Raw genomic sequence first — 56706 nt, 5'->3', positions numbered from 1 at the left:
ATGCCGATCGCTCACCGCAGGCGTTGAGCGGCGGTCAGCGTCAGCGCGTGGCGCTGGCCCGCTGCCTGGTCTCTGAGCCTCAGGTGGTGCTGCTGGATGAGCCGCTGGCGAATCTCGACCGGCACCTGCGCGCCACCATGGAGCAGACCTTTCGCGAATTTCACCGCCGTACCGGCGCGACGTTCGTCTACGTCACTCACGACCAGGCCGAAGCGATGGCGCTGGCCAGCCACATTGCAGTGATGCACCGCGGCGAGCTGATGCAGTGGGGCACCCCACAGACGCTGTACCAGCATCCGCATAACGCCTGGGTCGCGGGCTTCATCGGTAAAGGCAGCGTGCTGTCGCTGGCGACCGGCTCGCCGGATCGTCACCTTGACGGCGGGCAGCTGCATCGCGGGCTGAGCAGCAGCGAAACGGCGCGTCAGCCGGTGCTGGTGCGCCCGGAGCATGTCGGTATTGCTGACGACGGCATTACCGCCACCGTGGAGAGCTGCATCTATCAGGGGGAGCGCTACCTGCTGGCGCTGCGCCTGGCGGACGGGCAACGCCTGACGGCGTTCCATCACCTGCCGCTGCGCGAACAGCAGACCATCGCGGTACGCCTGCATCAGGGCTGGCGACTGGAGGCGGCGTGACCACGCAGATTGAGATTATCAGCGGGCAGCAGCACAAAGCGCCCGCCGCCATTCTGGTGACCACTCCCACCCAGCGTATTTTGCTGGATGCCGGCGGTTCGCTGGAGCCGGACGCGGAGGCGTGGCCGGTTCCGGATCGTCTGGATGCGGTATTGCTCAGCCACGATCATGTCGATCATATCGCCGGGCTGGCCCATGTTCCTGCGTCAGTGCCGATCTACTGCAGCGCGGTAACGGCCCGGGCGCTGCCGCCGGGGAGGAACGTGCATCCCGTGGCGGTGCGCGGCGCCTTTTCCCTGGGCGACCTGACGGTCACCACCGGGAGCAGCGGTCACGCCTGGGGCGGTATCTGGTTTCACCTGAATGTGCCCGGAGGCGTGTTTTACAGCGGTGACATCAGCCTGGAGTCGGCGCTGTTTCATTTCGATGCCCCGCCGCCGGCCGCGCTGGCGCTGGTGGATGCCTCTTACGGCCTGTACGACACGCCGCAGCCTCAACAGCTTGATGCCCTGTGGCCGCACCTGGAGCAGCCGGTGCTCTGCCCGGTTCCCCCCTCCGGGCGGGCAATAGAGATGGCGCTGCTACTGGCGCGCCGTGGTGTGCGCAATGTGGTGATGGACGATGCCTGCCGGACCATGCTGGCGCTGATGGCCGAGCATAACGACGGCAGTCTGAACCCCGGCGTGGAGCATGAGCTGCGCCTGCTGCTGGCTGCGCTGCCACCGTTTTATACCGATGCGCCGGTCATTCTGGCCGCCGATCCGGACGGACAGCAGGGTGTGGCCGGGGAACTGCGCCGCCGCGCTGATTTCCGCCATCGCACCCTGTTTACCGGACATATGAATCATTACGCCCGCGAGCAGCACCGGATGGGCGAGGTCGATTTTTGCCGCTGGAACGTCCACCCCACCCGACGCTGTCTGCAAAGGCTGGCGGCAATGCTGGCGTGTCACCAGCTGGTGCCGCTGTTTACGCCAATTGATGACGCTGCACGCTGGCAGCATACGCTGGGCTGCGACATCGTCACCCGGCCCGGTTTCAGGATGGAAACATGACGCTACTGCCAAAACCCTTTGTTTTTGTTCGTCACGGCGAAACGCCGCTCAACCGCGATCGCCTGATTGGCGGGCGCACCGACGTGCCGCTCTCGGCGCGGGGCGAAGATCAGGCCCAACACGCGTCGGCGCTGCTGGCGCAGCGTCGCTGGAGCCTGGTTGCCGTCAGTCCGCAGCAGCGCGCGCGTCGTACCGCCGAACTGGCGTTGCCCGGCGCGGCGATGACCATTGTGCCTGACCTGCGCGAGCGCGACTGGGGCGATCTGGAGTGCCGTCCGCTCAGCGAACAAACCCCGTATGAAGTGACGCCGCCGAACGGCGAAGCCTGGCTGCCTTTCTGCACCCGCGTGACGGACGCGCTGAATGCGCTGCTGGCCGACTACGATACGCCGTTAGTGATCGCGCACTCTGGCGTGTTCCGCGTGATCCGCCTGCTGGCAACCGGCACGCCCCACGGCGAACGGGTCGGCAACGTCGCCCCGCTGTGGATCCTGCCCGGCGCCTCCCCTGACGACTGGAAAATTATTCCCCTGGAGAAGATGAATGCATTCTGAACACTGTGTGATTGTGGATATCGACGGCACGCTGGCTGAATTTGATGCTGAAGCGGTGCGCGAGTGGGTGTTAGGCCCGGAGAAGCAGTGGCAGCCGTTCTTTGAGCACATGGCGGAGGCGCAGCCCTGCGAGGCTATCAGCCGGCTCGTAGGCATTCTGAGCGCTCAGCAGCAGAAGATCGTGCTGTGCAGCGGACGCCCCGCCGCTTTTCGTCGCCATACCGAGACGTGGCTTGAGCGTCATGGCATTCCGTTCGACGCGCTCTATCTGCGCCCGGATGGGGAAGATACGCTGCCGGATGAAGTGGTGAAACAGGCGCTGCTGCGCCAGATAAAAGCGGACGGCTATACGCCGTGGCTGGTGATTGACGATCGCCAGGCGGTAGTGGATTTCTGGCGCGCGGAAGGGCTGACCTGTCTGCAGTGCGCACCGGGCGATTTTTAAGCCGCCCGGCGGCGGGAGCTTAGCCTTTCTTATTACCGTACTGCGCGAACCAGGCCAGCATACGCTGCCAGCCATCTTTCGCAGAGGCTTCGTGATAGCTCGGACGGTAATCCGCATTGAACGCATGACCGGCGTCCGGGTAGACGACAATCTCGGTTTTGTCGGCATTGGCAGCGCGAAGCGCCTGGCGCATGATTTCCACGCTCTCCAGCGGTATACCGGTATCCTGCGCGCCGTACAAACCGAGCACCGGAGCGGTGAGTTCGGTCGCAATATCCACCGGGTGGGTTGGCGAGTTCAGGGTTTTGTCTCCCACCAGCTTGCCGTACCAGGCCACCGCGGCCTTCAGCTGCGGGTTATGCGCCGCGTACAGCCAGGCGATGCGTCCGCCCCAGCAGAAACCGGTCACCATTAAACGATGGGCATCGCCGCCGTTGCGACCCGCCCAGTTAGCGACATGATCGAGATCCGCCAGCACCTGCGCGTCCGGCACCTTTGACACAAGGTTGCTCAGCAGCGCCTGAATATCGGTGTATTCACTGGCATCGCCCTGACGGAAATAGAGCTCCGGCGCCACGGCGAGATAGCCTTCCAGCGCCAGACGGCGGCAGATATCGCGGATATGCTCGTGAACGCCAAAAATTTCCTGAATAACAATCACAACCGGCAGCGGCCCGCTTACTTCTTTTGGACGCGCATGCCAGGCCGGCATGTTATCGCCCTGGGTCGGAATGGTGGTTTCGCCCGCGTGAATCGCGTTGTCGGGGGTCTGAATGGTCGTTTCCGCGACCGGTGTCACCGCACTGGCGAATCCCGGCTTATTATTGGTTGTGCTGTCAGTCGTCATGGCAGTCTCCGTACCCGTTAGTAGCGCATTCAAATAACTATAGACTGCACGTTACCAAATCACAGCGCCGGGAAAAGGGCATACGGATGAAAACGACGCGCGGCAGAGCTAAATTATGTGATTGTTATCACTAAAATATGGAAAATGAGTGCAACAACTTTCCGCCAAAGTGAATGCGGTCACGAAATTTCCGGAAGTGCTTCGGTAAAGTACCGTTTTGCTGCTTCTGACAAACCGAACTACAGAGGAGTCACTTATGTCCAGGTCTGATGTTTTTCATCTCGGTCTCACCAAAAACGATTTACAGGGCGCAACGCTGGCCATTGTGCCCGGCGACCCGGAGCGAGTGGAAAAGATCGCCGCGCTGATGGATAACCCGGTGAAACTGGCGTCGCACCGCGAGTTCACCTCCTGGCGTGCCGAACTGGATGGCAAACCGGTGATTATCTGCTCTACCGGCATCGGCGGTCCGTCTACCTCTATTGCTGTGGAAGAACTGGCGCAGCTCGGCATTCGCACTTTCCTGCGCGTGGGAACCACCGGCGCTATTCAGCCGCACATTAACGTCGGCGACGTGCTGGTGACCACCGCCTCGGTACGCCTTGACGGTGCCAGCCTGCATTTCGCGCCGATGGAATACCCGGCGGTGGCGGATTTCGCCTGTACTACCGCACTGGTTGAAGCGGCAAAAGCCGTAGGCGCGACCACGCATATCGGTGTAACGGCATCTTCCGACACCTTCTACCCGGGCCAGGAGCGCTACGACACCTTCTCCGGCCGCGTTGTCAGCCGCTATAAAGGCTCAATGGAAGAGTGGCAGTCCATGGGCGTGATGAACTACGAAATGGAATCGGCCACGCTGCTGACCATGTGTTCCAGCCAGGGCCTGCGCGCCGGGATGGTGGCAGGGGTGATCGTCAACCGCACCCAGCAAGAGATCCCGAACGCGGAAACCATGAAAAAAACCGAAAGCCACGCGGTGAAAATCGTGGTCGAGGCGGCGCGCCGCCTGCTGTAATCTCCCCTCAGGCCAGCGCCCGCTGGCCTTTATTTTGCGTAACGCCTCGCACGAAACCGCTTGTTACCCGAAAAAGACTTCCAAACTGGACATCTGTACAGCACAATTCGATTTTGCATCACGTACGCGGTTCATGCAGGAGGCGTAATGGAAATCTCACTGTTGCTGATGGTCGCCGTGGCGCTGGTTGGCGCACTAACCGGCTGGCTTGGCGCAAGTCTGCGCAATGCGCAACGTCAGGCGGCACTGCTGGCCGAGCAGCGCGATCTCTACGGTGAGCTTAGCGCCGCCCGCCAGCAACTGGCCCAGAGCGAACACTGGCGCGACGAGTGCGGCCTGCTGGATAACGAACTGCGTAGCCTGCGCGAGATCAACAGCTCACTGGAAGCCGATCTGCGCGAGGTCTCAACCCGCCTTGAAACTACCCGGATGAACGCGGACGACAAGCTGCGGCAGATGATCAACAGCGAGCAGCGCCTGAGCGAGCAGTTTGAAATCCTCGCTAACCGCATCTTTGAACAGAGCCATCGCCGGGTGGAAGAGCAGAACCGCCAGAGCCTGAACGGGCTGCTTACTCCGCTGCGCGAGCAGCTCGACGGCTTTCGTCGTCAGGTGCAGGACAGCTTCGGGCAGGAAGCGCGCGAGCGCCATACGCTGGCCCATGAAATCCGCAATCTGCAGCAGTTGAACGCCCAGATGGCACAGGAGGCGGTCAACCTGACGCGCGCGCTGAAAGGCGACAATAAAACCCAGGGCAACTGGGGCGAAGTGGTACTGGCGCGGGTGCTTGAGGCGTCCGGCCTGCGCGAAGGCCACGAGTACCAGACCCAGGTCAGCATCAATACCGAAGCGCAAAGTCGTATGCAGCCTGACGTTATAGTGCGTCTGCCGCAGAATAAAGATGTGGTGATCGACTCGAAAATGACGCTGGTGGCGTGGGAGCGTTACTTCAACGCCGAAGATGACTACACCCGCGATCTGGCGCTTACTGAACACATCGCCTCGGTGCGCAACCATATCCGCTTGCTGGGGCGCAAAGATTACCATCAGCTTCCCGGTCTGCGCTCGCTGGACTACGTGCTGATGTTTATTCCGGTCGAACCCGCTTTTCTGATGGCGATCAACCAGCAGCCGGAGCTCATCAACGAAGCCCTGAAAAATAACATCATGCTGGTCAGCCCTACCACGCTGCTGGTGGCGCTGCGCACTATCTCTAACCTCTGGCGCTACGAGCACCAGAGCCGTAACGCCCAGCAGATCGCTGACCGGGCGAGCCGCCTGTACGACAAAATGCGCCTGTTTGTGGACGACATGTCCGCCATCGGACAGAGCCTCGATAAAGCGCAGGACAATTACCGCGAAGCGATGAAAAAGCTCACCACCGGGCGTGGAAACGTGCTGGCGCAGGCCGATGCGTTTCGCGAGCTGGGGGTAGAAATCAAGCGCGAGATTAATCCGGAACTGGTGGATCAGGCGACAGCTCAGGACGTGGAGTTTCGTCTGCGCGCCGGGCGGGATGACGTATAACCCGCTAAGCTGAACAAGCACTTAGCGGCGGCATCATCGCTGTAGCATCCGGGTACAGCGGGCTGCGAAGGCGGTTGAATCATAGGGCAATTGCGCCCAATCTGTTACACTTCATGGACATTTCATTAATAAGCAGGCATCGAGATGGCTGAAAATTCTCAAGAGACGACGCACTTTGGTTTCCAGACCGTAGCAAAAACGGAAAAAGCCGAGAAAGTGGCGCAGGTTTTTCACTCCGTTGCGGCCAAATACGACGTAATGAACGACCTGATGTCGTTTGGCATCCACCGTTTGTGGAAGCGTTTCACAATTGACTGCAGCGGCGTGCGTCGCGGTCAGAAGGTGCTCGACCTGGCAGGCGGGACCGGCGATCTGACCGCAAAATTCTCCCGCCTGGTTGGCGAATCCGGCAAGGTTGTGCTGGCAGATATTAATGACTCGATGCTGAAAATGGGGCGTGAAAAGCTGCGTAATGTTGGCGTTGTCGGCAACGTTGAGTACGTGCAGGCGAACGCGGAAGCGCTGCCGTTCCCGGACAACACCTTTGACTGCATTACCATCTCTTTTGGCCTGCGTAACGTCACCGATAAAGAAAAAGCGCTGCGCTCCATGTTCCGCGTGCTGAAGCCAGGTGGTCGTCTGCTGGTACTGGAATTCTCTAAGCCGACCATTGAGCCGCTGAGCAAAGCCTATGACGCCTACTCGTTCCACGTGCTGCCGCGCGTCGGCGAGCTGGTAGCCAGCGATGCAGAAAGCTATCGCTATCTTGCCGAGTCCATCCGCATGCATCCGGACCAGGAAACCCTGAAAGCCATGATGGGCGACGCAGGCTTTGAAAACGTTAACTATTTCAATTTGACCGGCGGGATTGTCGCGCTACATCGCGGCTACAAGTTCTGACAGGAGAGGGCGGATGCCATTCACACCACTCATTACGGCAGGTATTGAAGGCGTACTGAATAACGTGCTTTACCAGCCGCGTGCGCTGAAATCACCGCGTCAGCGCCTGCAGGGGAAAGTGCTGCGGGTGGTACTGCAGGAGTTCTCTTCACCGCTGGTGATGGTTTTCAGCGAGCAGCAGGTCGACGTGCTGGCGCAGTGGGAAGGTGAGGCAGATTGCTCGGTGATCTCGCGCCTGTCGGTGTTACCGAAGTTGCGCGACAAACAGCAACTCACGGCGCTTATCCGTAGCGGTGAGCTGGAGGTGCAGGGTGATATTCAGGTAGTACAGAATTTCTCCTCGCTGCTGGATTTAGCAGAGTTCTCACCGGAAGAGCTGCTGGCACCCTATATCGGGGATATTGCCGCGCACGGCCTCGGCAAAGCGGTGGCGGGTGGCTTTAAAGCCATTACGACGCGGGCGCAGCGTAATCAACGCTATGTTGCTGAAGCGCTGACCGAAGAGTGGCGCATGGCGCCGGGTCCGCTGGAAGTGGCATGGTTTTCAGAAGAGACAGCGGCGCTCGCACGCGCCGTAGATACCCTGACGAGTCGGCTGGAAAAACTGGAGGGCAAATGACGCCAGGTGAAATTCGGCGCCTTTATTTCATCATCAAAACCTTTCTGAGTTACGGGCTTGATGAACTGATTCCTCGCATGCGTATTACGATCCCGCTTCGCCTGTGGCGTCGGACGCTATTCTGGATGCCTAACCGTCATAAAGACAAACTGCTGGGGGAGCGGCTGCGACTGGCGCTGCAGGAGCTGGGTCCGGTATGGATCAAGTTCGGCCAGATGCTCTCTACCCGCCGCGATCTTTTCCCGCCGGCCATTGCCGATCAGCTGGCTCTGCTGCAGGACCGTGTGGCACCGTTTGACGGGCGCCTGGCAAAACAGCAGATTGAAAAATCGATGGGCGACCAGCCCGTTGAAGCCTGGTTCGACAATTTCAATATCGAACCGCTGGCATCGGCGTCGATTGCGCAGGTTCACACCGCGACGCTGAAATCGAACGGTAAAGAGGTGGTGATTAAGGTCATTCGCCCGGATATTCTGCCGATTATCCGTGCCGATATGCGCCTTATCTATCGTCTTGCGCGTTGGGTTCCACGCCTGCTGCCGGATGGACGCCGCCTGCGCCCGCTGGAAGTGGTGCGCGAGTATGAAAAAACGCTGATTGATGAACTGGATCTGCTGCGTGAATCTGCCAACGCCATCCAGCTACGCCGCAATTTCGAAAACAGCCCGATGCTTTACGTGCCGGAAGTCTATTCCGACTACTGTAGCCCGACCATGATGGTGATGGAGCGCATCTACGGTATTCCGGTTAACGACGTCGCCGCGCTGGAGGCCAACGGTACTGACATGAAGCTGCTCGCTGAGCGTGGCGTGCAGGTGTTCTTTACCCAGGTATTCCGCGACAGCTTCTTCCACGGTGATATGCATCCCGGCAATATTTTCGTCAGCTACGAGCACCCGGAAAACCCGCAGTATATCGGCATCGACTGCGGCATCGTTGGCTCGCTGAACAAAGAAGACAAACGCTACCTGGCAGAGAACTTCATCGCCTTCTTCAATCGCGATTATCGTAAGGTGGCGGAGCTGCACGTGGATTCAGGCTGGGTGCCGCCGGATACTAACGTTGAAGAGTTTGAGTTCGCCATCCGTACCGTCTGCGAGCCGATCTTTGAAAAACCGCTGGCGGAGATCTCTTTCGGGCACGTACTGCTGAACCTCTTTAACACCGCGCGGCGCTTCAATATGGAAGTGCAGCCTCAGCTGGTCCTGCTGCAGAAAACACTGCTTTATATTGAAGGCGTCGGCCGCCAGCTTTATCCCCAGCTCGATCTGTGGAAAACCGCGAAGCCGTTCCTGGAAAGCTGGATTAAGGACCAGGTCGGTTTGCCGGCGCTGATCCGCTCCATTAAAGAGAAAGCGCCGTTCTGGGTCGAGCGAATGCCGGACCTGCCGGAACTTTTTTACGACAGTTTACGTCAGAACAAACAACTGCAACAAAGCGTTGATAAGATTGCCCACGAGCAACAGCGTCAGCATAAACGTCAGGGGCAGTCGCGCTATCTCTTTGGTATGGGAGCAATCCTGTTGCTGAGCGCTACGCTACTCCTGATCAACCGCCCGGACTGGGGGATGAGCCCACTCTGGTTGATGGGTGCTGGGGCCGTTATCTGGCTGGTCGGCTGGCGCCGGACAAGCTGAATTTAACATCGTCATGACTAGTCGGGTGCCGTATAATGCGCCACCTGTAATCTTTATTGCTGTCTCGGAGTGAGTATGGGTATTAGCTGGCCACAACTTTTAATCATTGCCGTTATCGTCATTCTGCTCTTCGGTACCAAAAGGCTGAGTTCGCTCGGTTCTGACCTGGGCGCGACTATCAAAGGCTTTAAGAAAGCCATCAAAGATGATGACGCAGATAAAACTGACAAGTCTGCGACAGACGCCGATTTCACTGCGAAATCCATCGAAGACAAGCCTGAGAGCGTCAATAAAGACGACGTAAAACGTACCGACAAAGAGCAGGTGTAAGTCGTGTTTGATATTGGTTTTGGCGAACTGCTGCTGGTCTTTGTCATCGGCCTCATCGTTCTTGGTCCCCAACGCTTACCGGTAGCAGTGAAAACCGTTGCCGGCTGGGTGCGCGCCCTGCGCTCGCTGGCGACCACCGTGCAGAATGAACTGAGCCAGGAGCTGAAACTGCAGGAGTTTCAGGAGAGCCTGAAAAAGGTAGAAAAAGCGAGCATGGACAGCCTGACGCCAGAACTGAAAGCGTCGATGGACGAACTTCGCGAAGCCGCCGACTCCATGAAACGCTCATACAGCGCCAACGATCCGGAGAAGGCGAGCGACGAAGCGCACACCATTCACAATCCGGTGGTTAAAGGCAATGAAGCTGAGCACGAAGGCGTTACGCCGGGTACTGCCGACCGCGTTGCGGTCGCCACCGAGCAGGCACCTGCTGTCACGCCTGACGACGTGCCTGACGAAAAAGCTCAACCCGTCTCGCAGCCCGCGCCGGCAGCGCCAAAACCAGTTTCTTCCACCCCCTCAACCAGTGATAAAGCATAAACATGGCTGTTGAAGATACCCAACCGCTGATCAGCCATCTTATTGAGCTGCGTAAGCGTTTACTGAACTGCATCGTTGCGGTGCTGGTGATCTTTCTGGGGCTGGTCTATTTCGCCAATGATATTTACCAGTTCGTTTCCGATCCGCTGATCAGCAAGATGCCGCAAGGCTCGACGATGATCGCCACCGACGTGGCCTCGCCGTTCTTTACGCCGATTAAGCTGACCATGATGGTGTCGGTGATCCTCTCCGCGCCGGTCATTCTTTATCAGGTCTGGGCCTTTATCGCCCCGGCACTCTACCGGCATGAACGTAAGCTGGTCATTCCTTTACTGGTATCCAGTACGCTGCTGTTTTACCTCGGTATGGCCTTCGCCTATTTCGTGGTGTTTCCGCTGGCATTTGGCTTCCTGACCCATACCGCGCCGATAGGCGTTGTGGTATCGACCGATATCTCAAGCTATCTCGACTTCGTGATGGCGCTGTTTATGGCGTTCGGCGTGTCGTTTGAGGTGCCGGTAGCGATTGTGCTGCTGTGCTGGGTTGGCGTAACTACACCAGAGGATCTGAAAGCCAAGCGGCCTTACGTGCTGGTGGGTGCATTCGTGGTGGGCATGCTGCTCACGCCGCCGGATGTGTTCTCCCAGACGCTGCTGGCGATCCCGATGTACTGTCTGTTTGAAGTGGGCATGTTCTTTGCGCGCTTCTACGTCGGCAAAGGGCGTAGGGATATGCCGGACGAGCCTGAAGAAGCTCAGGCCGAAAAACCGCAGAAATAATCACAGCCGCCCTCAGGGGCGGTTTTTTACAGGTAACGACTTATGTTTGATATCGGCGTGAACCTCACCAGCTCGCAGTTCGACCCGGACCGGAATGAGGTAGTGGCGCGTGCCGCAGCGGCGGGCGTAACCGGTATGCTGCTTACCGGCACTAACCTGCATGAAAGCCAGCAGGCGGCTGCCCTGGCAGCGCGCTACCCGAACTGCTGGTCTACTGCCGGCGTGCATCCTCACGACAGCAGCAGCTGGCATGAAGAGAGTACCGATGTGCTGCGCGTGCTTGCCAGCCAGCCGCAGGTGGTGGCTATCGGCGAATGCGGGCTGGATTTTAACCGTAATTTTTCGACCCCTGATGAGCAGGCGCGCGCGTTTACCGCCCAGCTGGCACTGGCGGCAGAGCTGTCGCTGCCGGTGTTTATGCACTGCCGCGATGCGCATGAACGCTTTCTTGAGCTGCTCGACCCGTGGCTGGATAAGCTACCGGGCGGGGTGCTGCACTGCTTTACCGGTACCGCGCTGGAAGCGCAGGCCTGTCTGGATCGCGGTCTCTTTCTGGGTATCACCGGCTGGGTATGCGACGAACGTCGTGGCCTTGAACTGCGCGAGCTGCTCCCGCTTATTCCCGCTGACCGGCTGATGCTGGAAACCGACGCGCCTTATCTGCTACCGCGCGATCTGCGACCGAAACCCGCATCAAGACGCAACGAACCCTGCTATTTACCCCATATTCTGCATCAGGTAGCCCACTGGCGTGGTGAAGATCCCCATGCGCTGGCGGAAATCACGACCGCTAACGTTGAGCGGCTTTTTTCCCTGGCCGACGCCCGACGTCACACCGGCACCTAAAAACCCTTTTTTCCGCAGTGCTATCCTCGCGCGGCAGGAATGTCCCTGCCAGGTTTAGCAATTCGTCATAAAAGGGAATGCGATGAAACGTAAAGCGACTGGAATAATCATTCTGTCTGCGCTGCTGTGTGGTCAGGCGCTGGCGATCGACAAAACGGCAACCGGCGCGCTGCTGGGGGCGACGGCGGGCGCGGTCGCGGGCAAAAGCGTGAAAAGCGCGGTCGGCGGTGCGGTTGTCGGGGCCGGCACCGGCGCGATGCTGAAGCACGGTGACAAAGGCAAAGCCGCCCGTAAAGGGGGAGCGGTCGGCGCCGTTGTTGGCGCAGGCGCAGCGGCGATGACCGGGAATAGCGTGCTGAAAGGTGCGGCGGTCGGTGCAGGAGCCGGTGGCGTTATTGGTGAAGCCACCCATTAAACGTGAGGGCCCGGATAAACCGGGCCTTTTTTAAATCTTTTTGAATTCGGTATTTCTGACGCTCTGCAACACCTGCTTGTTGAGGAAGTTCAGCAGCAGCATGGAGCGCGCCTCGCCGTCCGGCTCGGTAAAAATGGCTTCCAGCCCCTTAAACGCGCCCTCGGTGATCACTACGGTATCGCCCGGCCACGGCGTATGTTCATCTACCACGTTTTCCGGCTGATACTCCATCAGCTGCTGGATCACGGTAAGCGGAACGATGGCCGGTTGGGTGCCAAAACGCACAAAGTGGCTGACGCCGCGCGTGGCGCTGATGGTGGTGGTGTGAATGACTTCCGGATCGAAATTTACAAACAGGTAGTTAGGAAACAGCGGCTCACTGACTGCAGTTCGCTTTCCGCGCACAATTTTTTCCAGCGCGATCATCGGCGTCAGACAGGCAACCTGTTGACGTTCCAGATGCTCTTTCGCTCGCTGGAGTTGCCCGCGTTTGCAATACAGGAGATACCAGGATTCCATAATGTCTCTTTTCCGGATGTCAGGCGCGAAAGGATAACAAAACCCGCCGCACTGAGGTAGTGAGAACAGTATATACCCGTCATACTTCGCGTTGCAGCCAGGCGTCCGGCGGCGCATTGTCACGTCTGATTAACAAAATTACAGCATGGCTGCGGCTAACACCGTATAATGGCAAGCCAGCAAAGAGGCCACGAAAAACTGCATGAAATACCACGATCTACGCGATTTTCTTGCGCTGCTTGAGCAGCAGGGCGAACTCAAACGTATTGCCATCCCGGTCGATCCGCATCTTGAGATGACGGAAATTGCCGATCGCACCCTGCGTGCTGGCGGTCCTGCGCTGCTGTTCGAAAACCCGAAGGGGTACGACATGCCGGTGCTCTGTAACCTGTTCGGCACGCCGAAGCGCGTAGCGATGGGGATGGGCCAGGATGACGTAACCGCGCTGCGCGAAGTGGGCAAGCTGCTGGCCTTTCTCAAAGAGCCGGAGCCGCCGCGCGGTTTCCGCGACCTCTTCGACAAGCTGCCGCAGTTTAAGCAGGTGCTGAATATGCCGACGAAACGTCTGCGTAGCGCCCCGTGCCAGGAAGTGGTGCTGGAGGGCGACGCGGTCGATCTGACGCGTATTCCGGTTATGCAGTGCTGGCCGGGCGACGTAGCGCCACTGATCACCTGGGGGCTGACCGTCAGTCGCGGTCCGCACAAAGAGCGTCAGAATCTGGGAATTTATCGCCAGCAGGTGATCGGCAAGAACAAACTCATCATGCGCTGGCTCTCCCATCGCGGCGGCGCGCTCGACTTTCAGGAGTGGTGCGCTGCGCATCCGGGTGAACGTTTCCCGGTTTCCGTGGCGCTGGGTGCCGATCCGGCAACCATTCTTGGTGCGGTAACGCCGGTACCGGATACGCTCTCTGAATACGCTTTCGCCGGACTGCTGCGCGGCACCAAAACCGAAGTGGTGAAGTGTGTGTCGAACGATCTCGAAGTGCCGGCCAGCGCGGAAATCGTGCTGGAAGGGTATATCGAGCCGGGCGAGATGGCACCTGAAGGTCCGTACGGCGACCACACCGGTTATTACAATGAAGTGGATAACTTCCCGGTGTTTACCGTTACGCACATCACCCGGCGTAAAGATGCAATTTACCACTCCACCTATACCGGCCGTCCGCCGGATGAACCGGCGGTGCTGGGCGTGGCGCTCAACGAAGTGCTGGTTCCCATTCTGCAAAAGCAGTTCCCGGAAATTATTGATTTCTATCTGCCGCCGGAAGGGTGTTCCTATCGCCTCGCTGTGGTCACCATCAAAAAACAGTATGCCGGTCATGCCAAGCGCGTGATGTTTGGTGTCTGGTCATTCCTGCGCCAGTTTATGTACACCAAATTTGTCATCGTGTGCGATGACGACGTTAATGCCCGCGACTGGAACGACGTAATCTGGGCCATCACTACACGCATGGACCCGGCGCGTGATACGGTGATGGTAGAAAACACGCCGATCGACTACCTCGATTTCGCCTCGCCGGTCTCCGGCCTCGGGTCGAAAATGGGGATGGACGCCACCAACAAATGGCCTGGCGAAACGCAGCGTGAATGGGGTACTCCCATCGAAAAAGACCCGGAAGTGGTGGCAAGAATTGACGCTATCTGGGATGAACTGGCTATATTTGACTTGCGGTAAGCGCCGTGGCGCTATCGTTGTGCTTACGTTTTTTTGACCCGACAGAGGGAACGCATGACAACCTTAAGCTGTAAAGTGACCTCGGTAGATGCCATCACGGATACGGTGTATCGCGTCCGTTTAGTACCCGAGGCCGCGTTTTCATTTCGCGCCGGGCAGTATCTGATGGTGGTAATGGACGAGCGTGACAAGCGCCCGTTCTCGATGGCGTCCACCCCGAGTGAACAGGAGTTTATCGAGCTGCATATCGGGGCTTCGGAACTGAACCTCTACGCGATGGCGGTGATGGACCGCATCCTGCAGGATCGTGAAATCCTGGTGGATATTCCGCATGGCGATGCCTGGCTGCGTGAAGAAGATGACCGTCCGCTAATCCTGATTGCCGGCGGTACCGGGTTCTCTTATGTGCGTTCTATTCTGTTAACTGCCCTGGCGCGCAACCCGGATCGTGACATCACGATTTACTGGGGCGGCCGCGAAGACAAGCACCTCTACGATCTTCCGGAACTGGAAGCGCTGGCGCTGAAGCATCCGAAGCTGCGCGTTGAGCCGGTGGTTGAGCAGCCGCACGATGAGTGGCGTGGCCGCTCCGGTACCGTGCTGACCGCGGTAATGCAGGATTTCGAGACCCTCTCCGGACACGATATCTATATTGCTGGCCGGTTTGAGATGGCGAAAATCGCCCGCGACCTGTTCTGCAACGAGCGTGATGCGCGTGAAGATCGCCTGTTCGGCGATGCTTTCTCGTTTCTTTGATCCCTCGTCCTTCCGTTCAGGCTCCGGCATCCGCCGGGCCTGACGCCTTACTTCCGCGTGTTGAAATAGACATAGAGCGGCCGATCGTCATTCAGCAGGCATAGCATAGTGACGGCATCGCCCTGACGGCTGCGAAGCCCGGCGCTGAGCTCAGTGGCAACAGGCTGGCTGCCCACGTTTGCCTCGTAGCGGTTCTCGACCACGCTATCTGGCTCAATATGCATCGCACTCAACAGGTTAAGCATTTCGGCGTTCTCTGCCATCTGCTGCTTACCGTATTCCAGACACACCTGCGCGCTATCAGCCCATGCGCTTACCGGGAGGCACAGCGCCAGAAGTGTTGTTATCAGTTTCATGGTGACGTCCTTTTAATATTAATCAGCGCAACGCTACCACAGACCCTCCCGCAATCCTGCTACGCGATTTTCTGAAATAAAAAAACCCGCCCCTGACAGGCGGGAAACACGGCAACTCAACTTTTTTTGGAATATCTCTGCGGGTTAAGGGCGTTCAAACACCGTGGCGATGCCCTGGCCCAGACCGATACACATGGTCGCAAGGCCAAACCGGGCGTCTTTACGCTCCATCAGGTTGATCAGTGTGGTGCTGATACGTGCGCCGGAACAGCCAAGTGGGTGGCCTAAGGCAATGGCTCCGCCGTTCAGGTTGATCTTCTCGTCGATCTGCTCCATCAGGCCTAGATCCTTAATGCACGGCAGGATCTGCGCGGCGAAGGCTTCGTTCATCTCGAACAGGTCGATATCGCTGGCGCTCAGCCCGGCCTTTTTCAGGGCCAGCTTCGAGGCCGGAACCGGACCATAACCCATGATGGACGGGTCGCAGCCCACCACCGCCATCGAGCGGATAATGGCACGCGGCGTCAGGCCCAGTTCCCGGGCGCGGCTTTCGCTCATCACCAGCATGGCTGCTGCGCCGTCGGAAAGCGCCGATGAGGTGCCCGCCGTGACGGTGCCGTTAGCCGGGTCGAAAGCCGGTCGCAGGGTGGCTAAGCTCTCCACGCTGGTTTCCGGGCGGATGACTTCGTCGTAGTCGTAACGCTTGAGCACGCCGTCGGCATCGTGACCGCTGGTGGGCACGATCTCCTGTCTGAACGCTCCCGACTGGGTTGCCGCCCAGGCGCGCTGATGCGAGCGGGCCGCGAAGGCGTCCTGCATCTCGCGGCTGATGCCGTGCATGCGCGACAGCATCTCTGCCGTCAGGCCCATCATGCCCGCGGCTTTTGCCACGTTGCGGCTCAGGCCGGGGTGAAAATCAACGCCGTGGTTCATTGGCACATGGCCCATATGCTCCACGCCGCCAACCATGCACACCTGCGCATCGCCGGTCATGATCATCCGCGCTGCGTCGTGCAGTGCCTGCATGGAGGAGCCGCACAGGCGGTTCACCGTCACCGCCGGCACCGAGTGCGGGATTTCGGCCAGCAGCGCGGCGTTACGCGCAATGTTGAATCCCTGTTCCAGGGTCTGCTGCACGCAGCCCCAGTAAATGTCGTCGATGGCGCTGGCTTCAAGCTGCGGATTGCGCGACAGCAGGCTGCGCATCAGGTGCGCGGAGAGATCTTCCGCCCGCACGTTGCGGAATGCGCCGGCTTTTGAACGGCCCATCGGGGTACGAATCGCATCAACAATGACTACCTTTTCCATACGTCGCTCCTTAAGCCGTTTTCAGGTTGCCAACGGGACGCGCGGCGTCCACCGGTGGATACCAGGTATCGTTACTGCGGGCCTTATCGCGCAGGCTCGCGGGCACGTCGTACAGCGCACCGAGCTGCTGATACTGCTGGGCCATATCGAGGTAGCGGGCATTGCCCTGGGTGTCGAGCCAGCGGAAGGCGCCGCCGTGGAACGGCGGGAAGCCGAGGCCGTATACCAGCGCCATGTCGGCTTCTGCCGGGCTGGCGATGATGCCTTCTTCCAGGCAGCGCACCACTTCGTTGACCATCGGGATCATCATGCGGGCGATAATCTCTTCATCGCTGAAGTCGCGCCGCGGCTGGCTGACGTCGGCCAGCAGACCGTCCACCGCGCTGTCTTCCTCTTTCTTCGGCTTACCTTTGCTGTCTTCTTTATAGCGCCAGAAGCCAAGACCGTTTTTCTGCCCAAAGCGGCTGGCATCAAACAGCGCATCGATGGCGTCGCGGTAATCTTTCTGCATACGCTGCGGGAAGCCCGCCGCCATAACGGCCTGGGCGTGATGCGCAGTATCAATCCCGACCACATCCAGCAGATAGGCCGGACCCATCGGCCAGCCAAACTGCTTTTCCATCACCTTATCGATTTTGCGGAAGTCCGCACCGTCGCGCAGCAGCTGGCTGAAGCCGGCGAAGTAGGGGAACAGCACGCGGTTGACGAAGAAGCCGGGGCAGTCGTTGACCACGATGGGCGTTTTGCCCATTTTACTGGCCCAGGCGACCACTTTCGCAATGGTGGCATCCGAGGTTTTCTCACCGCGGATCACTTCGACCAGCGGCATGCGGTGCACCGGGTTGAAGAAGTGCATACCGCAGAAGTTTTCCGGGCGCTTCAGCACGCTCGCCAGCTCATTAATAGGAATAGTCGAGGTATTTGAGGCGATGACGGCATCAGGGTGCACCTTTTCTTCGGTTTCTGCCAGCACCGCTTTTTTCACCTTCGGGTTTTCCACTACCGCTTCGACCACCACGTCCACGCGTTCAAAACCGGCGTAGTCGAGCGTCGGATGGATAGTGCCGATAACGCCTGCCAGCTTCAGGCCGTCAATCTTACCGCGCTCCAGCTGTTTGTTGAGCAGCTTGCCGGCTTCGTTCATGCCGAGATGCAGCGACTTCTCATTGATATCCTTCATGATCACCGGCACGCCTTTCCAGGCAGACTGATACGCGATGCCGCCGCCCATGATGCCCGCGCCCAGAACTGCGGCCTGCTTCGGCATCTCTGTCTCTTTCGTGAGCTTTTTCGCTTTGCCTTTGATGAACTGATCATTGAGGAAAATGCCGACCAGCGCGCGCGCTTCGTTCGAGCGCGCCAGCGGTACAAAGCTCTCATTTTCCAGCTTCAGCGCCTCGTCGCGCCCCAGCCCGGCGGCGGCTTCAATGGTTTTCACGGCAGTGATCGGGGCCGGATAATGCTTACCTGCGGTCTGCATCACCATGCCTTTAGCGATGGTGAAACTCATGGCCGCCTCGATTTTGCTGAGCTTCAGCGGTTCGAGCTTCGGCTGACGCCGCGCTTTCCAGTCCAGCTCGCCGTTAATGGCCTGACGCAGCACGGCCAGCGCACCGTCGCGCAGCTTCTCCTGTTTCACGACGCCATCAACCAGACCAATCTTCAGCGCCTGGTCAGCAGAGACGTCTTTCCCGGCGGCGATGATCTCCAGCGCGCTGTCGGCACCGAGCAGGCGCGGCAGACGCACAGAGCCACCGAAGCCCGGCATAATGCCCAGTTTGGTTTCCGGCAGGCCGATACGCGCATCCGGCGTCGCGAGACGGAAATCCGTCGCCAGCACGCATTCGCAGCCGCCGCCTAACGCATAGCCGTTAATGGCGGTAATAGTCGGGACCGGCAGGTCTTCCAGGCGATTGAACACGCGATTGGCGAAATGCAGCCAGTCGCTGAGCTGGGCGGCAGGCACCTGAAACAGACTGAGGAATTCGGTAATGTCGGCACCTACGATGAAGGCCGCTTTTTCGGAGCGCAGCAGCAGGCCTTTCAGGTCGCGTTCATTTTCAAGCACCTCCAGCGCATGACCAAGGCTGGCCACGGTAGCGGTGTCGAGTTTGTTAACGGAGCCGGGGGCGTCGAACACCAGTTCAGCAATGCCATCTTCCAGCCAGTCAAGGTACAGGGTGTCGCCTTTGTAAAGCATGTCAGTCTCCTGAATCCGCAAGGGGATCTGGTCATACCAGATGAAGCGGAGTGTGGATTTGATGTTAATGAAATGCAAATTACTGTTTAAATTTTTGCTGCGTCGATCACGAACAGCTGAAACGCGCGGGTGCGCCGGACGGTGTGCTAAGATGCGGGAATTCAGGGTTACTACAGAGAAGGGTAAAACATGGAATCACTGGCCGCTCTATATAAGAATCATATTGTTACCTTGCAGGAACGCACGCGTGATGTACTGAGTCGCAGCAAGCTGGATGCGCTGCTGATCCACTCAGGCGAACTGATGACCGTCTTTCTCGACGACCACGCTTATCCCTTTAAAGTGAACCCGCAGTTTAAAGCCTGGGTGCCGGTTACGCAGGTGCCGAACTGCTGGCTGCTGGTGGACGGGGTCAACAAACCTAAGCTGTGGTTCTATCTGCCGGTCGATTACTGGCACAGCGTTGAACCGCTGCCGACGTCATTCTGGACCGATGAAATCGAGATTATCGCCCTGCCGAAAGCCGACGGTATCGGCAGCCAGCTTCCAGCGGCGCGCGGCAATATTGGCTATATCGGGCCGGTACCGGAACGCGCCCTGCAGCTTGATATCAGCGCGGCAAACGTCAACCCGAAAGCAGTGATTGATTACCTGCATTACCACCGTTCTTACAAAACCGATTATGAACTGGCCTGTATGCGTGAAGCGCAGAAGACGGCGGTGATCGGTCACCAGGCGGCGCACGAAGCGTTCCTGTCCGGCATGAGCGAGTTCGATATCAACCAGGCTTACCTCACTGCCACCGGGCATCGCGATACCGATGTGCCTTACGGCAACATCGTGGCGCTTAACGAGCATGCGGCCGTGCTGCACTACACCACGCTTGAGCATCGCGCGCCGTCGGAAATGCGCAGTTTCTTACTGGATGCCGGTGCTGAGTACAACGGCTACGCAGCCGATCTGACCCGCACCTGGGCGGCCAACGGCGATAGCGAGTTTGCGGAGCTGGTGAAAGAGGTAAACGAGGAGCAGCTGGCGCTTATCGCCACCCTGAAAGCCGGGGTGCGCTACACCGACTACCACGTTCAGTTCCATCAGCGCATCGCGAAGCTGCTGCGTCGTCACCAGATCGTGACTGACATCAGCGAAGAGGCGATGGTAGAGAACGATCTGACCGGGCCGTTTATGCCGCACGGGCTGGGCCATCCGTTGGGTCTGCAGGTGCATGACGTTGCCGGGTTTATGCAGGATGAGAACGGCACCCACCTTGCTGCACCGTCGAAGTATCCGTACCTGCGCTGCACCCGCGTGCTGGCGCCGCGTATGGTGCTGACCATTGAGCCGGGTCTCTACTTTATTGAGTCGCTGCTGAAAACCTGGCGCGAAGGCCCGTACAGCAAACACTTTAACTGGCAGAAGATCGAGGCGCTGAAACCTTACGGTGGTATTCGTATCGAAGATAACGTCGTGATCTATGAGAACAGCATCGAAAACATGACGCGGGATCTGAAGCTCGCGTAATGGAAGGCTGGCTAATTCCGGCGCAGCCGGTGGCGTTCACCGAAGAGATCAAGAAAAGCCGCTTTATCACGCTGCTGGGCCATACCGATGGCGTGGAGGCGGCAAAGGCTTTTGTGGAAGCGACACGCGCTGAGCACCCGGACGCACGCCATCACTGCGTGGCGTGGGTTGCCGGGCCGCCCGGCGATTCGCAGCAGCTTGGGTTTTCGGATGACGGTGAACCCGCGGGTACAGCCGGAAAGCCGATGCTGGCTCAGCTCATGGGCAGCGGCGTCGGTGAGATTACCGCCGTGGTGGTGCGCTATTACGGCGGTATTCTGCTTGGCACCGGTGGGCTGGTAAAAGCTTACGGCGGTGGCGTGCAGCAGGCGCTGAACCTGCTGACGACCCAGCGCAAAGTGCCGCTGACCGAATATACTTTGCGATGTGATTACGCGCAGCTTGCCGGCGTCGAGGCGTTGCTCAAACAGCATGAGGGGCTGATTGTGCACAGCGATTTTCTGGCGGACGTAACCTTACGCGTGGCGCTGCCCGCCTCCGTTCTGCCCGCGTTTACGGCAAAGCTGGCGGATTTTAGCCGCGGTGCATTGCATTTGCTCCCCATTGAACAATAATCCCCCCTCCCCACTGTTTGACTTCAAAGGAAGCGTCTGAAATGCATTTTCGCGCCATAACCCGAATCGTTGGATTACTGGTTATCCTTTTCTCCGGAACAATGATCCTCCCCGGGCTGGTGGCCTTGCTCTACCGCGACGGGGCCGGGCGGGCGTTTACCCAGACGTTTTTCGTTGCGCTGGTTATCGGCTCGCTGCTGTGGTGGCCGAACCGTCGTGAAAAAGGCGAACTGAAATCGCGCGAAGGCTTTCTGATCGTGGTGCTGTTCTGGACCGTGCTGGGAAGCGTGGGGGCGCTGCCTTTTATCTTCGCCGAGCGGCCAAACCTCACCGTCACCGATGCTTTCTTTGAATCGTTCTCCGGGCTGACCACCACGGGCGCGACGACGCTGGTCGGGCTGGATTCTCTGCCGCACGCGATCCTGTTTTATCGCCAGATGCTGCAGTGGTTCGGCGGGATGGGGATCATTGTGCTGGCGGTGGCGATACTGCCGATTCTGGGCGTCGGGGGCATGCAGCTCTACCGGGCCGAGATGCCGGGGCCGCTGAAGGATAACAAAATGCGCCCGCGCATCGCCGAGACGGCAAAAACGCTGTGGCTGATTTATGTCCTGCTGACCATCGCCTGCGCTCTGGCGCTGTGGTTTGCCGGCATGCCGGCGTTTGATGCCATCGGGCACAGCTTCGCGACGATTGCTATCGGCGGCTTCTCAACCCATGACGCCAGCATCGGTTATTTCGACAGCCCAACCATCAACACCATTATCGCCATCTTCCTGCTGATCTCCGGCTGTAACTACGGCCTGCACTTCTCTTTATTAAGCGGTCGTAACCTTAAGGTGTACTGGCGCGACCCGGAATTCCGCATGTTTATCGGCGTGCAGCTGACGCTGGTGGCCATTTGTACGCTGGTACTCTATTTCCATAATGTTTATGAGAGTGCGGTCACCACGCTGAATCAGGCCTTCTTCCAGGTGGTGTCGATGGCAACCACCGCCGGCTTCACTACCGACAGCATCGCCAAATGGCCGCTGTTCCTGCCGGTACTGCTGCTTTGCTCGGCGTTTATCGGCGGCTGCGCCGGGTCAACCGGCGGTGGGCTGAAAGTAATTCGTATCCTTCTTCTGTTTAAGCAAGGGAACCGCGAGCTTAAACGTCTGGTTCACCCGAATGCCGTTTACAGCATTAAGCTCGGCAACCGTGCGCTGCCGGAACGCATCCTTGAAGCGGTATGGGGTTTCTTCTCTGCGTACGCGCTGGTGTTTATTGTCAGCATGCTGGCGATCATCGCGACCGGCGTGGATGACTTCTCAGCGTTCGCCTCCGTGGTGGCGACGCTTAACAACCTTGGCCCAGGGCTTGGCGTGGTGGCAGATAACTTTGCCAGCATGAACCCGACGGCAAAATGGATCCTGATTGCCAATATGTTATTCGGCCGTCTGGAGGTGTTTACCCTGCTGGTGCTGTTCACCCCCACCTTCTGGCGCGAATAACCGGAGAGTATTGTGACGACCCTGATTTTGTTTTCGACCCGCGACGGTCAGACCCGCGATATCGCGGCATCGATTATTAATGAACTGAGCGCCCAGGGCGTGACCAGTGAAATGTTGGACCTGCATAACGCAGAGCATATCGACTGGGCCCGCTATGACAGCGTGGCGATTGGCGCGTCTATTCGCTACGGCCATTTCCATCCTTCATTAATGCGTTTTGTCACTCAGCATGCGGCAGCGCTTAACACGTTGCCGGGCGCGTTCTTCTCGGTAAACCTGGTGGCGCGTAAAGCGGATAAGCGCACGCCGGAGACCAACAGCTATACGCGTAAGTTTCTTGAGGCCGCGCCGTGGAAACCGCAGCTGGCTGCCGTGTTCGCCGGTGCGCTGCGTTACCCGCGCTATAAATGGTACGACCGCATGATGATCCGCCTGATTATGAAGATGACCGGCGGTGAAACGGATACTTCAAAGGAAGTGGTGTATACCGACTGGGAACAGGTGAAGGATTTTGCCCGTAATATTGCGCGTTTAGCGAACAATTCGTCGGTAATCTAAACGGATTGGGTGAAAAGCAGGCGAACGGAAAAAAATTTAGGATTTCCTCTTGTCAGTTTCTGAGAACTCCCTATAATGCGCCTCCACTGACACGGAACAACGGCGTACAGGCCGGCCTGTCAGGTGAAGGCGAGCGAAATAAATGCTTGACTCCACAGCGGGATAGCGTAGTATACGCAGCCCGCGCCGATGAGAAATAAGCGAAGCGGCACTGCTCTTTAACAATTTATCAGACAATCTGTGTGGGCACTCGGGGCACTGATATCTTTCACGTCGCAAGACGAAAAAGCATTATCAAGTCTCAAGAGTGAACACGTAATTCATTACGAAGTTTAATTCTTTGAGCATCAAACTTAAATTGAAGAGTTTGATCATGGCTCAGATTGAACGCTGGCGGCAGGCCTAACACATGCAAGTCGAACGGTAACAGGAAGCAGCTTGCTGCTTTGCTGACGAGTGGCGGACGGGTGAGTAATGTCTGGGGATCTGCCTGATGGAGGGGGATAACTACTGGAAACGGTAGCTAATACCGCATAACGTCGCAAGACCAAAGAGGGGGACCTTCGGGCCTCTTGCCATCAGATGAACCCAGATGGGATTAGCTAGTAGGTGGGGTAACGGCTCACCTAGGCGACGATCCCTAGCTGGTCTGAGAGGATGACCAGCCACACTGGAACTGAGACACGGTCCAGACTCCTACGGGAGGCAGCAGTGGGGAATATTGCACAATGGGCGCAAGCCTGATGCAGCCATGCCGCGTGTATGAAGAAGGCCTTCGGGTTGTAAAGTACTTTCAGCGAGGAGGAAGGTGGTGAGCTTAATACGCTCATCAATTGACGTTACTCGCAGAAGAAGCACCGGCTAACTCCGTGCCAGCAGCCGCGGTAATACGGAGGGTGCAAGCGTTAATCGGAATTACTGGGCGTAAAGCGCACGCAGGCGGTCTGTCAAGTCGGATGTGAAATCCCCGGGCTCAACCTGGGAACTGCATCCGAAACTGGCAGGCTTGAGTCTCGTAGAGGGGGGTAGAATTCCAGGTGTAGCGGTGAAATGCGTAGAGATCTGGAGGAATACCGGTGGCGAAGGCGGCCCCCTGGACGAAGACTGACGCTCAGGTGCGAAAGCGTGGGGAGCAAACAGGATTAGATACCCTGGTAGTCCACGCCGTAAACGATGTCGACTTGGAGGTTGTGCCCTTGAGGCGTGGCTTCCGGAGCTAACGCGTTAAGTCGACCGCCTGGGGAGTACGGCCGCAAGGTTAAAACTCAAATGAATTGACGGGGGCCCGCACAAGCGGTGGAGCATGTGGTTTAATTCGATGCAACGCGAAGAACCTTACCTGGCCTTGACATCCAGAGAACTTAGCAGAGATGCTTTGGTGCCTTCGGGAACTCTGAGACAGGTGCTGCATGGCTGTCGTCAGCTCGTGTTGTGAAATGTTGGGTTAAGTCCCGCAACGAGCGCAACCCTTATCCTTTGTTGCCAGCGATTCGGTCGGGAACTCAAAGGAGACTGCCGGTGATAAACCGGAGGAAGGTGGGGATGACGTCAAGTCATCATGGCCCTTACGGCCAGGGCTACACACGTGCTACAATGGCGTATACAAAGAGAAGCGACCTCGCGAGAGCAAGCGGACCTCATAAAGTACGTCGTAGTCCGGATTGGAGTCTGCAACTCGACTCCATGAAGTCGGAATCGCTAGTAATCGTGGATCAGAATGCCACGGTGAATACGTTCCCGGGCCTTGTACACACCGCCCGTCACACCATGGGAGTGGGTTGCAAAAGAAGTAGGTAGCTTAACCTTCGGGAGGGCGCTTACCACTTTGTGATTCATGACTGGGGTGAAGTCGTAACAAGGTAACCGTAGGGGAACCTGCGGTTGGATCACCTCCTTACCTTAAAAGATACAACTCCGCAGTGCTCACACAGATTGTCTGATGAAAAGTAACGAGCAAGACGGCTACGAAGTCGTGACACTCCGTGTCCCCTTCGTCTAGCGGTTAGGACTCCGCCCTTTCACGGCGGCAACAGGGGTTCGAATCCCCTAGGGGACGCCACTTGCTGGCTGTGGGTGAAAGACACAACCAACCGATATCTCAAAACTGACTTTCAAGTCACGTTTGAGATATTTGCTCTTTAACAATCCGGAACAAGCTGAAAATTGAAACGACACACTGTTTCTGTTCTCCGTAAACAAGAACAGAAAAAGGTGTGTTCGAGTCTCTCAAATGCTTACAGCACGACGATGAATCTCAGGAAACATCTTCGGGTTGTGAGGTTAAGCGACTAAGCGTACACGGTGGATGCCCTGGCAGTCAGAGGCGATGAAGGACGTGCTAATCTGCGAAAAGCGTCGGTAAGGTGATATGAACCGTTATAACCGACGATGTCCGAATGGGGAAACCCAGTGCAATTCGTTGCACTATCATGTCATGAATACATAGTGGCATGAGGCGAACCGGGGGAACTGAAACATCTAAGTACCCCGAGGAAAAGAAATCAACCGAGATTCCCCCAGTAGCGGCGAGCGAACGGGGAGCAGCCCAGAGCCTGAATCAGTTTGTGTGTTAGTGGAAGCGTCTGGAAAGTCGCAGGGTACAGGGTGATACTCCCGTACACAAAAACACACTTGCTGTGAGCTCGATGAGTAGGGCGGGACACGTGGTATCCTGTCTGAATATGGGGGGACCATCCTCCAAGGCTAAATACTCCTGACTGACCGATAGTGAACCAGTACCGTGAGGGAAAGGCGAAAAGAACCCCGGCGAGGGGAGTGAAACAGAACCTGAAACCGTGTACGTACAAGCAGTGGGAGCACCTTCGTGGTGTGACTGCGTACCTTTTGTATAATGGGTCAGCGACTTATATTCTGTAGCAAGGTTAACCGTATAGGGGAGCCGAAGGGAAACCGAGTCTTAACCGGGCGTTAAGTTGCAGGGTATAGACCCGAAACCCGGTGATCTAGCCATGGGCAGGTTGAAGGTTGGGTAACACTAACTGGAGGACCGAACCGACTAATGTTGAAAAATTAGCGGATGACCTGTGGCTGGGGGTGAAAGGCCAATCAAACCGGGAGATAGCTGGTTCTCCCCGAAAGCTATTTAGGTAGCGCCTCGTGAATTCATCTCCGGGGGTAGAGCACTGTTTCGGCTAGGGGGCCATCCCGGCTTACCAACCCGATGCAAACTACGAATACCGGAGAATGTTATCACGGGAGACACACGGCGGGTGCTAACGTCCGTCGTGAAGAGGGAAACAACCCAGACCGCCAGCTAAGGTCCCAAAGTCATGGTTAAGTGGGAAACGATGTGGGAAGGCACAGACAGCCAGGATGTTGGCTTAGAAGCAGCCATCATTTAAAGAAAGCGTAATAGCTCACTGGTCGAGTCGGCCTGCGCGGAAGATGTAACGGGGCTAAACCATGCACCGAAGCTGCGGCAGCGACACTATGTGTTGTTGGGTAGGGGAGCGTTCTGTAAGCCGTCGAAGGTGGACTGTGAGGTCTGCTGGAGGTATCAGAAGTGCGAATGCTGACATAAGTAACGATAAAGCGGGTGAAAAGCCCGCTCGCCGAAAGACCAAGGGTTCCTGTCCAACGTTAATCGGGGCAGGGTGAGTCGACCCCTAAGGCGAGGCCGAAAGGCGTAGTCGATGGGAAACAGGTTAATATTCCTGTACTCGGTGTTACTGCGAAGGGGGGACGGAGAAGGCTATGTTGGCCGGGCGACGGTTGTCCCGGTTTAAGCGTGTAGGTGTGTGCTCCAGGCAAATCCGGTGCACTTTAACACTGAGGCGTGATGACGAGGCACTACGGTGCTGAAGCAACAAATGCCCTGCTTCCAGGAAAAGCCTCTAAGCATCAGGTAACATCAAATCGTACCCCAAACCGACACAGGTGGTCAGGTAGAGAATACCAAGGCGCTTGAGAGAACTCGGGTGAAGGAACTAGGCAAAATGGTGCCGTAACTTCGGGAGAAGGCACGCTGGTGTGTAGGTGAAGCGACTTGCTCGCGGAGCTGAAACCAGTCGAAGATACCAGCTGGCTGCAACTGTTTATTAAAAACACAGCACTGTGCAAACACGAAAGTGGACGTATACGGTGTGACGCCTGCCCGGTGCCGGAAGGTTAATTGATGGGGTTATCCGTAAGGAGAAGCTCTTGATCGAAGCCCCGGTAAACGGCGGCCGTAACTATAACGGTCCTAAGGTAGCGAAATTCCTTGTCGGGTAAGTTCCGACCTGCACGAATGGCGTAATGATGGCCAGGCTGTCTCCACCCGAGACTCAGTGAAATTGAAATCGCTGTGAAGATGCAGTGTACCCGCGGCAAGACGGAAAGACCCCGTGAACCTTTACTATAGCTTGACACTGAACATTGAGCCTTGATGTGTAGGATAGGTGGGAGGCTTTGAAGCGTGGACGCCAGTCTGCGTGGAGCCAACCTTGAAATACCACCCTTTAATGTTTGATGTTCTAACCTGGCGCCATAATCTGGCGTGGGGACAGTGTCTGGTGGGTAGTTTGACTGGGGCGGTCTCCTCCTAAAGCGTAACGGAGGAGCACGAAGGTTAGCTAATCCTGGTCGGACATCAGGAGGTTAGTGCAAAGGCATAAGCTAGCTTGACTGCGAGAGTGACGGCTCGAGCAGGTGCGAAAGCAGGTCTTAGTGATCCGGTGGTTCTGAATGGAAGGGCCATCGCTCAACGGATAAAAGGTACTCCGGGGATAACAGGCTGATACCGCCCAAGAGTTCATATCGACGGCGGTGTTTGGCACCTCGATGTCGGCTCATCACATCCTGGGGCTGAAGTAGGTCCCAAGGGTATGGCTGTTCGCCATTTAAAGTGGTACGCGAGCTGGGTTTAGAACGTCGTGAGACAGTTCGGTCCCTATCTGCCGTGGGCGCTGGAGAATTGAGGGGGGTTGCTCCTAGTACGAGAGGACCGGAGTGAACGCATCACTGGTGTTCGGGTTGTCATGCCAATGGCACTGCCCGGTAGCTAAATGCGGAAGAGATAAGTGCTGAAAGCATCTAAGCACGAAACTTGCCCCGAGATGAGTTCTCCCTGACCCTTTAAGGGTCCTGAAGGAACGTTGAAGACGACGACGTTGATAGGCCGGGTGTGTAAGCGCAGCGATGCGTTGAGCTAACCGGTACTAATGAACCGTGAGGCTTAACCTTACAACGCCGAAGATGTTTTGGTGTTGGATTTGAGAGATTTTCAGCTTGAGACGGATTAAAGCTTATGGCCGCGAGGCGGTAAGCGAACAGAATTTGCCTGGCGGCTGTAGCGCGGTGGTCCCACCTGACCCCATGCCGAACTCAGAAGTGAAACGCCGTAGCGCCGATGGTAGTGTGGGGTCTCCCCATGCGAGAGTAGGGAACTGCCAGGCATCAAATTAAAGAACCCTCAGCGAAAGCTGAGGGTTTTTTGCTTTTGTATTTCTGAAAACGTCCCGGCAGGCCTTCTGCCGGTACTTTTAGGCCTGTCATCCAGCCCCCGCCTTAACCGGCAATTAAACGATCAGAACTTTTGCTTCTCGATCCATGCCATCACAAAACGTACTACCTCTTCAGGCTGGTTGAGATCGATCAACGGCACGTTAACTTCAAGCGGCACATCGCTGGCAACCGCCAGTACAAATTCATCTATTTCTAACGCTGATTCGCTGTAACCAGCACCCTGACGAAAAAGCAGGATTTTGGGAATGGACTCATGCTTAAAACCTTCAACCAGTACGATATCCAGCGTTGATGCGTCCATTCGGCTGACCAGAAAACGCAGATCCAGCACCTCGTCTTCAGGGGTTTCAGTCATCAACGCCCATCGTTTTTGGCTCGCGACAAGCGTTTGCGCCGCTCCGGCTTTACGCAGCAGATAACTGTCTTTGCCCGGCGTATCAATATCCATGTCATGATGCGTGTGTTTAATCAGCCCCGGGCGTACTCCACGCTCACATAAAAGCCATATGACCTGCTGCAGGAGCGTCGTTTTTCCGGTGCCGCTCCAGGCGGAAAATGCCAGAAGGGGGATCATTTTTCCTCCCAGCGAGTGAGATCGTCAGGCGTGTTAACGTTGGCAAACGCTGCGGCATTTGCAGTGAAAAGGACACTATGACCGCCAGTCTGCCGTAAAAATGCCATTACGCGCCGCTCACCCTGCTCTAAATATGCTGATAGCTCCGCCGCCAGAGAATGATGCACTAAAGCAATTGCCGGGTGGTCACGTTCACCATCATTAACCCATACCGCAGGCGCTGCGTTACGGCCAGCCTCAAGCCGTACCGCCAGGTCGTCGGGAATAAATGGCGTATCGCAGGGGCAAAAAAGATACCACTCACTGTCAGACGTCTGCATTACCGCCAGCATTCCAGCCAACGGCCCCTGGAAATCCGTCAACGCATCGGTAATCACCGGATAACCAGCGGCACGGTACTGCTCAAGATGGCGATTAGCACTGACAAGAATCGCATCGGTTTGCATCACAAGCCGCCCGGCTACATGCTGCCACAGCGGTTTGCCACGTAATATAATCAGCCCTTTATCTTCTCCTCCCATGCGGCTCGATTGCCCGCCAGCCAGCACCACGCCAGTGAGATAGGTTTTTGCCAACGAAGTATCTCCTCTTTTATTGTGGGTATGAGCCTGATAACGTGTCTTTATCACGTCAAAGGAGCACCACTATGAAATGCAAACGCCTGAACGAGGTTATCGAACTGCTTCAGCCCGCCTGGCAAAAAGAGCCCGATCTGAACCTGATGCAATTCTTACAGAAACTTGCGGCAGAGTCAGGTTATACCGGCGAGCTTGCCGATCTCACCGACGACATCCTCATTTATCAGCTGAAAATGCGCGACAGCGCCAAAGATGCTGTCATTCCGGGTATTCAAAAAGATTATGAAGAAGATTTCAAAACGGCGTTGCTGCGCGCGCGTGGGGTAATTAAAGAGTAAAAGCTTGTAAGAGAAACGCCCGCTGCTTTCCGGAAATGATATTCTCAGACATTCGCTGTAATTTCCGGAACATGGGATGACTGACACTGCTTTTACTTTCCAGACCTTAAACCCGGATACCATTCTCGACGCGCTATTTGAGCAGGGGATCAGAGTGGACTCCGGGCTTACGCCGCTTAACAGTTTCGAGAACCGCGTTTATCAGTTTCAGGATGAAGACAGACGCCGCTACGTGGTGAAGTTTTATCGTCCTCAGCGCTGGAATGCCGAACAGCTCGCCGAAGAACATCAGTTTGCTCATGAACTAGAGATCGATGAAATTCCGCTTGCTGCGCCGCTGCGCTTCGCAAACCGTAGCGTACTTACCCATCAGGGCTATTATTTTGCCGTATTCCCAAGCCTCGGTGGGCGCCAGTATGAAGCCGATAACCTCGATCAGATGGAGTGGGTCGGACGTTATCTGGGCCGGATTCATCAGACCGGTCGCCGGTCGCGCTTTCAGCATCGCCCCGATATTGGTGTCAAAGAGTACCTTCTGGAGCCGCGCCAGCTGTTTGAACAGAGCGCTCTCGTTCCCGCTGCCCTGAAAGATGATTTCCTGAAAACAACCGACGCGCTTATCGATGAAGTTATGGGCCAGTGGCATAGCCGCTTTACCATGCTGCGCCTGCACGGCGACTGTCATCCCGGTAATATTCTCTGGCGCGACGGCCCGCTGTTTGTCGATCTGGACGATGCGCGCAACGGCCCGGCAGTACAGGACCTGTGGATGCTGCTTAACGGCGATAAAGCCGAACAGCGGATGCAGCTTGAAACTATTATCGAAGCCTATGAAGAGTTTTGCCCGTTCAATCCTGAGGAGCTTGCTCTGATTGAGCCTTTACGGGCGATGCGGTTAGTCTATTATCTGGCGTGGATTATTCGGCGCTGGGACGATCCTGCTTTCCCCAGAAACTTCCCCTGGCTTACCGGAGAAGATTACTGGCGCCGGCAGACGGCAACTTTTGCTGAGCAAATCAACGTGCTCCGCGAACCACCTTTACAACTAACGCCAATGTATTAATCACCCATCTTCAGGAGAGAGTTATTTATGAAAAAGATTTGGCTGGCGCTGGCAGGTATGATTCTGGCATTCAGCGCTTCCGCAGCGCAGATCACGGACGGTAAACAGTACATTACGCTGGATAAGCCGGTTAATGGCGAGCCGCAGGTGCTGGAGTTCTTCTCTTTCTACTGCCCGCACTGCTACGAGTTCGAGCAGGTGCTGCACGTATCTGACAGCGTGAAGAAAAAGCTGCCAGAAGGCACCAAAATGACGAAATACCACGTTGAGTTCCTGGGCCCGCTGGGTAAAGAGCTGACGCAGGCATGGGCAGTCGCGATGGCGTTGGGTGTGGAAGATAAAATCACCACGCCAATGTTCAACGGCATCCAGAAAACCCAGACCGTGCAGACCGTGGCGGATATCCGCAAAGTATTCATCGATGCTGGCGTGAAGCCGGAAGAGTATGACGCCGCGTGGAACAGCTTTGTGGTGAAATCGCTGGTCGCACAGCAGGAAAAAGCCGCTGCCGACCTGCAGCTTCAGGGCGTACCGGCAATGTACGTCAACGGGAAATACCAGATCAACCCGCAGGGCATGGACACCAGCAATATGGACGCGTTTATCATGCAGTACGCTGATACCGTTAAACAGCTGGTTGAGAAAAAATAATAATAAAAGCCGGTCAATGACCGGCTTTTTTGTATTCCGTTTTTATCTTTTCCAGCTGCACGTCTTTTTCATGCCATAACCTGTTTAGCCAGCACTGAAAGTTATGCCTAAAAGACGCATCGTTTTGATAATCGCCCCGCAATGATTCATCCACCGGAATTAACTGTATGCGGACCACCACCCGCGTAAGCCTGCCGCACAACATATCCAGAAATGGTGTGGCATCGTTTTGCGGATAGCAGAGCGTTACGTTTACCAGTTTATCAAATTGTAACCCCAGCACGCTTAAGGCCATGGCAATTCCTGCCGCTTTCGGTGGAAGCAGATGACGCCAGGGGGAGCGCAGCCGTACATGCTTTTCCGGGGTGAAGCGTGTACCCTCCACGAAATTAACAATCGTGGTGGGGCGACTACGAAATTTCTCACATGACCGACGGGCGGTTTCAATATCCTGCGCGCGACGTTCAGGATGCGTTGAAAGGTAACTTCTTGAATATCTGCGCATAAAAGGCATATCCAGCGCCCAACAGGCTAGCCCAATAAAAGGGACCCAGGCCAGCTGCTGCTTCAGGAAATATTTATTCATCGGTAAATGATTGCGGAACAACACGCAAAGCACCACGATATCCGCCCAGCTGTGGTGGTTAGCGGTCAACAAATACCAGTTATTTCTGTTTAGCTCATCCAGTCCCTGAACATCCCATTTCAGACGTGGATTAAGATGAAGTAATACCGCCAGCCCTTCACACCAGCAATACATCATGGCATCGCAGAAGCGGGAAATGCGTTCTGAGACTGGTTTCAACGGAAGCAGTAATTTAAAAATGCCGGCCAGAATAATGGGCAGGGCGCAGAGCACCGTGACAAGAATAGCCAGCATAATACTTACTGGCAGGGTAATCGCAGCGCGAAGTCGTAACATATTCAAATGATCGGATGAAAGGAACATGGCGTTCACTAAAATTGGGAGCGCGGATTTTAACAGAAGATGAAAAACAACGTGGTAGCCGAAAATAACCTTTACGCTGTGATTAACGCTCGCCAAAAAAGTGGGCTTTATTCTGAATATAATTTATATCCACAAAAATAATGGCGCGACAGGAAACCATTAGCAAAGTCATTTATCGCATAAGCTACTGATTTAAAAATGGAATTTTATTATTTCTTCCGCTAATAACGCTGTATTATTAAAGGCTTATGATTTTGTGCACAAAGTTATCCACAGGGTTGTTCTGCGAGGCGGCACCCTAAACGGCAATTCTTTGGGGGTAAAAGTTCATGTTTGACTGCGGTCTATGGCATCCTTTAGGCCATATATCGATAAACAGGCATGGACACTATGGTTCAGATCCCACAAAACCCCCTTATCCTCGTTGATGGTTCCTCTTATCTTTACCGGGCCTACCACGCCTTTCCGCCGCTGACTAACAGCGCCGGCGAGCCGACAGGGGCAATGTACGGTGTGCTGAACATGCTGCGCAGCCTGATCATGCAGTACCAGCCGACTCATGCGGCGGTCGTGTTTGATGCCAAGGGTAAAACCTTCCGCGACGAGCTGTTTGAACACTACAAATCTCACCGTCCCCCGATGCCGGACGACCTGCGCGCGCAGATCGTGCCGCTGCATGAGATGGTCAAAGCCATGGGCCTGCCGCTGCTGGCGGTATCCGGCGTCGAGGCCGATGACGTCATCGGTACGCTGGCGCGTGAAGCGGAAAAAGCAGGGCGTCCGGTGCTCATCAGTACCGGCGATAAAGATATGGCGCAGCTGGTTACGCCAGGTATCACCCTCATCAATACCATGACTAATACCATTCTCGGCCCGGAAGAGGTGGTAGCGAAATATGGCGTACCGCCTGAGCTGATCATCGACTTCCTTGCCCTGATGGGTGACTCCTCAGATAACATCCCTGGCGTGCCGGGCGTGGGAGAGAAAACGGCCCAGGCGCTGCTGCAGGGTCTTGGCGGCCTGGATACCCTCTACGGCGAACCCGAGAAGATCGCGACCCTCAGCTTCCGCGGTGCCAAAACGATGGCGACCAAACTGGCCGACAATAAAGACGTGGCGTATCTCTCGTATCAGCTCGCGACCATCAAAACCGATGTTGAACTGGAGCTGAGCGCCGAGCAGCTGGAAGTGCAGCAGCCGGCGGCCGGGGCGCTGATGGAAATGTTCAGGCGCTACGAGTTCAAACGCTGGACCGCTGACGTAGAAGCGGGCAAGTGGCTGCAGGCAAAAGGCGCTAAACCCGCTGCGAAGCCGCAGGAAACTATCGTTATCGATGAAGAGCCAGACGAACCGGCCGTGGCGCTCTCTCAGGAAAATTATGTCACCATCCTGGACGAAGAGACGCTGCAGGCCTGGATTGCGCGCCTGAAAAAAGCGCCGCTGTTCGCCTTCGATACGGAAACCGACAGTCTGGATAATCACTCAGCTAATCTGGTGGGCGTTTCCTTTGCTATTGAACCGGGTGATGCGGCGTACCTGCCGGTCGCTCATGACTACCTGGACGCGCCGGATCAGGTTTCCCGCGAGCGCGCCCTTGAGCTGTTGAAGCCGCTGCTTGAAGATGAAAATGCACTTAAGGTCGGCCAGAATCTGAAATACGACCGCGGCGTGTTGCAGAACTACGGTATCGAACTGCGCGGTATCGCCTTCGACACCATGCTGGAGTCGTACATTCTTAACAGCGTCTCCGGGCGCCACGATATGGACTCGATGGCGGAGCGCCTGCTGAAGCATAAAACCATCACCTTTGAAGAGATTGCCGGCAAGGGCAAAAACCAGCTGACGTTCAACCAGATTGCTCTTGAGCAGGCCGGGCCTTATGCCGCCGAAGACGCGGACGTCACGCTGCAGCTACACCTTAAAATGTGGCCGAAGCTGCAAAAAGAGGCGGGTCCACGCGCGGTATTTGAAAAAATCGAAATGCCGCTGGTGCCGGTGCTGTCGCGCATCGAGCGCAACGGCGTCAAAATCGACCCAGCGGTGTTGCATAAGCACTCTGAAGAGATCACGCTGCGTCTGGCCGAGCTTGAGCAGAAGGCGCATGAGATTGCCGGCGAACCGTTCAACCTCTCCTCGACCAAGCAGCTGCAAACCATTCTGTTTGAAAAGCAGGGCATCAAGCCGCTGAAGAAAACGCCGGGTGGCGCGCCGTCCACTTCTGAAGAGGTGCTTGAGGAGCTGGCGCTGGACTATCCGCTGCCGAAAGTCATCCTGCAATATCGCGGGCTGGCGAAGCTGAAATCGACCTATACCGATAAGCTTCCGCTGATGATTAACCCGAAAACCGGCCGGGTACACACCTCTTATCACCAGGCGGTCACGGCGACCGGGCGTCTGTCGTCCACCGATCCGAACCTGCAGAACATTCCGGTGCGTAACGACGAAGGACGACGCATTCGTCAGGCGTTTATTGCGCCGCAGGATTACGTCATCGTTTCAGCGGACTACTCGCAAATTGAGCTGCGCATTATGGCGCATCTGTCGCGCGATAAAGGCCTGCTGGATGCCTTCTCGCAGGGGCTGGATATTCACCGCGCCACCGCAGCGGAAGTGTTTGGCATGTCGCTTGAACAGGTCACTGGCGAACAGCGTCGCAGCGCCAAAGCCATTAACTTCGGTCTGATCTACGGCATGAGCGCTTTTGGGTTGTCGCGCCAGTTGAATATCTCCCGTAAAGAGTCGCAGAAGTATATGGATCTCTACTTTGAGCGCTACCCGGGCGTGCTGGAGTACATGGAGCGCACCCGTAAACAGGCGAAAGAGCAGGGTTATGTTGAAACGCTGGACGGGCGTCGTCTCTACCTGCCGGATATTAACTCCAGCAACGCGGCGCGCCGCGCCGGTGCGGAACGTGCGGCAATCAACGCCCCGATGCAGGGGACGGCGGCGGATATTATCAAGCGCGCTATGATCGACGTTGATAAGTGGCTGGAGAGCGAAAAGCCGCGCGTGCAGCTTATTATGCAAGTACACGATGAACTGGTGTTCGAAGTGCATAAAGACGACGTAGAAACAGTATCCAGAAAGATTCATGAACTGATGGAAAACACCATGAAGCTGGACGTGCCGTTGCTGGTGGAAGTAGGCAGCGGTGAAAACTGGGATCGGGCGCACTAAGGGTGCGTCTTACCCTGTCGCTATTCTGTAACTTAGCAACATAACTAATAGCTTTTTGTGATAATCATTAGAAATTGCTATGTAAAGAGTGAAAAAAAACTACAAAAAGTGCTTTGTGTGACCCAGAAAAAGCGGTAGAGTTATTCGCGTAGGGTACAGAGGTAAGATGTTCTATCTTTCAGACCTTTTACTTCACGTAATCGGATTTGGCTGAATATTTTAGCCGCCCCAGTCAGTACTGACTGGGGCGTTTTTTATTGGGCACAGCCCGGCAAAATGACGCGAGGAGCCTGTCCACGCGCCTTCGCTTATTCGCCGGAATCAGTGTCTTCAGTCACCGGCGGCAGATCGTTAAACCAGCTATCCAGTTTCGCCCGCAGCTTATCCACGCCCTGTTTTTTCAGTGACGAAAATGCTTCAACCTGCACGTCTCCCTGGAAAGCGAGTACCGCTTCGCGCACCATATTCAGCTGCGCTTTGCGCGCCCCGCTGGCAAGCTTATCGGCTTTGGTCAGCAGAACCAGCACCGCAATTTCACTGGCTACCGCCCACTCAATCATCTGCTGATCGAGATCTTTCAGCGGATGACGAATATCCATCAATACCACCAGGCCTTGCAGACATTGCCGTTTTTCCAGGTATTCACCCAGCGCGCGCTGCCATTTAATTTTCATCTCTTCCGGCACCTGGGCGAAGCCGTAGCCCGGAAGATCGACCAGACGCTTACCGTCAGCCACTTCAAACAGGTTGATAAGCTGGGTGCGTCCCGGCGTTTTACTGGTACGCGCCAGGCCTTTCTGATTGGTCAGGGTATTCAGGGCGCTTGATTTGCCGGCGTTAGAGCGCCCGGCGAAGGCCACTTCAATACCGGTATCGGAGGGAAGGTGGCGAATGTCCGGCGCACTGGTGACAAAGTGCGTCTGTTGGTAATTCCAGGTAGTCAAAACGGTTCTCTCCGTCTGGGGATAAGCATTCCGGCGATTATACCTGAAGACACAGAAAAGACCGTGGCTGATTGCAGGCGCGGTTCCGTCATTCCCCCGCTTTGCTGTGAGACATTGCCCCGTTGTTAGCGGCGACATTTGAGAAAAATCTCATGTCTGGTTATGGATTTTTTATCTAAATAACATCCGCTTAGCGATAAAGAACTGTCCTAATTTGCCGTAAAAACCCAGCGGCAGGGTTGTTAGTTTCGTCAGTAACGGTAAAGTAGTTCTCACAGAGCGGGGATGCTCATAAAGGACAGGTTCAGGACGAGCACGCAGGAAACGTCACGGAGACGAAGCGCGGAAAAGCCAGGATGGCAAACGTCGGAGACGTCAGCAAACGGAAAAGGAACCTGACAGGGAACGTTGGCAGCATACGGAAAGACAAGGTTTGTCGACAGCACACAAGGATGAACGCGCCCTTCGCGGGTGCAAGGTCAGTAAAAAAGGCGACAGTTTATTCTGTCGCCTTTTTTCTTTTCTTGCTTTCTGCTAGATTCCGCCGCAATTCTATACTTTATAAAACAGCCGAAGACGACCTTCTATGAAACAACCATCCCCAGCGCGTGGCAAAGCCCCGGCGAAAGCGCGTCGTAAAACACGCGAAGAAATCAATCAGGAAGCGCGTGACCGTAAGCGTGAGAAGAAGCATCGTGGCCATGCCGCCGGTAGTCGTGCTGCAGGCGGTACCGAGCAGCAGAAGAAAGGCGGTCGCGGCGCGCAGGGTCAGGATCCCCGTATCGGCAGCAAGAAACCCATTCAACTGGGCGTGACCGAGGCACCTGTCAAAAAGCAGCAGCAACCGAAGAGTGAGAAAAAAATGTTATCACCGCAGGCTGAACTGGAAATGCTGGAAAATGACGACCGTCTGGATGGGCTGCTTGAGCGCCTGGAAGAGGGTGAAACCCTGAGCGCGGAAGAGCAAACCTGGGTTGATGAGAAGCTGGACCGTATCGATGCCCTGATGCAGCAGCTGGGTCTGTCGTATGACGATGACGAAGAAGAGCCAGAAGAAGAGCGCGAAGACGATCTGATGCGCCTGCTGAAAGGCGGAAACTAACGGTTTCCCCTATGGGCCTGACCGTTCTGCTCATTGTTTTACCAATAGTATGTTACCTGGTGTGGTTATTCGGTAAACTACAGCGGCTGTCGCGGCAAAAGCATTGGTTGCGCAGCCGGCTCCTTACGCGTGGTGCGGCAAGACCGGCACGCCGTACCCGTCCGCGGCATCATCGGAAGGAGTAAGCATGTCTGAGCAGTTGATCGACTGGGATCTGGCCCTGATCCAGAAGTATAACTATTCCGGGCCGCGTTATACCTCGTACCCCACCGCACTTGAGTTTTCTGAACAGTTTGGCGAAGCTGATTTCCGCCAGGCGGTGGCCCGTTATCCTGAACGCCCGCTTTCGCTGTACGTTCATATTCCGTTCTGCCACAAGCTCTGCTACTTCTGCGGCTGCAACAAGATTGTCACCCGCCAGCAGCACAAGGCCGACCAGTATCTCGATGCGCTGGAGCAGGAGATTCTTCATCGCGCGCCGCTGTTTACCGGGCGTCACGTCAGCCAGTTGCACTGGGGCGGCGGCACCCCGACTTACCTGAACAAGGCGCAAATCAGCCGCCTGATGGCGCTGCTGCGCGGCAATTTCAATTTTAACGCCGATGCTGAAATCTCTATCGAAGTTGATCCGCGCGAAATCGAGCTGGACGTATTGGACCATCTGCGCAGCGAAGGTTTCAACCGCCTGAGTATGGGGGTGCAGGACTTCAACAAAGAGGTGCAGCGCCTCGTCAACCGCGAGCAGGATGAAGACTTCATCTTCGCGCTGCTGCGTCGCGCGCGCGATATCGGCTTTACCTCGACCAATATTGATTTAATCTACGGCCTGCCGAAACAGACGCCGGAAAGCTTTGCCTTTACGCTGCAGCGCGTGGCGGAGCTGAATCCGGATCGCCTGAGCGTGTTCAACTACGCGCACCTGCCGACGCTGTTTGCCGCCCAGCGCAAAATCAAAGACGCCGATCTGCCGTCCGCGCAGCAGAAGCTTGATATTCTGCAGCAGACCATCACCTCGCTTACCGCCTCCGGCTATCAGTTTATCGGGATGGACCATTTCGCCCGCCCTGATAACGAACTGGCAATTGCCCAGCGCGAAGGGGTGCTGCACCGCAATTTCCAGGGTTACACCACCCAGGGCGACACCGATCTGCTGGGAATGGGCGTCTCGGCCATCAGCATGCTGGGTGACTGCTACGCCCAGAACCAGAAAGAGCTCAAGCGCTACTATCAGCAGGTCGACGAACAGGGTAACGCTCTGTGGCGCGGGCTGGCCCTGACCCGTGACGACTGTATCCGTCGGGACGTGATTAAATCGCTGATCTGTAACTTCCGCCTGACGTATGCGGAGATTGAACGCGAATGGGATATCCGCGTGGCGGACTATTTTGCGGAAGATTTACAGCTGCTGGCCCCGCTGGCAAAAGACGGGCTGGTGGACGTGAACGAGACGGAGATAGTGGTAACGCCGAAAGGGCGCTTGCTGATCCGCAATATCTGCATGTGCTTTGACGTGTATCTGCGTCAGAAAGCGCGCTTGCAGCAGTTCTCGCGGGTGATCTAAGCGGAAAGCAGGAGAGGGAAACCCTCTCCTGATGCGGTTAACTCAAAAAATTAACCAGCGCCGCGCACAGAATCGCGGCGATTGCCGTCTGCGGCGTGTGGCTTGCAGCAGCGCCAACTTCAGCGCTGCTGGATGCCATATGTAATAGTGATTCCAGCATACAACCCTCAAAAACCCTTCCCGTGAACGCGCCCGATCATACGCAACTTGCTGCTGCAGTAAAGTACAAAATAGCAGCAGTTTTTAGTGTTAATTCCCGACGCTCGATCACTCCATGCCTAACTCTTTGAGCTTACGGGTTAAGGTGTTGCGACCCCATCCCAACAGCCGTGCCGCTTCCTGTTTATGGCCCTGGGTATGACGCAGCGCCGTGGTCAGCAGGGTGCGCTCCATTTCGGGCTGCGCCTCGGAGAGCAGATTCTGATGGCCGGAGCGCAACGCGCGATCCGCCCACTGGGCAAGCAGCGTCGCCCAGCTGTCCGGCAGCGTCTGCGACGGGTTGTCCGGCACCGAGGTTTCAAACAGTTCCGGCGGCAGATCCTGAATCAGCACTTCCTGACCCGCCGCCATCACCGTCAGCCAGCGGCAGGTGTTTTCCAGCTGGCGCACGTTACCCGGCCAGGCGAGACGCGTCAGCGCCGCTTCGGTTTCGGGATGCAGCAGCTTCGCCTCCACGCCCAGCTCTTTTGCCGCGATCTGCAGGAAGTGGCGGGCGAGGCGCGGAATGTCTTCCCGACGCTCGCGCAGCGGCGGCAGGTGGACGCGAATCACGTTCAGGCGGTGGAACAGATCCTCACGGAATTTCCCCTCCTGCACGCGCAGTTCAAGGTTCTGGTGCGTCGCGGCGATGATGCGCACATCGACTTTCACCGGCGCATAGCCGCCGACGCGGTAGAACTGCCCGTCGGCCAGCACGCGCAGTAGACGCGTCTGCACATCCAGCGGCATATCGCCGATCTCATCCAGAAACAGCGTCCCGCCGTCGGCCTGCTCGAAGCGACCCTGGCGGATCTGGTTCGCGCCGGTAAACGCGCCTTTCTCGTGGCCGAACAGCTCGGACTCAATCAAATCTTTGGGGATCGCCGCCATGTTCAGCGCGATGAACGGGGCTTTCACCCGCGGGCTGTGGCGATGCAGCGCATGGGCCACCAGCTCTTTACCGGTACCGGACTCGCCGTTAATCAGCACGCTGATGGACGAGCGCGACAGACGGCCGATAATACGAAACACATCCTGCATCGCCGGCGCTTCGCCGATGATATCGGTGGTGGGGCCGAACACCTGTACGTTGCGCGGCTGCTGCTGCTCCTGATAGTGGCTGATCGCCCGCTCCACCAGCGCCACCGCTTCGTCGATATCGAAAGGTTTTGGCAGATAGTCGAACGCGCCCTGCTGATAAGCGCTCACCGCGGCGTCGAGGTCAGAGTGCGCCGTCATGATGATCACCGGCAGCATCGGGTGGCGCTGCTTAATCTGTTTTAACAGCGCTAAACCGTCCATGCCCGGCATACGAATATCCGACAGCAGCACGTCCGGGGTTTTGGTGGTCAGCGCGTTCAGCACCTCATTACCGCTTTCAAAGGTGGTGCAACTTAAACCGGCGCCGGTCAGTGCGCGTTCCAGCACCCAGCGAATGGAGCTATCGTCATCGACGATCCAGACTATCCCTCGTTGCATAAAGACCTCTATTTACGAATGGGCAGGTAGAGCGAAAACTCGGTATGACCCGGCCAGCTGTTAAATTCGATTTTTCCGGAATGCTGGTCAATCAGGCTGCGGGCAATGGACAGCCCCAGCCCGGTGCCGCCTTCGCGGCCGCTGACCATCGGATAAAAGAGCGTGTCCTGCAGATGCGCGGGAATGCCCGGCCCGTTATCTTCCACATCAATACGCGCGGCGAGCCGGTAGCGGGTGCCGTGCAGCGTAAGCTGAAACGCAGTGCGGGTGCGCAGAACGATTTCACCCCCCGCCGGGCCCAGCGCCTGTAAGGCATTGCGTACGATGTTGAGCAGCACCTGCTCAATCTGGTCGGGATCGTGCGCGAACTCCGGCAGGCTCGGGTCGTAGTCGCGCACCAGGGTGATGTTCTCCGGCAGCTCCATCGACACCAGCTTCACGACCCGCTCTGCGACTTTGTGAATGCTCTCGGTGACGTGCATGCCCGGCTGTTGTGGCCCCAGCAGCCTGTCCACCAGATTACGCAGGCGGTCGGCCTGCTCAATAATTACGTTGGTGTACTCCGTCAGCGACGGATCGGGCAGGGCGCGGGTCAGCAGCTGCGCGGCACCGCGCAATCCGCCGAGCGGGTTTTTAATCTCGTGGGCGAGGCCGCGCACCAGATCGCGCGCCGCCACCTGCTGCGCATGCTGGAGCTGCTCCTGGCTGAGGCGACGCTGATTATCCATCGGCGCCATCTCCAGCAGGATAAAGCCGTCCGGCAGGCGCTGCGCGGTCAGGGAAAGAATGTGGGAACGCCCGTCGATGACCAGCGTGACCTCATTATCCGTAAAGCCCTGGCCGGCGTTGAGGCTCTCCTGCATCAGATGAATATTGAGCGAGAAGTAGCTCAGAAGCTCCGGCAGCGGCGTGCCGAAAAGTTTGCGTGAACTCTGCGCCAGCAGCTGTTGCGCTGCCGGGTTGGCGTAATGCACCGCCAGGTCATCATCGACCAGCAGGATGCTGTTAATTAACGCATTGAGGATCTGCCCGGCATCGGGTAGCGCGCCTGTTGCCATCCAGCAGTCTCCCAGGGTTTGCACCAATTTAGTGCATTATAGGCAATCGGTTCAGTAAGGCTATGTTATTTGTCCCCAGCGCGTGCGATGACAAACAATAACGCCTTACTGAATCATCCTTTGGTATCCGTTCGTTGCGGAGAAAAAAGCCCATCCGAAGATGGGCCAAAAGTTTCCACGGCAACAAAAAATCTTTCGCGTTGTTATTCGCAGCGGCGATGAACGCGCGCTGCGGGCAACTTACACGCTGTAGTACAGTTCAAACTCAACCGGGTGCGGCGTCATGCGCACGCGGTCGTTCTCTTCGATACGCAGCGCGATATAAGCATCGATAGCGTCGTCGGTGAACACGCCACCGGCGGTCAGGAACTCGCGGTCCTGATCCAGGGCGTTGAGGGCTTCTTCCAGCGAGCCAGCAACCTGTGGGATCTCTTTCGCTTCTTCCGGCGGCAGGTCATACAGGTTTTTGTCCATCGCTTCGCCCGGATGGATTTTGTTCTTGATACCGTCAAGGCCGGCCATCAGCAGTGCCGCGAAGCACAGGTACGGGTTAGCCGCCGGGTCCGGGAAGCGCACTTCGATACGACGTGCTTTCGGAGAGGCAACGACCGGAATACGGATAGAAGCGGAACGGTTACGGGCTGAGTACGCCAGCATAACCGGTGCTTCGTAACCCGGAACCAGACGCTTGTAGGAGTTGGTGGTCGGGTTCGCCAGGGCGTTGATGGCTTTCGCGTGTTTGATCACGCCGCCGATGTAGAACAGCGCCTGCTCGGACAGACCGGCATATTTGTCGCCAGAGAACAGGTTAGTACCGTTCTTTGACAGGGACATGTGGCAGTGCATACCGGAGCCGTTATCGCCAAACATCGGTTTCGGCATGAAGGTCGCGGTTTTACCAAAGCGGTGCGCGACGTTATGAACCACATATTTGTAGATCTGAATTTCGTCCGCTTTCTTGGTCATGGTGTTGAAGCGGGTCGCCACTTCGTTTTGACCGGCGGTAGCTACTTCGTGGTGGTGCGCTTCAACCACCAGGCCCATCTCTTCCATCACCATACACATGGTGGAGCGGATGTCCTGAGAGGAATCAACCGGCGGAACCGGGAAGTAACCGCCTTTCACGCCCGGACGGTGGCCTTTGTTGCCGCCTTCGTATTTGGTCCCGGAGTTCCATGCGCCTTCGATATCGTCGATAGCCACGTGAGAGCCGGAAATGGAGCTGCCGAAACGGATGTCGTCGAACAGGAAGAATTCCGGCTCTGGCCCGAACAGTACGGTATCGGCGATACCGGTTGAACGCAGGTACTCTTCAGCACGTTTCGCAATGGAGCGCGGATCGCGGTCGTAGCCCTGCATGGTGCCCGGCTCAAGGATGTCGCAGCGGATGATAAGTGTAGGTTCTTCGTAGAACGGGTCAATGACAGCGGTAGAAGCGTCAGGCATCAGCACCATGTCGGATTCGTTGATACCTTTCCAGCCACCAATCGAGGAGCCATCAAACATTTTGCCTTCTTCGAAGAAGTCAGCATTAACCTGATGGGAAGGGATCGTGACATGCTGCTCTTTACCTTTAGTATCGGTGAAGCGTAAATCGACAAACTTCACTTCATGTTCATTCAGCATCGTCAAAACGTGTTCAGCGGACATACTTGCACTCTCCCGGATTTTGTCATTGTCGTCGTGGTAACGAGGTTTTCAAACACTGTATCAAAGTGGCGTTCTCGCTCTGATGTAGATAAAGCGAAAAGTGTGCCAACTTTCAAATTACCTTAAAAAGGCGCTATCATGCGCACCATAGTGCAAACGAGCTGCACCACCGTGGACAGATTGCACCAATATAGTGCCTTTGTGTAAAAAATGGGCACTGTATTGGTGCAATTTGCGTTAGTGGGCGCACGTTTGCTGCGTGAAAAGGATCACAAAGCCCTCCTGCAATACTTGTTTGCGAAGGATCTTTGTGATCTTGTTCAGTCCTGCGATTAATCCGTGTACAATAACGCGCTATTTCTAATGCCTGAGGCAAAGTTGTGATCGAAAATCTGCGTAACATCGCCATCATCGCGCACGTCGACCATGGGAAAACAACCCTGGTTGATAAGCTGCTCCAACAGTCTGGTACGTTCAGCGAACGTGCGGAAACCACCGAGCGTGTGATGGACTCCAACGATTTGGAGAAAGAGCGTGGGATTACCATCCTCGCTAAGAACACCGCTATCAAATGGAATGATTTCCGTATCAACATCGTTGATACCCCCGGCCACGCCGACTTCGGTGGCGAAGTTGAACGTGTAATGTCCATGGTTGACTCAGTACTGCTGGTCGTTGACGCAATGGATGGCCCTATGCCGCAGACGCGCTTCGTGACCAAAAAGGCGTTTGCCCACGGTCTGAAGCCAATTGTTGTTATCAACAAAGTTGACCGTCCTGGCGCGCGTCCTGACTGGGTTGTTGACCAGGTATTCGACCTGTTCGTTAACCTCGACGCGACCGACGAGCAGCTGGACTTCCCGATCGTTTACGCTTCTGCGCTGAACGGTATCGCGGGTCTGGACCACACTGACATGGCGGACGACATGACCCCGCTGTATCAGGCTATCGTCGACCACGTACCGTCGCCGAACGTTGACCTGGACGGCCCGCTGCAGATGCAGATCTCTCAGCTGGACTACAACAACTACCTGGGCGTGATCGGCATCGGCCGCATCAAGCGCGGTAAAGTTAAGCCGAACCAGCAGGTTACTGTCATCGACAGCGAAGGCAAAACCCGTAACGGTAAAGTCGGTAAAGTACTGGGCCACCTCGGTCTGGAGCGTATCGACAGCGAACTCGCGGAAGCGGGCGACATCATCGCGATCACCGGTCTGGGCGAACTGAACATCTCCGACACCATCTGCGATCCGCAGAACGTCGAAGCGCTGCCGGCGCTGTCCGTTGATGAACCGACCGTAACCATGTTCTTCAACGTCAACACCTCTCCGTTCTGTGGTAAAGAAGGTAAGTACGTGACTTCACGTCAGATCCTCGACCGCCTGAACAAAGAGCTGGTGCACAACGTTGCGCTGCGCGTTGAAGAAACCGAAGACGCTGACGCGTTCCGCGTATCCGGTCGTGGCGAGCTTCACCTCTCCGTACTGATCGAAAACATGCGTCGTGAAGGTTTCGAGCTGGCGGTTTCCCGTCCGAAAGTTATCTTCCGTGAATTCGAAGGCCGCAAGCAGGAGCCGTTCGAGAACGTGACCCTGGATATCGAAGAGCAGCATCAGGGCTCTGTGATGCAGGCGATGGGTGAGCGTAAAGGCGACATGAAAAACATGGATCCGGATGGCAAAGGCCGCGTACGTCTCGACTACGTGATCCCAAGCCGTGGCCTGATCGGCTTCCGTAACGAATTCATGACCATGACCTCCGGTACCGGTCTGCTGTATTCCACCTTCAGCCACTACGACGACGTGCGTCCGGGCGAAGTGGGTCAGCGTCAGAACGGCGTACTGATCTCCAACGGTCAGGGTAAAGCGGTTGCGTTTGCGCTGTTCGGCCTGCAGGACCGCGGTAAGCTGTTCCTCGGTCACGGTGCTGAAGTTTACGAAGGCCAGATCATCGGTATTCACAGCCGTTCTAACGACCTGACCGTAAACTGCCTGACCGGTAAGAAGCTGACCAACATGCGTGCTTCCGGTACTGACGAAGCCACCACCCTGGTTCCGCCGATCAAAATGACGCTGGAGCAGGCGCTGGAGTTTATCGATGACGACGAACTGGTAGAAGTTACCCCGGTTTCCGTACGTATCCGTAAACGTCACCTGACGGAAAACGACCGTAAGCGTGCCAGCCGTGGCCCGCGTGAAGGCTAATTAACGGTAATCACCGTATCGAAGCCCCGGCTGAAAAGCCGGGGCTTTTTTTATGCATTTTTATAACCCCGCTGTTCGCCTCATAGTCAAAGTTTCGCTTTACCGCTACAGTTAACTCTCCATGGCCCAAAAGGAGAGAGTCATGCTCTATATCTTTGATTTAGGTAATGTCATTATCGATATCGACTTTAACCGCGTGCTTGGCGTATGGAGTGATTACAGCCGCGTGCCGCTCGCTACCCTGCAGCAAAATTTCACGATGGATGAACCCTTCCACCAGCACGAACGCGGTGAGATCAGCGATGAGGCGTTCGCGCAGCAGCTGTGCGCGCAGATGTCGCTGCCGCTGAGCTTCGAGCAGTTCAGCGCTGGCTGGCAGGCGGTGTTTGTCGGCATTCGCCACGAGGTTATCGATATCATGCAAAGACTGCGCGCGGCAGGACATCGCGTCGTGGTGCTCTCCAACACCAACCGGCTGCATACTACGCTGTGGCCGGAACAGTATCCGCAAGTGCGCGCCGCGGCGGATGCAATTTATCTCTCCCAGGAGATGGGCCTGCGCAAACCGGATGCTGCAATCTATCAGCGGGTGCTGGAAGCAGAGAACGTATCCGCCGCCGAGGCGGTGTTCTTTGACGATAACGCCGCCAACGTGGAAGGCGCGCGCCAGGTGGGTATTGACGCGATCCTGGTGAAAGACAAAACGACCGTGCCTGACTACTTTGCGGCCAACGCATGATCACTAAGCTTCAGCAAAAAGCGACGCACCACACCAGGCCGCTGGTGGCCTGGCTGAAACTGCTGTGGAAGCGCATCGACGAAGACAATATGACGACGCTGGCCGGGAATCTGGCCTACGTCTCGCTGCTGTCGCTGGTGCCGTTCGTGGCGGTGATATTTGCCCTGTTTGCTGCCTTCCCGATGTTTTCAGACGTCAGCATGCAGCTGCGCCACTTTGTCTTTGCCAACTTTATTCCGGCCACCGGCGATATTATTCAGCGCTACATCGAGCAGTTCGTCGCCAACTCCAGCAAGATGACCGCGGTGGGCGCCTGCGGGCTGATTGTCACCGCATTGTTGCTGATGTACGCCATCGACAGCGCGCTCAATACCATCTGGCGCAGCCAGCGCACGCGTCCGAAAGTTTACTCCTTTGCGGTGTACTGGATGATCCTCACCCTCGGCCCGCTGCTGGCCGGGGCAAGTCTGGCTATCAGCTCTTATCTGCTCTCCCTGCGCTGGGCGACCGGCTTCAACAGCATGATTGACGACGTGCTGCGCCTCTTTCCGCTGATGCTGTCGTGGATCTCCTTCTGGCTGCTCTATAGCGTGGTGCCTACGGTGCGGGTACCCAATCGCGACGCGGTGATCGGGGCGCTGGTGGCGGCGCTGCTGTTTGAACTCGGCAAGAAAGGCTTTGCGCTCTACATCACCATGTTCCCCTCCTACCAGCTGATTTACGGCGTGCTGGCCGTGATCCCCATCCTGTTTCTCTGGGTCTACTGGACCTGGTGCATCGTCTTGCTTGGGGCAGAGATAACTGTCACTCTCGGCGAGTACCGAAAACTAAAACAGGCCGCAGCAGAGAAAGAAGACCAGCCATGATTGCATTGATTCAACGCGTCTCCCGGGCGAGCGTCGCCGTGGGAAGTGAAGTCACGGGTGAAATTGGGCCGGGACTTTTAGTGTTATTGGGTGTCGAAAAAGAGGATGACGAGGCAAAAGCCGATCGCCTGTGCGAGCGCGTGCTGGGTTATCGCATCTTCAGCGATAAGGCGGGCAAAATGAACCTCAACGTGCAGCAGGCCGGCGGCAGCGTGCTGGTGGTATCGCAGTTTACCCTCGCCGCCGACACCGGTCGCGGCATGCGCCCCAGCTTCTCCCGCGGTGCGGCACCGGATCGCGCCGAGGCGCTGTACGACTACTTCGCTGCGCGCTGCCGCGCTCAGGGCATTACCGCCGAAACCGGCCGCTTCGCCGCTGATATGCAAGTTTCCCTGGTCAATGACGGCCCGGTGACGTTCTGGCTGCAGGTATGAGCCTGGCCGCTACCGGGCTGCGGGTCACAAGAGAGAGTACAAGTATGTATCACCTTCGCGTACCGCAAACAGAAGAAGAACTTGAGAGCTACTACCAGTTTCGCTGGGAGATGCTGCGCAAGCCGCTGCATCAGCCGAAAGGCTCAGAGCGCGACGGCTGGGACGCGCTGGCCCATCACCAGATGGTGGTGGACGAAGAGGGCAACACCGTTGCCGCAGGCCGTCTCTATATCAACGCCGACAACGAGGCGTCCATCCGTTTTATCGCGGTGCATCCCACGGTGCAGGACAAAGGTCTGGGCACCCTGGTGGTGATGACGCTGGAGTCGGTGGCGCGTCAGGAGGGGGTGAAGCGCATTACCTGTAGCGCCCGCGAAGACGCAGTGGAGTTTTTTGCCCGCCTCGGCTTTATGAACGAAGGGGAGATCACCATCCCGCAAACCACGCCGCTGCGCCACTTTCTGATGATCAAACCGGTCGCCAGCCTCGACGACATTTTGCACCGCGCCGACTGGTGCGGGCAGCTGCAGCAGGCCTGGTATCAGCACATTCCGCTGAGTGAAAAGATGGGCGTGCGCATTCTGCAATATACCGGGCAGAAATTTATCACCACTATGCCGGAAGCCGGGAATCAGAACCCGCACCATACGCTGTTTGCCGGCAGTCTGTTCTCACTGGCAACGCTCACCGGCTGGGGGCTCATCTGGCTGATGCTGCGCGAGCGTCACCTGGGCGGCACCATCATCCTCGCGGATGCGCATATTCGCTACCACAGCCCAATCAGCGGCAAACCGGGGGCGATAGCCGATCTCGGCTCGCTGAGCGGCGATCTCGACCGCCTGGCGCGCGGGCGTAAAGCCCGGGTGCAATTACAGGTGGAACTGTTTGGGGACGACACCCTCGGTGCCGTCTTTGAAGGGATCTATATCGTTCTGCCCGCTAAACCCTTCGGGCCGCTGGAAGAGGGCGGCAACGAAGAGGAGTAGTACGGCTCAGGGGGCAGGCGCCGTGTTCGCTGCTGGTGCGGGACTGGCCGGGGCGGGCGCGGAGCTTACCTCGCCGTTGCGTATTGTCTGCTCCAGCTTTTGCCCTTTGCTGTCGGTCACCTGAAGCCGGGCATTGACGCTCGGTTTCAGCAGCTCCGTCGCGCTGATAGCCCCGCTGGCCGTCAGGTGCAGATTGCTGTCACCCGCCAGCGGAATTTCCGGCCAGCCCCACTGTTGCAGGACGTTGACCGGCACCGCGCGGCCATTCAGGCTCACTTTCGCCTGGCGGCCCGGCAGCTGTGAGATTACCGCCGTGGCTTCCAGCAGGCCTTTTCCGGCGAAAGCGCTCAGCTCGCTGATCGTGATCGCCGAGGCGTTAGCGTTGAAGGCGATGGAAGGGTTACGCACGTCCACCCGGTTGAACGTCGCCGCTGCGCCGTTGAAGGTCGCATTCCCGCTCCAGGCTCCCCACTGGCGGTTTTTCACCAGCTGAAGCTGATTGCCGACGCCGTCCAGAGAGGTGATCTGCCACGGGAAAGTCGGGTCGATATCGATAACCAGATTGCGGCTGAGGCTGAGACGCCCGATAGTCAGGCTTTCGAGCCAGGCCGGGAGCGGCTGCATCCACAGCGCCTTCCAGTTATCCGGCAGCGTGTACTCCAGCCCCGCCAGCGCCACCTCGTCGAGCACCAGACGATTTTCGTCCCGCAGCCAGCTGCCGGAGGTGCGCACCATGCCGCGCTCCCAGCGTGAAGTGAACTGGCGCAGCGTCACGCCCTGCGGCGTCAGGTCGGCGTTAACGATGGGGTCGAACAGGTGAACCGAGCCGACAATAAATTCGCTGGCGTTCATCGACAGTCTGCCGTCCTCACTCTGCCAGCTGTCGCCGCGCAGCGTCAGGTCACGCAGGCTTAAGTCGAGATCGGTTACCGCCCAGTCAGGCCCCTGCAGGCGCGCATCGGTGATATCCACCTGTTCCAGGGTCAGCGAGGCGAGGGTAGTGAGCGGGTAGAGGAATGCCGACAGCGTTTTGTCGCTTTGCAGGCGAATGTCGTTCAGGCGCAGCCGATCCACATGCCAGCCGCCGTCCGCGCTGCGTCGGGCATTACCGGTCATCGACCCTTGCGCTACGTCAGCGCCGAAGGTGGAAAGTGTGACCTGCTCGCCATCGATATTCCCCTGCACCAGCACGTTGCTGGCGGGAATGTCGTTGAGCGTCAGGGAACCGGCGCTGATCTGGAAATTGGCTTTATCCCCCAGCACTTTACCCGCTTTCGGCAGCCAGGGCGCTACGCCGCCGTTGACCCGCTGGGCGCTGAGATCCCAGCCGGTACGCGGGCTGTTAAAGGCCATATTCTCCAGGCGCAGGCTGTCGGCCTGGAGCGGTAAAGAGGCAGTGTCAGGCGAGAGATTCAGGGTGCCATCCTGCAGCAGGATGGTATCGGCGTGTAAAGGGTCGGTGAGCTGGCGGCTGCTCAGCCCGATATTGACGCGTTTCGCTACCACCGTCGCGGGCTTGCCGTTGCGGCCAAAGGTCACGTTCAACAATTCAAGGTGCGAAGGGGAAGAGAAGCGATGATCCATCTTGTCGAAAGCGATGTGGTACTCGCTGTGGCTGTTGATCCAGCCGGTGATCCAGCCTGCACCCCAGCGCGTCTGCAGCAGGAGATAGAGCGCAATAATAATGACCAGAATGGCAACAATGAGCCAGGTAAGCAGTTTTCCAATCAGTTTCATCGTCTTCCATCCTGTAAACGTCTGAATAGGCCAGTTATGCCGCATTTAGCGGCACAGCTCAAGGAGGGAATTATTCTGGCAAGTAACAGCGGGCGGTAACAGCGCTTACCGCCCTGGTTATGTCTTAATTTTTTTCCGGCGGGAAAACAAGGTTCAGCACGATAGCGGTAATGCCGCCCGCAGCGATGCCGGAAGAGAGCAGGTTTTTCACCCAGTCCGGGGCAAACTGCAGGATCAGCGGCTGCTGCGATACGCCAAGACCTACCGCCAGCGACAGAGCGATAATCATGATCGCGCGGCGGTTCAGCGGCTCACGAGAGACAATGCGCACGCCTGAGGCCGCGATGGTGCCGAACATCACGATGGTCGCGCCGCCCAGTACCGGCTCCGGAATGTGCTGCACAAAGCCGCTTACCGCCGGGAACAGGCCCAGCACGATCAGCATCAACGCCACCACAAAGCCCACGTAGCGGCTGGCAACGCCGGTCAGCTGGATTACGCCGTTGTTCTGCCCGAAGCAGGAGTTCGGGAAAGTATTGAACACCGCCGAGACAAACGAGTTCAGGCCGTTCGCCAGCACGCCACCCTTCAGACGCTTCATATATAGCGGGCCGGAAACCGGCTGCTCTGAAACGTCGGAGGTTGCGGTGATGTCGCCGATGGTTTCCAGAGAGGTGATCATAAATACCAGCATCAGCGGCACCAGCAGGTTCCAGTCGATGCCCAGACCGTAGTGCAGCGGAGTAGGGATCATAATCAGCGGGCTGTCGGTGGCGGCAAAGCTCTGGGGCAGCATATCCAGTGCCCAGGCCAGCAGATAACCCACCGCCATCGCGATCACCAGTGAAGCCACGCGCAGATAAGGATTACGCTGACGGTTGAGCAGAATAATCACCGCCAGTACCGCACCGGCCAGCAGCAGGTTTTTTGGTGCGCCGAAGGTGTTATTTGCCATTGCGCCATAGCCGCCGCCGATGGAGGTGAGGCCCACCTGAATCAGCGACAGGCCGATAATCATCACCACCACACCGGAAACCAGCGGCGTAATGATGCGGCGCGCCAGATGGAGCACCCGGGAGATCACCATCTCAGTGCAGCTCGCCAGCATCAGGGTGCCGAACAGCGCGGCCATCATGGTGGGTACGTCTGCACCGCCGGTTTTTAGCGCGGTACCGCCCATAATCAGCGGTGCCACGAAGTTAAAGCTGGTGCCCTGAATCGACAGCAGTCCTGAGCCGACCGGCCCCCACGCCTTAATCTGGATAATCGATGCCACGCCGGAGGCGAACAGCGACATGCTGATGATGTGCTGCGTGTCCTGCGCCGGCAGGCCCAGCGCCTGGCAAATAAGCAGGGCAGGGGTGATCACCGCGACGAACATCGCCAGCAGGTGCTGGCAGGCGGCGAACAGGGTTTGTGGCAGCGGCGGACGGTCTTCGAGGCGGTAGATCAGTTCACTGTTATGCGGCTTAGCAATCGGTTGCGCATTTTCAGACTCAACGGCATTAACGGACATCGGTGGAGATCCCCTGACGGAAAAGCGGGCATTCTATCGGACTCAAAGGTAAAAGCAAACGGTTGCACAGGCGCAAATTAATACAGGCACCGGCATGCGACAGGTAATGAAGGGGGTTGAACATAAACGCCCATCTTTCGATGGGCGCAGGAGTACTACAGGCGTTCAATCTGGAAAGTCACATCACCCGTGATTTTACCTTTTGTCGCTGTCTGGCCATTCAACTCAACAAGCTGAAGACCAAGGTATTTAGTAGCGGCAGTGGATTTGTCACCCAGCAGATAAGGTTGGTTGATATCAATGGGTTTGTTGTCAGATTCAAAAAAGCCAATGCCTACGCCTTTGGCTGCATCTTCTCCGGTGGCGGTGTTGGCAAATGCCGTGCCATCGGCGTTATCGTGTACGCCAACGAACCTGACCGCAATTTTTCCCTGCCACAGTTCTTTAGCACAGGCATCGTTATTATCTACTGCCCATACTTGCATTCTCAGTGGTGCGTAAGCTGTGGCGTTATCGCCTTGCTTAATTATATTGTTAACGTCAGCGGTAAGGTTAATGCTACTTTTATCAAGTGCTATCTGGCACGCGTTCGAAGCGGCAGTAACGGTGCCTGTAATAGACAGTACAGCATTAACATCTTCAGCATGCGCAGTACCTAAAACCAGAAATGATGCTACAGCAAGCCCTGCAACTTTTGTTTTCATTTGGTTCATCCTTATAATTAACAGAAGATATAATAACCTGGGTAACGTGCTTATATAATTTCTGCCTCCTTGTGTATTACGAGTGTTTATGTCCCTGCGACAATTTAGCGCTATAGAGAAAGTACTATTAACTGAACCGAACGATATAAATTGCTATGCGGTGGTCTTATATTAATAACGCATATGAACATTGGTCGGCTTTGATTGGGTGAATACGCAAGAGAGACGGTGTGGTCTGGTAAATTATTAATAAGTGTGTTGGCCAACGTCTGTACTCTGCTGCGGTTTATAACGAAATAAAAATGCCTGTCGGCGACAGGCATTAATGTTTATAGACGTTCGATTTGTACCGTAACCGTGCTGTTAATATTTCCCGCAACGGGTTGCTGGTTAGTAAGTTGTACCATTTGCAAACCAAAGGTAGTATCCGTTTGAGCAGCGATTCGGCCAGAATTTACGGCTACAGGCTTATTCTCACTGTCAAAAATACCGATGCCGACGCCTTTCGCTGCGGTTTCATCCGTCAGGTAATTTGCCAAAACAGTGCCATCGGCATTATCAGCAGTCCCCTCAAACCAGTAAGCGATTTTACCCTGCGCAACCAGCTCTTCGCATTTCTCACCACCATCAACGGTAGCATGAATAATAACTGGAAACGTGGCATTTTCGCCCTGCTTAATCATGGTGTCAGCTCTGTCCAGAATAGAAACAGAACCTTCACTCAGACCTACGCTACAGGAAAAATCAGCTTTCTTCAGTACCCCACTAATATCAATAGTAGCGGAAGTATCTTCCGCTTGCGCCGCACAGGCCAGTAGCAGTGTTGCGCTTATCAATCCCGATAATGTTTTTTTCATTACATTGCTTCCTTATTAACTTATTACAGCCAGTCTGGCTTTATCCTGACCAAACCAAATGCCACCTGTTTACAGACGCTCAATCTGTACCGTCAGGTTGGTCTGAATATTGCCTGGTGTTGCTTCCTGCCCTTTAAGGTTGACCAGCGAGAAATAAAGCGGGAAAGAAGCGGTTAAGTTGCTTGGATCTCCGCTTTTGTTGGCGGAAGGGAAGGTCGCGATAGTCGTATTAGGTATGATGATGTTGCTGTACATATCAGAGAGCTGAACAGAGACGCCCTGCGCTGCCGCACTGCCGGTATCGACATTCGCCAGGGTATTTCCTTCCACGCTGTCAGCAGTGCCGAGGAATTTCAGGCCGATATTTTTATAGCCCTCTTCAGCATCACAATTTTTACCACCCAGCTGTATATAGACGTGATCGTCCGCACCGAAGGTATTAATCATGCTTCCCTGTTGAGGGAGCGCTTCTTCACCGTGCTGCAGCGTAAGCATATATTTGCTCATCAACACGGTACAACCTGAAGGCGCGGCTTCCAGCCTGCCCAATATCAGCATGCCATGCCCGAGATCCTTCGCGTGTGTTGGTAACGATCCGGCGATAAGTGCAGCACCTAATGCCATCATTAATGCCATTTTTTTCATAGGGAAATTCTCATTTATACATCAGGTAAATGGCGTTATTAAGCTGATTTATATCGAAATTAAAGGCGTTCGATTTCGATAGTCAGCGCACCATGCACAGTGCCCGCTTCTGGCGTGCGGCCATTAAGTTGAACCATTTTCAGTCCCAGGTTGACTAACCTCTCGTTCGTCACCACTACGTGATAGGTATTTATATTACGAGGGGAACCGTCAGGTTCATAAAGGCCAATGCCGACGCCTTTCGCAGCGCCTGCGCTGGTATCGGTGTTAGCTAAGACCGTACCGTTAGCATCGTCTAATATGCCCGAAAATTTAAGGCCAATCTGACTGGCATTAACTTTTTCCATACAGAGCTCATCACCGACAACCGCAATGGTAAAGATGCTGTTGACGTGTGATGCTGAGCCATCTTGTACTGGTAGATGATCTATTGTGCCTGAGAGCTCAATCGCATGGCTGGAGGGTAATACGATACAGTCACCTTCATCAGGGCCATTTACAATACCGTCAATATTTACCGTAGCCGAACGATCTTCGGCCTGCGCCATCCCTGTGGCGAAACAGGATGCCAGCAAAACCCCAATTATTGCTTTTCTCATTTTTCATGTCCTTATAGAAATAAGCTGGATAACGGTGAGTAATGTAAAGCTTCAGCTTACAGACGCACCAGGTCCAGGGTCAGAACACCGTGTACAGCGCCTCGCGTTGGCGTTTGCCCATTTAATTTAACAAGCTGTAAATTAATAGCGGTAATCGCCGTATCTAATGGAATTATTCCACCGTTAATATTTAGTGGTGCATTATTGTCATCATACACACCAATGCCTACACCTTTGGCGCCGGTTGCATCTGTAATGCTGTTTGCAATAACGGTGCCGTCAGCATCATCAGCCACGCCATGGACCTGAATAGAGAGTTTTTGTGGAGCCGGGCAAAATCCACCTACGTTACCAACTGAAATAGGCAGTCTGATCGGCGTAGTGGCATCTGCTCCCTGTGCAATCAGCTGATCGGTCTGACCAGTCAGAGAGGCGGAAGAATCCACATAGATATAACAATCATTGTTGGTATCTTGCACGGTACCGCTGATCTGAATTGACGCTGGGATGTCATCTGCATTTGCAGCGTTAGCGGCGAATAAAGACGAGAGCATTATGGCTATAAATGCTTTTTTCATTGTCACTATCCTTATACAAAGCAAAAAAAGCCTTCGTAATATTACGAAGGCTTTTGGTTATGCTTACAGACGTTCGATCTGAACAGTCAGAGAGCCCTGAACATCACCTGCGCTCACTTCCTGGTTTGTCAGTTTCACCAGGCTCAGACGGAGGTTATAACCAGTGGTAGTCGCAGGTACGGTGTCTTCATTGATTTTTAAAGACGTACCGTCAATGTTGTACAGGCCAATACCTACGCCTTTCGCCGCGTTCTCAATATTGGCACTGTTAGCAAGTGTGCTGCCGTCTACGCTATCAGCGGTACCCAGGAATTTATAAGCCAGCTTGCCCTGATTCAGCATAGCCTGGCAGTTGGTATCACCTTTGGTGCTGATCCGTACTTCTTTGAAGTTAGTCGGTGTCTGGCCAGCTTGAACCATAGTGGAAATATCTTCGCTCAGAGCTACAGTAGTATCTGATAAATCAACCATGCAGACAGACTCGTTTGCGGTAACAGTACCGGTAACAGACAGTGTTGCAGAGATGTCATTCGGATTTACTTCTGCCTGAGCAGCGCCAACCATGAACAGTGCGGAGACAGCCATACCTAATACGGTCTTTTTCATAATAAATATCCTTATAATTTCTTTGAATGTGAAATAGGCGAAGCGCACTCCCTCTTAAAGATTAAAGAGTAATTACACTTCCGTATTTCTTTTTTATTTATAAATAGTTAAAGGTAATTAATGCGTAATGTTATTTGCGCTTTTACGTTTCCCTTCGTAACCTTTTCCTTTGTTTTGGCATAGCGCACCGCAAGCGGTACGGCAAAGCCGCTTTGCTGTTGGGGCAGCGTTATATCCATTGCCCTGCCGGGCTGCATAACGCTACCGTTATATAGCATCTCAATACCGACGCCA

At 56.1% G+C, this 56706-nt stretch carries 54 protein-coding genes, 1 tRNA gene and 3 rRNA genes (2 of these 58 only partly in view); 36 read left to right on the top strand and 22 right to left on the bottom strand.

The genetic code is table 11. The features are described from left to right. The 4 genes in view from KFZ77_RS18865 to KFZ77_RS18850 are tightly spaced (each overlapping or abutting the next) and all read left to right on the top strand, a layout consistent with a single transcriptional unit that may run on beyond the window. On the top strand, positions 1–638 hold the 3' portion of the coding sequence (locus tag KFZ77_RS18865; RefSeq protein ID WP_031523701.1) for an ABC transporter ATP-binding protein. 388 nt of this gene lie to the left of the window's left edge; only the last 638 of its 1026 coding nucleotides appear in the window; its start codon lies off the left edge, out of view; the stop codon is at positions 636–638. Beyond that, complete coding sequence (locus KFZ77_RS18860) at positions 635–1693, top strand: MBL fold metallo-hydrolase (RefSeq protein WP_264385057.1); 1059 nt, start codon at positions 635–637, stop codon at positions 1691–1693. Before KFZ77_RS18865 ends, KFZ77_RS18860 begins: the two co-directional genes overlap by 4 nt. Continuing rightward, positions 1690–2247 (top strand): histidine phosphatase family protein, encoded by a 558-nt coding sequence (locus KFZ77_RS18855; protein ID WP_264385056.1) that lies wholly within the window; start codon positions 1690–1692, stop codon positions 2245–2247. The genes KFZ77_RS18860 and KFZ77_RS18855 overlap by 4 nt, the downstream gene beginning before the upstream one ends. Beyond that, the gene (locus KFZ77_RS18850) at positions 2237–2692 is read left to right on the top strand and encodes a phosphatase domain-containing protein (RefSeq protein WP_031523695.1); all 456 of its coding nucleotides are present in this window, start codon (positions 2237–2239) and stop codon (positions 2690–2692) included. Before KFZ77_RS18855 ends, KFZ77_RS18850 begins: the two co-directional genes overlap by 11 nt. 19 nt (positions 2693–2711) lie before the next feature. Here the strand turns inward: KFZ77_RS18850 and KFZ77_RS18845 are convergent, their stop codons facing one another. Next, complete coding sequence (locus KFZ77_RS18845) at positions 2712–3539, bottom strand: dienelactone hydrolase family protein (RefSeq protein WP_264385055.1); 828 nt, start codon at positions 3537–3539, stop codon at positions 2712–2714. Between the two features lie 256 nt (positions 3540–3795). Here KFZ77_RS18845 and udp point away from each other — a divergent pair, with 256 nt between their 5' ends. The 10 genes from udp (at position 3796) to KFZ77_RS18795 (ending at position 12150) form a co-directional block, all read left to right on the top strand. After that, positions 3796–4557: a uridine phosphorylase gene (udp, locus tag KFZ77_RS18840; RefSeq protein ID WP_264385054.1), complete on the top strand. Its 762-nt coding sequence runs from the start codon at positions 3796–3798 to the stop codon at positions 4555–4557. Between the two features lie 147 nt (positions 4558–4704). Next, positions 4705–6084, top strand: a complete 1380-nt coding sequence (gene rmuC, locus KFZ77_RS18835; RefSeq protein ID WP_264385053.1) for a DNA recombination protein RmuC — start codon at positions 4705–4707, stop codon at positions 6082–6084. Between the two features lie 144 nt (positions 6085–6228). Continuing rightward, positions 6229–6984: a bifunctional demethylmenaquinone methyltransferase/2-methoxy-6-polyprenyl-1,4-benzoquinol methylase UbiE gene (gene ubiE / locus KFZ77_RS18830; RefSeq protein WP_031523689.1), complete on the top strand. Its 756-nt coding sequence runs from the start codon at positions 6229–6231 to the stop codon at positions 6982–6984. A gap of 13 nt (positions 6985–6997) precedes the next feature. After that, complete coding sequence (gene ubiJ / locus KFZ77_RS18825; protein ID WP_264385052.1) at positions 6998–7603, top strand: ubiquinone biosynthesis protein UbiJ; 606 nt, start codon at positions 6998–7000, stop codon at positions 7601–7603. After that, a complete protein-coding gene (ubiB, locus tag KFZ77_RS18820) occupies positions 7600–9240 on the top strand; it encodes a ubiquinone biosynthesis regulatory protein kinase UbiB (protein WP_031523687.1) in 1641 nt (546 codons plus the stop codon). Before ubiJ ends, ubiB begins: the two co-directional genes overlap by 4 nt. 75 nt (positions 9241–9315) lie before the next feature. Then, positions 9316–9570, top strand: a complete 255-nt coding sequence (gene tatA / locus KFZ77_RS18815; RefSeq protein ID WP_031523686.1) for a twin-arginine translocase TatA/TatE family subunit — start codon at positions 9316–9318, stop codon at positions 9568–9570. A 3-nt stretch (positions 9571–9573) separates the two neighbouring features. Beyond that, positions 9574–10110, top strand: coding sequence for a Sec-independent protein translocase protein TatB (gene tatB / locus KFZ77_RS18810; RefSeq protein WP_264385051.1), 537 nt, complete (start codon positions 9574–9576; stop codon positions 10108–10110). Positions 10111–10112: 2 nt separating this feature from the next. After that, the gene (tatC, locus tag KFZ77_RS18805; RefSeq protein ID WP_264385050.1) at positions 10113–10889 is read left to right on the top strand and encodes a Sec-independent protein translocase subunit TatC; all 777 of its coding nucleotides are present in this window, start codon (positions 10113–10115) and stop codon (positions 10887–10889) included. A gap of 42 nt (positions 10890–10931) precedes the next feature. Then, positions 10932–11735 carry a 3'-5' ssDNA/RNA exonuclease TatD gene (gene tatD / locus KFZ77_RS18800; protein WP_264385049.1) on the top strand — a complete coding sequence of 268 codons (804 nt, stop codon included), beginning with the start codon at positions 10932–10934 and terminating at the stop codon, positions 11733–11735. 82 nt (positions 11736–11817) lie between these two features. Then, entirely contained in the window at positions 11818–12150 is a 333-nt protein-coding gene (locus KFZ77_RS18795) for a glycine zipper family protein (protein ID WP_264385048.1), read from the top strand. 30 nt (positions 12151–12180) lie between these two features. Here KFZ77_RS18795 and rfaH read toward each other — a convergent pair whose 3' ends face one another. Continuing rightward, complete coding sequence (rfaH, locus tag KFZ77_RS18790; protein ID WP_264385047.1) at positions 12181–12669, bottom strand: transcription/translation regulatory transformer protein RfaH; 489 nt, start codon at positions 12667–12669, stop codon at positions 12181–12183. 202 nt (positions 12670–12871) lie between these two features. Between rfaH and ubiD the strand changes: the two genes are divergently transcribed. Together ubiD and fre are read left to right on the top strand one after the other, a co-directional pair. After that, on the top strand, positions 12872–14347 hold the full coding sequence (gene ubiD, locus KFZ77_RS18785) for a 4-hydroxy-3-polyprenylbenzoate decarboxylase (protein WP_264385046.1): 1476 nt from the start codon (positions 12872–12874) through the stop codon (positions 14345–14347). Between the two features lie 54 nt (positions 14348–14401). Then, a complete protein-coding gene (fre, locus tag KFZ77_RS18780; RefSeq protein WP_031523674.1) occupies positions 14402–15103 on the top strand; it encodes an NAD(P)H-flavin reductase in 702 nt (233 codons plus the stop codon). A 47-nt stretch (positions 15104–15150) separates the two neighbouring features. On the opposite strand, the gene KFZ77_RS18775 is transcribed toward fre, so the two are convergent. The 3 genes from KFZ77_RS18775 to fadB all read right to left on the bottom strand — a co-directional run bounded on the left by KFZ77_RS18775 (position 15151) and on the right by fadB (position 18967). Continuing rightward, a complete protein-coding gene (locus tag KFZ77_RS18775; protein WP_264385045.1) occupies positions 15151–15459 on the bottom strand; it encodes a hypothetical protein in 309 nt (102 codons plus the stop codon). Between the two features lie 144 nt (positions 15460–15603). After that, a complete protein-coding gene (gene fadA, locus KFZ77_RS18770; protein WP_264385044.1) occupies positions 15604–16767 on the bottom strand; it encodes an acetyl-CoA C-acyltransferase FadA in 1164 nt (387 codons plus the stop codon). 10 nt (positions 16768–16777) lie between these two features. After that, positions 16778–18967, bottom strand: coding sequence for a fatty acid oxidation complex subunit alpha FadB (gene fadB, locus KFZ77_RS18765; protein ID WP_264385043.1), 2190 nt, complete (start codon positions 18965–18967; stop codon positions 16778–16780). Positions 18968–19156: 189 nt separating this feature from the next. On the opposite strand from fadB, the gene pepQ reads away from it, so the two are divergent. The 8 genes from pepQ to rrf all read left to right on the top strand — a co-directional run bounded on the left by pepQ (position 19157) and on the right by rrf (position 28549). Then, the gene (pepQ, locus tag KFZ77_RS18760) at positions 19157–20488 is read left to right on the top strand and encodes a Xaa-Pro dipeptidase (RefSeq protein ID WP_264385042.1); all 1332 of its coding nucleotides are present in this window, start codon (positions 19157–19159) and stop codon (positions 20486–20488) included. After that, positions 20488–21102 carry an IMPACT family protein gene (locus tag KFZ77_RS18755; RefSeq protein ID WP_264385041.1) on the top strand — a complete coding sequence of 205 codons (615 nt, stop codon included), beginning with the start codon at positions 20488–20490 and terminating at the stop codon, positions 21100–21102. The genes pepQ and KFZ77_RS18755 overlap by 1 nt, the downstream gene beginning before the upstream one ends. 41 nt (positions 21103–21143) lie before the next feature. Next, positions 21144–22595, top strand: a complete 1452-nt coding sequence (gene trkH, locus KFZ77_RS18750; RefSeq protein WP_264385040.1) for a Trk system potassium transporter TrkH — start codon at positions 21144–21146, stop codon at positions 22593–22595. Positions 22596–22607: 12 nt separating this feature from the next. Further along, complete coding sequence (gene hemG, locus KFZ77_RS18745; RefSeq protein ID WP_264385039.1) at positions 22608–23153, top strand: menaquinone-dependent protoporphyrinogen IX dehydrogenase; 546 nt, start codon at positions 22608–22610, stop codon at positions 23151–23153. 355 nt (positions 23154–23508) lie between these two features. Beyond that, a 16S ribosomal RNA gene (locus KFZ77_RS18740) occupies positions 23509–25050 on the top strand. 87 nt (positions 25051–25137) lie between these two features. After that, positions 25138–25212: transfer RNA gene (locus KFZ77_RS18735), tRNA-Glu, on the top strand. A gap of 219 nt (positions 25213–25431) precedes the next feature. Continuing rightward, positions 25432–28337, top strand: a 23S ribosomal RNA gene (locus KFZ77_RS18730). A gap of 96 nt (positions 28338–28433) precedes the next feature. Beyond that, a 5S ribosomal RNA gene (gene rrf, locus KFZ77_RS18725) occupies positions 28434–28549 on the top strand. Together the 16S, 23S and 5S rRNA genes with 1 tRNA gene alongside form the textbook arrangement of a ribosomal RNA operon. Before the next feature lie 131 nt (positions 28550–28680). Here the strand turns inward: rrf and mobB are convergent. Further along, complete coding sequence (gene mobB / locus KFZ77_RS18720; protein WP_264385038.1) at positions 28681–29193, bottom strand: molybdopterin-guanine dinucleotide biosynthesis protein MobB; 513 nt, start codon at positions 29191–29193, stop codon at positions 28681–28683. Next, the gene (gene mobA / locus KFZ77_RS18715; RefSeq protein WP_264385037.1) at positions 29190–29768 is read right to left on the bottom strand and encodes a molybdenum cofactor guanylyltransferase MobA; all 579 of its coding nucleotides are present in this window, start codon (positions 29766–29768) and stop codon (positions 29190–29192) included. Before mobA ends, mobB begins: the two co-directional genes overlap by 4 nt. A gap of 71 nt (positions 29769–29839) precedes the next feature. Here mobA and KFZ77_RS18710 point away from each other — a divergent pair, with 71 nt between their 5' ends. From KFZ77_RS18710 to dsbA, 3 genes are all read left to right on the top strand, one after another. Then, positions 29840–30109 carry a YihD family protein gene (locus KFZ77_RS18710; RefSeq protein WP_264385036.1) on the top strand — a complete coding sequence of 90 codons (270 nt, stop codon included), beginning with the start codon at positions 29840–29842 and terminating at the stop codon, positions 30107–30109. Between the two features lie 76 nt (positions 30110–30185). Next, on the top strand, positions 30186–31172 hold the full coding sequence (locus KFZ77_RS18705; protein ID WP_264385035.1) for a serine/threonine protein kinase: 987 nt from the start codon (positions 30186–30188) through the stop codon (positions 31170–31172). A gap of 27 nt (positions 31173–31199) precedes the next feature. After that, positions 31200–31823 carry a thiol:disulfide interchange protein DsbA gene (gene dsbA / locus KFZ77_RS18700; protein WP_031523187.1) on the top strand — a complete coding sequence of 208 codons (624 nt, stop codon included), beginning with the start codon at positions 31200–31202 and terminating at the stop codon, positions 31821–31823. A 13-nt stretch (positions 31824–31836) separates the two neighbouring features. Here the strand turns inward: dsbA and KFZ77_RS18695 are convergent, their stop codons facing one another. Further along, positions 31837–32745 carry an acyltransferase gene (locus KFZ77_RS18695; protein WP_264386218.1) on the bottom strand — a complete coding sequence of 303 codons (909 nt, stop codon included), beginning with the start codon at positions 32743–32745 and terminating at the stop codon, positions 31837–31839. 417 nt (positions 32746–33162) lie between these two features. On the opposite strand from KFZ77_RS18695, the gene polA reads away from it, so the two are divergent. Both polA and KFZ77_RS19835 read left to right on the top strand, forming a co-directional pair. After that, on the top strand, positions 33163–35949 hold the full coding sequence (polA, locus tag KFZ77_RS18690) for a DNA polymerase I (protein ID WP_264386217.1): 2787 nt from the start codon (positions 33163–33165) through the stop codon (positions 35947–35949). A 166-nt stretch (positions 35950–36115) separates the two neighbouring features. Further along, positions 36116–36163 carry a spot 42 RNA, inhibition of DNA synthesis gene (locus KFZ77_RS19835; RefSeq protein ID WP_071892919.1) on the top strand — a complete coding sequence of 16 codons (48 nt, stop codon included), beginning with the start codon at positions 36116–36118 and terminating at the stop codon, positions 36161–36163. A 94-nt stretch (positions 36164–36257) separates the two neighbouring features. On the opposite strand, the gene yihA is transcribed toward KFZ77_RS19835, so the two are convergent. Then, the gene (gene yihA / locus KFZ77_RS18685) at positions 36258–36893 is read right to left on the bottom strand and encodes a ribosome biogenesis GTP-binding protein YihA/YsxC (protein ID WP_031523193.1); all 636 of its coding nucleotides are present in this window, start codon (positions 36891–36893) and stop codon (positions 36258–36260) included. A gap of 586 nt (positions 36894–37479) precedes the next feature. Between yihA and yihI the strand changes: the two genes are divergently transcribed. Both yihI and hemN read left to right on the top strand, forming a co-directional pair. Then, positions 37480–37995, top strand: coding sequence for a Der GTPase-activating protein YihI (yihI, locus tag KFZ77_RS18680; protein WP_264385034.1), 516 nt, complete (start codon positions 37480–37482; stop codon positions 37993–37995). 187 nt (positions 37996–38182) lie between these two features. Further along, positions 38183–39556 (top strand): oxygen-independent coproporphyrinogen III oxidase, encoded by a 1374-nt coding sequence (gene hemN / locus KFZ77_RS18675; protein WP_264385033.1) that lies wholly within the window; start codon positions 38183–38185, stop codon positions 39554–39556. A 37-nt stretch (positions 39557–39593) separates the two neighbouring features. Here hemN and KFZ77_RS18670 read toward each other — a convergent pair whose 3' ends face one another. From KFZ77_RS18670 to glnA, 4 genes are all read right to left on the bottom strand, one after another. Continuing rightward, positions 39594–39716: a YshB family small membrane protein gene (locus tag KFZ77_RS18670; RefSeq protein ID WP_152548398.1), complete on the bottom strand. Its 123-nt coding sequence runs from the start codon at positions 39714–39716 to the stop codon at positions 39594–39596. 107 nt (positions 39717–39823) lie between these two features. Further along, positions 39824–41233 (bottom strand): nitrogen regulation protein NR(I), encoded by a 1410-nt coding sequence (gene glnG / locus KFZ77_RS18665; protein WP_031523199.1) that lies wholly within the window; start codon positions 41231–41233, stop codon positions 39824–39826. Positions 41234–41241: 8 nt separating this feature from the next. Then, complete coding sequence (gene glnL / locus KFZ77_RS18660) at positions 41242–42291, bottom strand: nitrogen regulation protein NR(II) (RefSeq protein ID WP_031523200.1); 1050 nt, start codon at positions 42289–42291, stop codon at positions 41242–41244. A gap of 240 nt (positions 42292–42531) precedes the next feature. After that, on the bottom strand, positions 42532–43941 hold the full coding sequence (gene glnA / locus KFZ77_RS18655; RefSeq protein WP_031523201.1) for a glutamate--ammonia ligase: 1410 nt from the start codon (positions 43939–43941) through the stop codon (positions 42532–42534). Positions 43942–44321: 380 nt separating this feature from the next. On the opposite strand from glnA, the gene typA reads away from it, so the two are divergent. The 5 genes from typA to fabY all read left to right on the top strand — a co-directional run bounded on the left by typA (position 44322) and on the right by fabY (position 49170). Then, complete coding sequence (gene typA, locus KFZ77_RS18650; RefSeq protein WP_031523202.1) at positions 44322–46145, top strand: ribosome-dependent GTPase TypA; 1824 nt, start codon at positions 44322–44324, stop codon at positions 46143–46145. A gap of 142 nt (positions 46146–46287) precedes the next feature. Then, positions 46288–46884 (top strand): glucose-1-phosphatase, encoded by a 597-nt coding sequence (yihX, locus tag KFZ77_RS18645; protein ID WP_264385032.1) that lies wholly within the window; start codon positions 46288–46290, stop codon positions 46882–46884. Beyond that, entirely contained in the window at positions 46881–47750 is an 870-nt protein-coding gene (locus tag KFZ77_RS18640) for a virulence factor BrkB family protein (RefSeq protein ID WP_264385031.1), read from the top strand. The genes yihX and KFZ77_RS18640 overlap by 4 nt, the downstream gene beginning before the upstream one ends. Further along, positions 47747–48184, top strand: a complete 438-nt coding sequence (gene dtd / locus KFZ77_RS18635; RefSeq protein WP_264385030.1) for a D-aminoacyl-tRNA deacylase — start codon at positions 47747–47749, stop codon at positions 48182–48184. The genes KFZ77_RS18640 and dtd overlap by 4 nt, the downstream gene beginning before the upstream one ends. A gap of 44 nt (positions 48185–48228) precedes the next feature. Further along, positions 48229–49170 carry a fatty acid biosynthesis protein FabY gene (fabY, locus tag KFZ77_RS18630; protein ID WP_264385029.1) on the top strand — a complete coding sequence of 314 codons (942 nt, stop codon included), beginning with the start codon at positions 48229–48231 and terminating at the stop codon, positions 49168–49170. A gap of 6 nt (positions 49171–49176) precedes the next feature. On the opposite strand, the gene KFZ77_RS18625 is transcribed toward fabY, so the two are convergent. The 9 genes from KFZ77_RS18625 to KFZ77_RS18585 form a co-directional block, all read right to left on the bottom strand. After that, on the bottom strand, positions 49177–50907 hold the full coding sequence (locus tag KFZ77_RS18625; RefSeq protein ID WP_264385028.1) for an AsmA family protein: 1731 nt from the start codon (positions 50905–50907) through the stop codon (positions 49177–49179). A 124-nt stretch (positions 50908–51031) separates the two neighbouring features. Continuing rightward, a complete protein-coding gene (locus KFZ77_RS18620) occupies positions 51032–52423 on the bottom strand; it encodes a nucleobase:cation symporter-2 family protein (protein WP_031523211.1) in 1392 nt (463 codons plus the stop codon). A gap of 155 nt (positions 52424–52578) precedes the next feature. Continuing rightward, complete coding sequence (locus tag KFZ77_RS18615; protein WP_031523213.1) at positions 52579–53127, bottom strand: fimbrial protein; 549 nt, start codon at positions 53125–53127, stop codon at positions 52579–52581. A gap of 329 nt (positions 53128–53456) precedes the next feature. Further along, a complete protein-coding gene (locus KFZ77_RS18610) occupies positions 53457–53984 on the bottom strand; it encodes a fimbrial protein (protein ID WP_264385027.1) in 528 nt (175 codons plus the stop codon). A 69-nt stretch (positions 53985–54053) separates the two neighbouring features. Next, complete coding sequence (locus KFZ77_RS18605; RefSeq protein WP_081826941.1) at positions 54054–54629, bottom strand: fimbrial protein; 576 nt, start codon at positions 54627–54629, stop codon at positions 54054–54056. A gap of 59 nt (positions 54630–54688) precedes the next feature. Continuing rightward, positions 54689–55228, bottom strand: coding sequence for a fimbrial protein (locus KFZ77_RS18600; RefSeq protein ID WP_264385026.1), 540 nt, complete (start codon positions 55226–55228; stop codon positions 54689–54691). Positions 55229–55284: 56 nt separating this feature from the next. Next, a complete protein-coding gene (locus tag KFZ77_RS18595; protein WP_264385025.1) occupies positions 55285–55806 on the bottom strand; it encodes a fimbrial protein in 522 nt (173 codons plus the stop codon). 63 nt (positions 55807–55869) lie between these two features. Continuing rightward, on the bottom strand, positions 55870–56412 hold the full coding sequence (locus tag KFZ77_RS18590) for a fimbrial protein (protein WP_031523220.1): 543 nt from the start codon (positions 56410–56412) through the stop codon (positions 55870–55872). 107 nt (positions 56413–56519) lie between these two features. Beyond that, positions 56520–56706 carry the 3' end of a fimbrial protein gene (locus KFZ77_RS18585; protein ID WP_264385024.1) on the bottom strand. The gene runs 800 nt beyond the window's last position, so 187 of the gene's 987 nt are visible here — the last part of the coding sequence; its start codon lies off the right edge, out of view; the stop codon is at positions 56520–56522.

Origin of the sequence: Siccibacter colletis, assembly GCF_025914095.1 — a bacterium.
In the GTDB taxonomy this organism is placed as follows: domain Bacteria; phylum Pseudomonadota; class Gammaproteobacteria; order Enterobacterales; family Enterobacteriaceae; genus Siccibacter; species Siccibacter colletis.
This window is presented reverse-complemented; position numbering and strand designations above follow the sequence as displayed.

What these genes read in the sequence shown, in the direction of transcription:
- dsbA (WP_031523187.1), top strand. Translation starts at nt 31,200, where the DNA reads ATGAAAAAGATTTGGCTGGCGCTGGCAGGTATGATTCTGGCATTCAGC.
- fadB (WP_264385043.1), bottom strand. Translation starts at nt 18,967, where the DNA reads ATGCTTTACAAAGGCGACACCCTGTACCTTGACTGGCTGGAAGATGGC.
- glnL (WP_031523200.1), bottom strand. Translation starts at nt 42,291, where the DNA reads ATGGCAACAGGCGCGCTACCCGATGCCGGGCAGATCCTCAATGCGTTA.
- KFZ77_RS18855 (WP_264385056.1), top strand. Translation starts at nt 1,690, where the DNA reads ATGACGCTACTGCCAAAACCCTTTGTTTTTGTTCGTCACGGCGAAACG.
- fabY (WP_264385029.1), top strand. Translation starts at nt 48,229, where the DNA reads ATGTATCACCTTCGCGTACCGCAAACAGAAGAAGAACTTGAGAGCTAC.
- KFZ77_RS18605 (WP_081826941.1), bottom strand. Translation starts at nt 54,629, where the DNA reads ATGAAAAAAATGGCATTAATGATGGCATTAGGTGCTGCACTTATCGCC.
- fre (WP_031523674.1), top strand. Translation starts at nt 14,402, where the DNA reads ATGACAACCTTAAGCTGTAAAGTGACCTCGGTAGATGCCATCACGGAT.
- KFZ77_RS18705 (WP_264385035.1), top strand. Translation starts at nt 30,186, where the DNA reads ATGACTGACACTGCTTTTACTTTCCAGACCTTAAACCCGGATACCATT.
- KFZ77_RS18775 (WP_264385045.1), bottom strand. Translation starts at nt 15,459, where the DNA reads ATGAAACTGATAACAACACTTCTGGCGCTGTGCCTCCCGGTAAGCGCA.
- hemN (WP_264385033.1), top strand. Translation starts at nt 38,183, where the DNA reads ATGTCTGAGCAGTTGATCGACTGGGATCTGGCCCTGATCCAGAAGTAT.
- tatC (WP_264385050.1), top strand. Translation starts at nt 10,113, where the DNA reads ATGGCTGTTGAAGATACCCAACCGCTGATCAGCCATCTTATTGAGCTG.
- mobB (WP_264385038.1), bottom strand. Translation starts at nt 29,193, where the DNA reads ATGATCCCCCTTCTGGCATTTTCCGCCTGGAGCGGCACCGGAAAAACG.
- KFZ77_RS18710 (WP_264385036.1), top strand. Translation starts at nt 29,840, where the DNA reads ATGAAATGCAAACGCCTGAACGAGGTTATCGAACTGCTTCAGCCCGCC.
- KFZ77_RS18845 (WP_264385055.1), bottom strand. Translation starts at nt 3,539, where the DNA reads ATGACGACTGACAGCACAACCAATAATAAGCCGGGATTCGCCAGTGCG.
- KFZ77_RS18695 (WP_264386218.1), bottom strand. Translation starts at nt 32,745, where the DNA reads ATGTTACGACTTCGCGCTGCGATTACCCTGCCAGTAAGTATTATGCTG.
- KFZ77_RS18755 (WP_264385041.1), top strand. Translation starts at nt 20,488, where the DNA reads ATGGAAGGCTGGCTAATTCCGGCGCAGCCGGTGGCGTTCACCGAAGAG.
- KFZ77_RS18625 (WP_264385028.1), bottom strand. Translation starts at nt 50,907, where the DNA reads ATGAAACTGATTGGAAAACTGCTTACCTGGCTCATTGTTGCCATTCTG.
- fadA (WP_264385044.1), bottom strand. Translation starts at nt 16,767, where the DNA reads ATGGAAAAGGTAGTCATTGTTGATGCGATTCGTACCCCGATGGGCCGT.
- KFZ77_RS18850 (WP_031523695.1), top strand. Translation starts at nt 2,237, where the DNA reads ATGCATTCTGAACACTGTGTGATTGTGGATATCGACGGCACGCTGGCT.
- ubiJ (WP_264385052.1), top strand. Translation starts at nt 6,998, where the DNA reads ATGCCATTCACACCACTCATTACGGCAGGTATTGAAGGCGTACTGAAT.
- KFZ77_RS18590 (WP_031523220.1), bottom strand. Translation starts at nt 56,412, where the DNA reads ATGAAAAAGACCGTATTAGGTATGGCTGTCTCCGCACTGTTCATGGTT.
- KFZ77_RS18620 (WP_031523211.1), bottom strand. Translation starts at nt 52,423, where the DNA reads ATGTCCGTTAATGCCGTTGAGTCTGAAAATGCGCAACCGATTGCTAAG.
- rfaH (WP_264385047.1), bottom strand. Translation starts at nt 12,669, where the DNA reads ATGGAATCCTGGTATCTCCTGTATTGCAAACGCGGGCAACTCCAGCGA.
- pepQ (WP_264385042.1), top strand. Translation starts at nt 19,157, where the DNA reads ATGGAATCACTGGCCGCTCTATATAAGAATCATATTGTTACCTTGCAG.
- tatA (WP_031523686.1), top strand. Translation starts at nt 9,316, where the DNA reads ATGGGTATTAGCTGGCCACAACTTTTAATCATTGCCGTTATCGTCATT.
- udp (WP_264385054.1), top strand. Translation starts at nt 3,796, where the DNA reads ATGTCCAGGTCTGATGTTTTTCATCTCGGTCTCACCAAAAACGATTTA.
- ubiB (WP_031523687.1), top strand. Translation starts at nt 7,600, where the DNA reads ATGACGCCAGGTGAAATTCGGCGCCTTTATTTCATCATCAAAACCTTT.
- KFZ77_RS18600 (WP_264385026.1), bottom strand. Translation starts at nt 55,228, where the DNA reads ATGAGAAAAGCAATAATTGGGGTTTTGCTGGCATCCTGTTTCGCCACA.
- ubiD (WP_264385046.1), top strand. Translation starts at nt 12,872, where the DNA reads ATGAAATACCACGATCTACGCGATTTTCTTGCGCTGCTTGAGCAGCAG.
- tatD (WP_264385049.1), top strand. Translation starts at nt 10,932, where the DNA reads ATGTTTGATATCGGCGTGAACCTCACCAGCTCGCAGTTCGACCCGGAC.
- glnA (WP_031523201.1), bottom strand. Translation starts at nt 43,941, where the DNA reads ATGTCCGCTGAACACGTTTTGACGATGCTGAATGAACATGAAGTGAAG.
- yihI (WP_264385034.1), top strand. Translation starts at nt 37,480, where the DNA reads ATGAAACAACCATCCCCAGCGCGTGGCAAAGCCCCGGCGAAAGCGCGT.
- polA (WP_264386217.1), top strand. Translation starts at nt 33,163, where the DNA reads ATGGTTCAGATCCCACAAAACCCCCTTATCCTCGTTGATGGTTCCTCT.
- KFZ77_RS18615 (WP_031523213.1), bottom strand. Translation starts at nt 53,127, where the DNA reads ATGAAAACAAAAGTTGCAGGGCTTGCTGTAGCATCATTTCTGGTTTTA.
- KFZ77_RS18595 (WP_264385025.1), bottom strand. Translation starts at nt 55,806, where the DNA reads ATGAAAAAAGCATTTATAGCCATAATGCTCTCGTCTTTATTCGCCGCT.
- ubiE (WP_031523689.1), top strand. Translation starts at nt 6,229, where the DNA reads ATGGCTGAAAATTCTCAAGAGACGACGCACTTTGGTTTCCAGACCGTA.
- dtd (WP_264385030.1), top strand. Translation starts at nt 47,747, where the DNA reads ATGATTGCATTGATTCAACGCGTCTCCCGGGCGAGCGTCGCCGTGGGA.
- trkH (WP_264385040.1), top strand. Translation starts at nt 21,144, where the DNA reads ATGCATTTTCGCGCCATAACCCGAATCGTTGGATTACTGGTTATCCTT.
- KFZ77_RS18640 (WP_264385031.1), top strand. Translation starts at nt 46,881, where the DNA reads ATGATCACTAAGCTTCAGCAAAAAGCGACGCACCACACCAGGCCGCTG.
- rmuC (WP_264385053.1), top strand. Translation starts at nt 4,705, where the DNA reads ATGGAAATCTCACTGTTGCTGATGGTCGCCGTGGCGCTGGTTGGCGCA.
- KFZ77_RS18610 (WP_264385027.1), bottom strand. Translation starts at nt 53,984, where the DNA reads ATGAAAAAAACATTATCGGGATTGATAAGCGCAACACTGCTACTGGCC.
- yihX (WP_264385032.1), top strand. Translation starts at nt 46,288, where the DNA reads ATGCTCTATATCTTTGATTTAGGTAATGTCATTATCGATATCGACTTT.
- KFZ77_RS18670 (WP_152548398.1), bottom strand. Translation starts at nt 39,716, where the DNA reads ATGCTGGAATCACTATTACATATGGCATCCAGCAGCGCTGAAGTTGGC.
- KFZ77_RS18795 (WP_264385048.1), top strand. Translation starts at nt 11,818, where the DNA reads ATGAAACGTAAAGCGACTGGAATAATCATTCTGTCTGCGCTGCTGTGT.
- glnG (WP_031523199.1), bottom strand. Translation starts at nt 41,233, where the DNA reads ATGCAACGAGGGATAGTCTGGATCGTCGATGACGATAGCTCCATTCGC.